This window comes from Pseudomonas sp. N40(2020) (genome assembly GCF_014472415.1).
Classification (GTDB): domain Bacteria; phylum Pseudomonadota; class Gammaproteobacteria; order Pseudomonadales; family Pseudomonadaceae; genus Aquipseudomonas.
Map to the genome: position 1 here is coordinate 1 of NZ_JACSZV010000047.1, position 47,304 is coordinate 47,304.

Genomic DNA, 47,304 nt, shown 5'->3' on the forward strand with positions numbered 1-47,304 from the left:
TATTGCTGCATCGCCCCAAAGATTTTGCAGAGGCCATCCGGATGGTGGACGAGTCGGTGCAGATCTATAACAACGAGCGGCCTCATCTGTCGCTGAAATACAAAACGCCCGATGCGGTGCATCGGGCATTTTGAGGCTGAAACAGGTGTAAACCTATTTCAGGACTAGACAGCGGGTGTCGGCTTGAGATCCGCTGTGAATCTTCCCCTCACCCCAGCCCTCTCCCGAGGGAGAGGGGGCCGACCGAGGTGTCTGGCGTTTTGCATCGACCTGCAAGACTGAGTCGATTATGGATTCAAGGAGATCTACCGAAGTGCATTGAGCGCTTCATCGACCTGAGCGTTCGAGTTGATTATGGATTCAGTGAAGCAATATCAGGTCGGCGTATTTCTTCAGCATCCCCCATTCAGTCCCCTCTCCCTCCGGGAGAGGGCTAGGGTGAGGGGCTCTTGGCTTTTAAACTGTTACTTGCGGTTAAGCATCACCGGCAACTGCGCCACCAGTTTGGCGTTATTCAACGGCGCCCGGATAAACCCACGCTGCGTCCCGTCCGGCCCGATCACCGCCAGATTCCCACTGTGGTCAACCGTGTAATTCGGCTTGCTGGTATCCGCCGGAATAAACGGAATACTCACCGCGTTGGCCACCTTCTGCAGCTCTTCAATCGAGCTCGGCGTCAGGCCAATGAACTGCGGATCAAAATAGCCCAGATATTGCTTCAACTGCTTCGGGTTATCCCGGTTCGGGTCGACGCTGACCAGCACGATCTGCAACTTATCCACAGCGTCTTTCGGCAGTTCGCTTTTGATCTGACGCAGTTGCGCGAGGGTGGTCGGGCAGATGTCCGGGCAGAAGGTGTAGCCGAAAAACAGCAGGCTCCACTTGCCTTTTAACTCGTCGATGGCGACCGGTTTGCCGTCCTGATCAGTCATCTTCACGCTTGGCAGCGTGCGGCTCTGCGGCAGCAGGATGATGCCGGCGTCGATCAGCGCGGTGGGGTCGCCCTGGCCCTTGCCGCTCAGCACTTTGTTGACGGTCAGGCCGAGGATCAGCGCGATCACGGCGACGAGGATGAAGACGGTTTTCTGGGTTCGAGTCATAGGTTCAACAGTAAGTAGTGGTCTACGAGCAGGGCAATGAACAACAGGAACAAGTACCAAATAGAGTACTTGAAGGTGTTGATCGCCGCGTGCGGCCGAGTGCCACGGTACAGCACCACGGCCCATTGCAGAAACCTTGCGCCCAGAGCCAGCGCGCAAACCAGATACAGCACGCCGCTCATGTGGATCACGTACGGCAGCAGGCTCACCGCCAGCAGCGCGAAGGTGTACAGCAGAATGTGCACTTTGGTGTAGTGCTCGCCGTGGGTGACCGGCAACATCGGGATGTCGGCCTTGGCATATTCCTCCTTGCGATGGATCGCCAGCGCCCAGAAGTGCGGCGGGGTCCAGGCGAAGATGATCAGCACCAGCAGCAACGGTTCGGCGCTGACATGGCCGGTGGCGGCGGTCCAGCCGAGCAGCGGCGGCGCTGCGCCGGCGAGTCCGCCGATGACGATGTTCTGCGGCGTCGCTCGCTTGAGGAAACCGGTGTAGATCACTGCGTAGCCGAGCAGGGAGGCTAGGGTCAGCCACGCGGTCAGCGGATTGGTGAAGGTCAGCAGCAAGGCCTGACCGAGCAACGCCAGCGCGAGCGCAAAGGTCAACGCCGCAGCAGGCGAAACCCGGCCCTCGGCCAGCGGCCGCTTATGGGTGCGCGCCATGACTGCATCGATGCGCCGATCCACCACATGGTTGACCGCCGCCGCGCCACCGGCACACAGCGCGATGCCCAGATTGCCGAACACCAGCACCGTCCACGGCACCCCGGCGCGGGTCGCGAGGAACATGCCGACCAGCGAGGTGATGAGCATCAGCACCACGACTTTCGGTTTGGTCAGCTCCAGATAGTCACGCCAGATCGCCTGAGTGGGGCGTTCGCCGATCAGAATCGCCATGGCGTTTCTCCTTTTATTGTTATGGGCGCGGCGGAGTGTTTACGCGGGCTGAAGCGCCAGCGCGCGAGTACTGGTTGTCTGACCCGGACCAGGCTGGTGCGCGCGTGATAATTGACCAGCACCAGGGTCAGCAGCAGTGCCGCGCCGCCGGCGTTGTGCGCCACGGCAACCGGCAGCGGCAGATGGAAAATCACGTTGCTGATGCCGAGAGTGATTTGTGCGCCGAGGGCAATCAGCACCAAACCGGCCAGCCGGGCCATGCCGACCACTTTCAGTTGCCAGGCCAGACCGAGCAGCACCAGCGTCACCAGCAACGCGCCGATGCGGTGGGTCAGGTGAATCGCTGTGCGGGCATCACTGTCGAGTTGTCCGCCGAGGTAATTGGGGCCGATGTGTTGGGTCAGGTGAAAGCCGTTGGCAAAGTCGGCGGGCGGCAGCCATTGGCCGTGGCAGGTGGGGAAATCGATGCAGGCCACCGCGGCGTAGTTGGAACTGACCCAGCCACCTAGAGCGATCTGGCCGATCACCAGCAGCAGTCCCGCCGTCGCCCAGTACTGCAAGCGTTTGGGCACGGTCAGCGCCGGCAGCACGCCGGACAATCTCAACGTCAGCAGAAACAACAGGCTCAAGGTCGCAAAGCCGCCAAGCAAATGCCCGGTGACCACTTGCGGCCAGAGCTTGAGCGTCACCGTCCACATGCCGAACGCCGCTTGGGCGAACACCACCGCCAGCAGAAACAGCGGCAGCTTCAATGGCTGCCCGGGATGGCGACGATTGACCCACGCGCGCCCGGCCAACACCGAAATGAGCAGGCCGAGGGCGCCGGCGAAGTAGCGGTGGATCATCTCGTTCCAGCCCTTGTGCGTCTCCACCGGCGCGTCGGGGAAATTCAGCTCGGCATGGGCCAGTTGGGCTTCGCTTTTCGGCACGCTGATAAAGCCGTAGCAGCCCGGCCAGTCCGGGCAACCGAGGCCGGCGTGGGTCAGGCGGGTGTAGGCGCCGAGCAGCACCACAATCAGTGCCAGCAAGGTGGCAAACAGCGCGAGGCGAAATCCAGGTTTGGCCATGACGATGCCCTTATCCGATGTTCGACAGTTTCAGCAGGTGGCGCAGGTCGTTGAGCAGATCCTTGCCCTTCACATTCGGGTCGTAACGCAGCACGAGGTTGCCGTGGGGGTCGATGATCCACAGTTGCGGCGTGGTCTGGTCGCCCGTTGTCTTGCTGAACGTGGCGGCGTCCAGCGGATAGCGTTGCAACTGCGGATATTCGCGGGTGAGTTTGGCTTGGTAGTCGGCGCTCAAAGGTTGCGCAGCGGCGAGGGCGTGGCTGGCGCGCCCGGCTTCACGGCCGAGGCCGATCTGGATCTGCCGCGCGAGGTAAACAAGCTGCTGGCAGTCCACTGCGCAATCCTTGGGCGCCGTCACCAGCATCTGCCAGCGCACTTCATCCGCCTGCACACCCAGCTCGGCGCGTGTCTGGCCGTTGCCGATCAGTTCGCCGTGATAACTGCGGCCTTCCGGCACCCAGAACTGCAATTTGTACATGCCGGTGGCGAGGATCATCGGGCCGACCACGCCGAGCACGATCAGCAGCAACTGCAGACGTCCGCGACGCCGACTGGCCGGGGCTTTGGCTTCAGACATGCTGGGTGGATTCATGGCCGTTCCCATGGTGTTTCTCCTTTGCGTTGTGCAAGCCTAAGTAGACGTAGAGACCGAGCAGGGCGGTGGCCATGGCGAACCACTGCACGGCGTAACCGAGGTGTTTTTCCGGACCCATCGCCACCACCGGCCAGTCGGCCTGATAGCTCGCCGGGCCGGGTTCGGCGCGTAATTCGTAGGCGAAGCCGTCGCGCTCGAGGGATTTCCACAACTTGGCCGGATCGACGGCGGTGATGGTTTGCGGCCAGGTGCTGCTGGCCGGGTCGGCGTGAAGCTGGAAGGTCGCGCCGGGGGCGACGTAGACCCAGGCATCGATATTCAGCGCCTCGGAAGGCGTGGTGAATTGCGGCGGCACGCGTCGATCTGGCCACGGCAGCCAGCCGCGATTGACCAGCAGCCAAAGGCCGGTGCGTTGATCCTGAAACGGTTGCAGCAACTCGACGCCGACCTTGCCGTTGCGCTGGCTGTTGTCGAGCAGCAGGCTGTGAGCGGCGTCGAACTGGCCGGAAAGACGCACGCGGCGATAGGCCGGCTCAGCACTATTGAGCAACTCGCTGCTGGCCATCGGTTCAGCGGCGCGGCGCTCGGCGTAACTGGCGAGCAGGGCGGTTTTCTCCGCCCCCCGGCTCAATTGCCAGAAGCCCAGCGACACCAACAGCGGCAGCAACAATGCCACGACAACCGTCGGTACGACGCCCGGGCGAAAGCGCTTCATGGCACCGCCATAAAGTCAGGCATCGCGATCGCTATACTCAAGTGCATCGCCTGTCCCCCGGAGTCTTCCCATGCTCAAAGCAGCCATCGTTCTGCTGCTGATTGCCACGGTGATCAGCCTGTTCAGCGGCCTGTTTTTCCTGGTCAAGGACGACAGCAGTTCCAATCGTCTGGTCATCGCCTTGAGTGTTCGGGTGGCATTGGCCGCTGCCACCGTCGGCTTGATCGCCTGGGGCTTTTACAGCGGCCAACTGGTCTCGCACGCGCCTTGGTGATCCAGGTTCAGAGCACGTAAACGAAGATGAACAAGCCGATCCACACCACGTCGACGAAGTGCCAATACCAGCTCGCCGCTTCGAAGCCGAACTGGTGCTCGTTGTCGAAGTGGCCCTTCATGATCCGCATCAGCATCACAAACAGAATGATCGTGCCGATGGTCACGTGGGCGCCGTGGAAACCGGTGAGCATGAAGAACGTCGCACCGTAGATGCCCGAACCCAGGGTCAGGCCCAGCTCCTTATAAGCGTGAATGTATTCTTCGGCCTGGAAGCCGAGGAATGCGCAGCCCAGCAGCACGGTGATCGCCAGCCAGATTTTCAGCGCGCCGCGATGGCCCTTCTTCAAGGCATGGTGGGCGATGGTGATGGTCACGCTGGAGCTGACCAGCAGAATCGTGTTGATCAGCGGCAGACCCCACGGGCTGATAACGTCTTTGGCCGGCGGGAACAGTTTCGGATCCGGCGTGTTCAGCAGCGGCCAGGTGAACTGAAAATTTGGCCAAAGCATGTGCGCGACCCCTTTTGGGCCTTCACCTCCGAGTGCCGGGCCGGAAATGTGCCGCACGTAGAACAGCGCACCGAAGAAAGCGACGAAGAACATCACTTCGGAAAAGATGAACCAGCTCATGCCCCAGCGGAACGAGCGATCAAGCTGCGCGCTGTAGAGTCCCGCGCGACTTTCCTTGATCACCGTGCCGAACCAGCCGAACAGCATGTACGCCACCAGCAGGCCGCCGATGAAAAAGATCAGCGGGCCGTGGGATTCCGGGCGCGCTGCCTTCAGATCGTTGAACCAGACGGCCAGGCCGTACACGGTGACCAACATCCCGATCGTGGCGATGATCGGCCACTTGCTCTGGGCCGGAACGTAATAGTGCTCATGAGTTGCCATTTATTGTTCTCCTTATCGGGCACGCTCAACCGCCAGTGTTTACAGCCACCGGTGGATGTCGGGCGGTGATATCGAACAGCGTGTAGGACAGCGTCAGGTGCTTCACATCCTTGGGCATGTCGCGGTCAACAATGAAACGCACCGGCATCTCGATCTGCTGACCGGGCTGCAGCACCTGCTGGGTAAAGCAAAAGCATTCGGTCTTGTGGAAATACGCCGCCGCATTGCTTGGCGCGATGCTCGGCACGGCTTGCGCACTCATCGGTTTGTCGGTGGGGTTGCGGGCGATGAAGATCATCTCGTTCACCGCGCCGGGGTTGGCCGTCAGCTCGTCGTGCTTTGGGTAGAAGTCCCACGGCATGTCGGCGGTGTTGGTCGACAAAAACTGCACGCGCACCTGGCGGGAGGTGTCGACCACCTGCTCGCCCTCGTACTGCCCACCGGTCTTGCCATTGATGCCGAAGGCTTTGCACATCACGTCGTAGATCGGCACCAGGGCAAACCCGAAGACAAACATCGCCACTACCACTGCGAGCAGGCGGGTGACGAGTTTTTTCAGCGAGATCGAGTCAGCCATGATTTTCAGCCTCTCCCACAGTCATTTGTGCAGGGCAGAAATTGTTCATTTCACTTCCGGCGGCGTAGTAAAGGTGTGATACGGCGCCGGTGACGGCACGCTCCATTCCAGACCTTCGGCGCCATCCCACGGTTTGGCCGGTGCCGGTTCGCCGCCTCGGATGGTCTTGATCACGATGAACAGGAAGAAGATCTGCGTGGCGCCGAACATGAACGCGCCGATCGAGGAGACCATATTGAAGTCGGCGAACTGCAGGTTGTAGTCCGGAATCCGCCGCGGCATCCCCGCAAGGCCCACGAAGTGCATCGGGAAGAAGGCCATGTTCATACCGATGAACGACAGCCAGAAATGCAGCTTGCCGAGGGTTTCGTCGTACATGTGGCCGGTCCACTTCGGCAGCCAGTAATAGGCCGAGGCGAAGATCCCGAAGATGGCCCCCGGCACCAGCACATAGTGGAAGTGCGCGACCACGAAATAGGTGTCCTGATACTGGAAGTCCGCCGGGGCGATGGCCAGCATCAGCCCGGAGAACCCGCCGATGGAGAACAGGATCACGAACGCCACGGCAAACAGCATCGGCGTCTCGAAGGTCAGCGAGCCTTGCCACATGGTGCTCGCCCAGTTGAACACCTTGACCCCGGTGGGCACGGCGATCAGTAGCGTGGCGTACATGAAGAACAGCTCGCCCACCAACGGAATGCCGACCACGAACATGTGGTGCGCCCAGACAATGAACGACAGGAACGCAATGCTCGCCGTGGCGTAGACCATCGAGGTGTAGCCGAACAGCGGTTTGCGCGAGAAGGTCGGGATGATCGAGCTGACGGCGCCGAAGGCCGGCAGGATCATGATGTACACCTCGGGGTGGCCGAAGAACCAGAACACATGCTGGAACAGCACCGGGTCACCGCCACCGGCGGCACTGAAGAAACTGGTGCCGAAGTGGATGTCCATCAGCATCATCGTCACGCACCCGGCCAGCACCGGCATCACCGCGATCAGCAGGAACGCGGTGATCAGCCAGGTCCAGACGAACAGCGGCATTTTCATCAACGTCATGCCGGGAGCGCGCAGGTTGAGGATGGTCGCGACCACGTTGATCGCGCCCATGATCGAACTGATCCCCATCAAGTGGATGGCGAAGATGAAGAACGTCACGCTTTCCGGCGCATAAGTCGTCGACAACGGCGCGTAGAACGTCCAGCCGAAATTCGGCCCGCCACCGGGGCTGAACAGGGTCGAGACCAACAGCAGGAACGCCGCCGGCAGCAGCCAGAAGCTGAAGTTGTTCATGCGCGGCAGGGCCATGTCCGGTGCGCCGATCATCAACGGGATCATCCAGTTGGCGAGGCCGACGAACGCCGGCATCACCGCGCCGAAGACCATCACCAGACCGTGCATGGTGGTCATCTGGTTGAAGAACGCCGGCTCGACGATCTGCAAACCGGGCTGGAACAGCTCGGCGCGGATCACCATGGCGAACGAGCCGCCGAGCAGGAACATGCAGAACGCAAACCACAGGTACAGCGTGCCGATGTCCTTGTGGTTGGTGGTCAGCACCCAGCGCATCAGACCTTTGGCGGGGCCGTGGGCGTGGTCGGCATGACCGTGGTCATCGATGACAGCGCTCATGGCCGGTCTCCTTCAAGTGAGTGGGCTGGGCAGGCCGGGGCACGGAGCCCCGACTGGTTCACGAAGTACGCAATAGACCGGCTCATTTGCTTTCCGCCTGTTTCAGCTCCAGCACTTCTTTTGGCGTGACCATGTCGCCCTTGTTGTTGCCCCAGGCGTTACGTTCATAGGTCACGACCGCTGCGATATCGACTTCCGACAACTGTTTGCCGAACGCCGCCATGGCGGTGCCGGGCTTGCCGTGGAGGACAATGTTCAGGTGATCCTTGATCGGTCCGGTGGCGATTTTCGAGCCCTTGAGCGCCGGGAACATCGGCGGCAGGCCCTGGCCTTCGGCTTGGTGACAGGCGACACAAGCGGTGTGATAGACCTTGTCGCCGCGCTCTTTGAGCTCGTCGAGGGTCCATTCCTTGCTGGTCAGTTCTTTGAGCTGCGCAGCTTCGGCCTTGCGTTCGGCCAGCCATGCTTCGTAGTCGGCCTTTTCCTTGACCTCGACCACAATCGGCATGAAACCATGATCCTTGCCGCACAGTTCGGCGCACTGGCCACGGTACAGGCCGGGCTTGTCGACACGGGTCCAGGCTTCGTTGACGAACCCGGGGATCGCATCGCGCTTGACCGCAAACGCCGGCACCCACCACGAGTGGATGACGTCGGCGGAGGTCACGAGGAAGCGCACTTTGGCTCCGATCGGCAGCACCAACGGCTTGTCGACCTCAAGCAGGTAGTGCTCGCCCTTGGCTTCCTTGTTGTGGATCTGCTCGGCGGGCGTGGCCAGGTTGCTGAAGAACTCGACGTCCTGGCCCAGGTATTTGTAGTGCCACTTCCATTGATAGCCGGTGACCTGGATATCGATATCCGGCTCACTGGCGTCGTACATCTTGATCAGGGTGGCGGTCGCCGGAACGGCCATCGCCACCAGAATCAGCAGCGGGACGACGGTCCAGAGAATTTCGACGGTGGTGCTTTCGTGGAATTTTGCGGCCACCTGCCCGGTTGAACGGCGGTGCACCATCATCGACCAGAACATGGCGCCGAAGACGATGATCCCGATCACCACACAGATCCAGAAAATGGTCATGTGCAGGTCGAATACTGCGTGACTGATTTCAGTCGCTCCAGGCGCCATATTCACAGTCCAGGCCGCATTGGCCTGGCTGAAAATCGACCACAACAGGAGGCCCATCCAGACGTGTGGATGTCGCATCATTGCGGGTTCCCCTTATCGTTCTTGTTATCCCGCCGGCTTTCGCCTGCGGCAAGGGAGCGGCTGCATCAGACTACGAACTTGAATCGCCGGGCCTTGCTGCGGGTGCAGTCGGGCGTCATCAGCTAACTCCATTCAATGGCGAGTATAGACAGCGACTGGAAATTGCAATGTGAGGACGTAAATGAACTGAAACAGCCGAGACTTGCGTTCAAGGGCACGAATGGAGAAGGATGCAGACGAGAGGTGGCAAATCGATATAACGCAGGCGCATCAAGGATGAAATAATTATGACAAATGCGTCTTAGCATTTTTCGTAAGCCAGCTAACTTATGTCTTCCCTATTTCATTGCCTTGTTCCCTGGAGTTTTCATGAACACCGCCGCATTGCGCGAGCAGATCCAAACCGCCCAACAGCACGAGAAAGACACCGGCCTGCTGACCCGTCAGCTGGAAAGCAAGCTGCCTCATTTACACCCGGCGATCCAATTGCCGGAAGCCGACGCCAAAGGCGTGCTGACGCGTTTTGTCGCCGCCTACATCGATGAAGTGCCAGACCTGCTGGATGCAGCCAATGAAGTCGCCAGGGAAGCGGGAATCGAATCGCAGATCAAACCGGTGCTGAAAATCGCCGAGCAGTATTTCCTCCAGCCGCCGGCAATCATGGCCGGGCACGTTGGCCTGGACAGCCTGCTGGACGAAGCCTACCTGGCGCACCGCTTTGTCGAAGAGGTCAACGACCTGTACATCAAGCATTTCGGCCAGCCACTGATCCCCTTGGACATGACGGTCGCCAATCTGATTGCTCACCAATTGATCGGTGAGGAGTTTGCCAACCAACTGGACGAAGCGGTGCATCACGCCATCGACGAGATGCTCAACGAAGAGAGTTTTGCGCTGGAGTCGGTAGAGGCCTACCGCGAAAAACTCAGCAGCCCCGACACCGGTGCGGCGTGGAAACGCTGGCCGTGCATGGGCCGTCGATTGGGTGTGGGTCTGGAGCTGGATCAACCGGCTGCTTAACCCTGAGTTGCACACAATCCAATGTAGGAGTGAGCCTGCTCGCGATTACGGTAGATCATTCAACATCTCTGTTGACTGACCCGACGCCATCGCGAGCAGGCTCACTCCTACAAGGTTACTTACCCGGCCGCACCTATGCCGGTATTGGTGCGAACCCGACCCTCAAGCCTGCGCTTCAACCCACGCGACTCAATCAACAGCTTCGAACCCTTCGCCGCATTCGCCCGGCCCCACTCTTCCAGCAACTCCAGACACGAATGGTCGATGTAGCTCAGGTTATTGAGCGGCACATGCACCGTGGTGCCCATTGGAATCGTGTTCAGCACCTGCGTCAGCGCCGGCACCTTGAGGAACGTCGCCGCCCCCACCAGACGCAACTCCATCTCGCCGTCCTGCGGCAGATCGATCAAGCTGATCTTCAAGCGCGAAGCCTTGAACGCCAGTTTCAGCAAGGTCAGGCCGAAGCCGATCAAAACGCCGGTCAAAAGGTCGGTGAAGATGATCGCCAGCGCCGTCGCGGCGTAAGTGAACATCGGCATCCGGCCATAACGACCCAGCCCGCGAAACGCCTTGAGATCCACCAGTTTGAAACCGGTATACACCAGCACACCCGCCAGACTCGCCACCGGAATGCTTTGCAGCACGCTCGACAGCAACAGCACGAACGCCAGCAGCCACAGGCCATGGAAGATTGTTGAATAGCGCGTGGTCGCACCGGCCTGGACGTTGGCCGAACTGCGCACGATTACCCCGGTCATCGGCAGCGCGCCGACCAGGCCGCAAAGCATATTGCCGACGCCTTGTGCCGACAGTTCACGGTCGAAGTCCGAACGCACGCCGCTGTGCATGCGATCCACCGCCGCCGCCGACAACAGGGTTTCGGCGCTGGCGATAAACGCCACGGCAAACGCAGCGATCAGCAGCGTCGGGTCCGCCAGACTGAGCAGATCCGCCGGTTTCAGCCAGTCGATGGCTTCTGCCAGATTCGCCGGTACTTCAACCCGTTTAACCTGCAATGCCAGCAGCAGACTGGCGCCAGTGGCCAGACCCACGCCGAGCAATGCGCCGGGAATGAAGCGCAGCGAATGCGGACGGAATTTCTCCCACAACCACATCACCGCAATAGTCGCCAGCCCTAGCAGACCGGCCTGCCAGCCAAACGACGGCAAGGCTTGCGCCACCGCAGCGGGGAACGCTGTGAGGTTATCCAGCCCGGAGGGTTTTGGTGAGGCGTCGAGCATCACATGGATTTGTGAGAGCACAATCAACACGCCGATCCCGGCCAGCATGCCGTAGACCACCGCTGGCGCTGTGACCCGAAACCAGCAACCGAGCTTCAGTCGCCCGGCCACCAGTTGCAGGAAACCGGCCAGCAGCAGAATCGGCCCGAGCATCTCGATGCCGTGCTGGCGCACTAGTTCAAACACCAACACTGCCAGACCCGCTGCCGGCCCACTGACCTGCAACGGCGAACCCGCCAGCCAACCGACTACCAGACCGCCGATGATCCCGGTGATCAGACCTTTGGCTGGCGGCAACCCTGACGCAATCGCAATGCCCATGCACAGCGGCAGGGCGACCAGAAATACAACCACCGAAGCGAGCAGCTCCCGTGGCAACACCGCTTTTAATTGAGCAGCACGCATGATGACTCTCCCGAAGCTTTCTTCAGGCGTGGCGAGGCCGGGCCGCTGAAACAGCGGCCGGCGTCAAACCACACAGATTGTTAGGAAGATTTAGAAGCGCGCTTTGGGCGTCGCCACCGGAATCGGATGGCTGCCGTCGAGCGGCAGGAAGCAGCCCTGATCCGCGTCGTAAGCTTTGATTTCGCTGGTTTCGATGTTGTAGACCCAGCCATGGATGAACAGATGACCGTTCGCCATGCGCGAGGCTACCGAAGGATGGGTACGCAAGTGCTGCAATTGGGCGATGACGTTTTCCTCAGTGAGGATCGGCATGCTTTCTTTTTCGTCGGCGCAGTTACAGTTTTCATGCACCATGGTTTTGGCCACTTCGGCGTGGCGCAACCAGGCTTTGACCGTCGGCATTTTTTCCAGGCTGTCGGGGTTGAGCACCGCGCGCATGGCGCCGCAATCCGAGTGGCCGCAGATGATGATGTGCTGCACGCCGAGTGCTAGCACCGCGTATTCGATCGCAGTGGAAACGCCGCCGTTCATCTGGCCGTAGGGCGGTACAACGTTGCCGACGTTACGGGTCACGAACAGATCGCCGGGCGAACTCTGGGTGATCAGTTCGGGCACGATGCGCGAGTCGGCGCAGGTGATGAACATCGCTTTTGGCGACTGGGCCGTGGCGAGTTTTTTGAAGAGTTCTTCCTGCTGCGGGAAGACCTCATGATGAAAATGCAAAAAGCCGTCTACGATCTGACGCAGCGCTGCATCGGCGGATTCCGCCACAGGGGCTTGCGCCGACGCAGCCAACGGCTGTTTATCCTTGTCACTCATGATTCATCCTCTTAGGCGGATTCAGGGAGTCATGCCCCGGTATTCCGGTATGAAGCCAGTGGCTGTTTAAAACATCCGAGTCATCCCGACCCGTCAGTCACTCGATGAACAAGGTAGCCGTCGAAACTTAACTCAAACTGAATCAAGCGCTCTAGAACGTGTGTTCCAGGTCACAAAAAACGTGACTGGCAGTTTCGACGGAAGGGTTCCGACCACTCAACCATAGGTCAATTGTCGCTAAATCAACGACATCTGGCGACCCGGCGGACAGAAGGCTGTGCAATCGAGGTTGTAGCTCTCGCGATGATTGAGGCCCAGACGCTTGATGGCTTTGGCAAACCTCTGCGCCAGCAGATCTGCAAACGGCCCTTCACCTCGCATCCTCGCGCCGAAACGGCTGTCGTAGAGCTCGCCGCCACGGCTCTGTCGAACCAGGCTCAACACATGCGCTGAGCGTTGCGGATAATGCGCTTGCAGCCATTCCTCGAACAGCGGTGCCACTTCCAGCGGCAGGCGCAGCATCATGTAGGCCCCACTTTGCGCGCCGGCGGCTTGGGCCTCGGTCAGCAGGCTTTCGATCTCGCTGTCGTTGATCATCGGAATCATCGGTGAACACAGCACTCCCACCGGAACTCCCGCTTCACGCATCACCCGGATTGCCCGCAAGCGCGCCTTGGGCGCAGCAGCGCGGGGTTCGAGAATACGTTTGAGTTCGTCGTCCAGTGTGGTCAGGCTGATCATCACCGCCACCAGCCGCTGTTGCGCCAGTTCGGTGAGCAAGTCGAGGTCGCGCAGGATCAACGAGCCCTTGGTGACAATGGTCACCGGGTGCCGATAACGCAGCAGCACTTCGAGGATCTGGCGGGTGATCTTGTGTTCGCGTTCGATCGGCTGATACGGATCGGTGTTGGAACCGAGATTGATCGGCGCGCATTGATAGCCTTTTTTCCCGAGCTGTTCTTCCAGCACTTGGGCAGCGTTGGTCTTGGCGATCAGCTTCGTTTCGAAATCGAGCCCCGGCGACATGTCCCAATAGGCGTGGCTGGGCCGCGCGTAGCAATAGATGCAGCCATGTTCGCAGCCACGATAGGGGTTGATAGAGCGGTCGAACGGCAGATCCGGCGAGGTGTTGCGGGTGATGATCGTCTTCGCCGTTTCGATCATCACCTCGGTGCCCTGGGTCTCGGGCACTTCCTGATACCAGCCGTCGTCTTCGGCAACCGAGCGGCTCGGTGCGAAGCGGTTGTGCGGGTTGCTGGCGGTGCCGCGACCACGGTCAGGGATGGCCATAACGAAATTCCACGATGCTGTATGTCCGTACAGTATCGTGGAAATGGGTAACCCGCCAGTGCCGTTGGGCGATAAGCAAGATAATAGAGTTGTCAGTCAGTTCAGGCTTTGAACCCTTTCATTGAGGCAAAAGAATTTGCGATCCTCTTGAATGCAAGTTGATCGTCAAGATCAATGCGGTTATCGCCGTTGGCATCTACAGTATTTGAAACCTTGTTATACAGGCCGTTTCTATAATCTGTCGCTGTGACAGTAAAGTCAGGCTGGCTCAAACCGGGATTTGAAACATTGAACAGTCCAATTTTGACATCGGGCGGTGCAGCCGGGCTGCCGTTATTATCGAAAGACACCAGCATGCTCTTATAGCGACGGCCCTCATCCTGCTTGCTTAAACCTGCAATAGCAGAGGCAATATCAGCGGCGAGGGTGTAATAAGACTGGTCATCTTCATCAAGGTCGCCATCTCCCTCGACATCGTCATACCCTTCGACGGTTTCATATTTTTTACTGACCGTGTTGTATTCAACTGTGACAACTACGTTGGGTTTGCGGCCCGGCGCATATCCATCGTTGTATCGGGAGATGATCGCTTCGGCGTGATGATCTCCCTTGATATCCTTGAACTCATATAACACTGCGTAATTCATAATGTCCGCTCCCTGCCATAGTCAATATTAAAAGTGTAGTAGTCCCGCCTTTGAAATTAGAACTGCAGTCAATAAATGTCTACTGTCATAGTTGACAGGGTGTATATATCGACAGCAAGACAGTCAGTACTGTCTGCTTATACACCCTGTGAGGTATGACAGTAGATGTGTTCATGCTTTGGATTTAGCCTGAGGAGCGTGCGGCAACTTTGCCGGTGATCCTGGCTTAATCAACGGACAGAGATTTTATTTATGACGATCAGGATATTGCTCGAAATCGCGGATATGGACCGAGATGGAAATCCGGAGGTCGCGTTCTATCACTACGATGAAGACGCGACGGAAATGATGGATTACGACTACTCGTTGTTCGCTTCTTCGTCGGAAGGTAACGGTCGTTATGACTTGATTTCCGAAGACGTCGTCGACGGCGATGGCGATGGTGACGTCGATAAACACGACAAGAAGCTCTACTTACAGTTAGCCGATGCTTTTTCGCAATTCAAGGGCTTTCAGTCCAAGCGTTGAATTGCCCGCTGACACAGCAAAAGCACTAATGCCATGTCAGCGGTATTCCGGTCTCGTTAATGCGAAGTGACTTGCCCCAGGTCATCGCCGGAAGTGGTCTGCATATCGTTCTTGCGCAGGCTGGCAACATCGGCTGCTTTCACTGGAGCGCCCTTGTTACCCCAACTGCCGCGAATAAAACTCACCACATCTGCGACTTCCTGATCCGACAGGCGCCATGCATACGCGGGCATGGTGAAGGTCGAAGGCGCCGTGTGCGTCGCTGGCAAAGTCCCGCCCTTGAGCACAATGTGAATCAACGAAGTCGGGTCATCTGATTGCAGCACCGGATTGCCTGCCAGCGCCGGGAATACCCGCGTATAGCCGTGGCCGTCCGTGCGGTGGCACGCCGCGCAGTTGTCGATGTACACCGCTGCGCCGCGCTGACTGTCGTCACCGTTCCACAGGGCCTTGGCGATTTTTTCGTCGTACTGGTGCGGCTGATCGTTCGGATCAGTCGCTGGCAACGACTTGAGATAGCGGGCAATCGCGGTCAGGTCGGCGTCGGTCATGTATTGCATGCTGTGGGTGACCACATCGCTCATGCCGCCGAACACTGCGCTACGGTCGCTGCGACCGGTCTTGAGGAATTGCACCAGTTGCTCTTCGCTCCAGCTACCCAGGCCGTCCTTGTGGTCACCGCGCAGACTCTTGGCGATCCAGCCTTCCAGCGGCGCGCTGCCGGCCAGGAAGTTTTTACCATCCGCTGCACTCAAGGATTTTTCCTGCATGGTCAGGGCACGTGGCGTATGACAGGCGCCGCAATGTCCGAGGCCTTCCACCAGATAAGCCCCACGATCAATGACCGGATCTTCTGACGTGGCCTTGTAGTCCTCGACCTTCGGCGCAAACATCCAGCGCCAGCCCATCAACGGCCAGCGCATGCTCAACGGCCACGGGATGTCGCTGGCCTTGTTCTCCTGCGTCACCGGTTCAACGCCTCGCATGAAGTACGCGTACAACGCTTTCATGTCGCCTTCGCTGACACGTGCGTAGGACGGATACGGCATCGCCGGGTACAACGTACTACCGTTTTTGGCGATGCCATGACGCACGGCCTGATCAAAGTCCTCGAAGCTGTAATCACCGACGCCGGTTTTATCCGGGGTGATGTTGGTCGAGTAGATCGTGCCGATTGGGGTTTCCATCGGTAGCCCACCGGCGAACGGCTTGCCGTCCTTCGCGGTGTGACAAGCCACACAGTCGCCGGCGCGGGCGAGGTATTCGCCCTGTTTGATCAAGGATTGATCAACTTCGGCCGCTTGCAAAGTAGCGCTGCCGAGCAGGGCCAGGGTCGCGATAACAAAACTCTTCATGGTCATCGCTCCTTAAGCCTGAACCAGCGGGCCGGGGTTTTTCAGGTATTGCTCGCGGATCGCTTTCGCCGACCAATAGGTCAGCGCAGCCACCAGCCCTGTCGGGTTGTAGCCCAGGCCCTGCGGGAACGCCGATGCCCCCGGCACGAACACGTTGTGCACGTCCCAGCTCTGCAAGTAGCGGTTCAGAGCGCTGGTTTTCGGGTCGGTGCCCATGATCGCGCCACCGTTGAGGTGGGTGGTCTGGTACGACGCGGTGTTGAAGTGGTCGCCGACTTTCTTGCCGATCACCGCAATGGCTTTCGGGCCCATCGCTTCGGCGACTTTGCCCATTTTCTCGACCATGAAGCGGTTCATCTTGATGTCGTTTTCCTGCCAGTCGAACGTCATCCGTAGCAGCGGCAAGCCGTAGGCATCGCGGTACACCGGGTCGAGATCGAGGTAGTTGCCTCTGTAGGACTGATGCGCGCCGTGAGCGTCCATCGATACCTGATGGGTGTAGTAATCGGCGGTCGCGCGTTTCCACGCACTGCCCCAGGCCGGAGTGCCCGGTGGGTTGGAGGTGCCGGCAATCGGCCGGCTGCCAGCCTGGTTGACCCACATCGGCGAGCCACCGACGAAGCCGTGCGGGCCGTGGTCGAAGTTGTCGGCGTTGAAGTCATCCAGCGCCACACCGTTGCCACCGGCACCGATGAAGTTGTTGGTGTGGGTGTCCTTGTCGAAGAACGCTTTTATGGTCGCCATGTTCTGGTAGGCGAAGTTGCGCCCGACCACACCTTCGCCGCTGATCGGGTCGTAGGGCTTGCCGATCCCGGAGAGCAGCATCAGCCGCACGTTGTGCAACTGGAAGGCGCCGAGAATCACCAGATCCGCCGGTTGCTCGATCTCGCGGCCCTGACCGTCGATGTAAGTCACGCCGGTGGCTTTGGTTTTGCTGCTGTCGAGGTTGACCCGCAATACATGCGAGTTGGGCCGCAGCTCGAAATTCGGCAAAGGCTTGAGCGCCGGCAGAATGTTCACGTTTGGCGAAGCCTTGGAATACATGTAGCAAACGTAACCGCTGCAAAATCCGCAGAAGTTGCACGGGCCCATCTGTGCGCCGTAGGGATTGGTGTAAGGCCCTGAAGTATTCGCCGAAGGCAGGTTGTAGGGTTTGTAACCAACCTCTGTGGCCGCTTTACCGAATAGCTGTGCGGAAACGGTGTTCTTCTGCGCTTCCAACGGGAAGTGGTTCGAACGATCAGGGGCATAGGGATTACCGCCCTTGCCTTCGCCCACCAACTGACCCTTCACAGTCCATGCCTGACCCGAGGTGCCGAAGACTTTTTCGGCGTAATCGAAGAACGGCTCCAGTTCCTCATAGCTGACACCGAAGTCCTGGATGGTCATGTCCTTGGGGATGAAGCTTTTGCCGTAGCGTTCTTCGTAGTGGCTGCGCATACGCAACTCGATCGGGTCGACGCGAAAGTGCACGCCCGACCAGTGCAGCCCTGCACCGCCGACGCCGTTGCCCGGCAGGAACGCGCCCAATTGGCGGTTCGGCAGGGCAATGTCGTTGACGCTATGGCGAATGGTGACGGTCTCTTTGGAAATGTCCTGGAAAAGTTTTTTGCGCACGCTGTAGGTGAGTTCGTCGATCACCTGCGGATAGTTGCCGTCGGGGTAGGTGTCCTGCATCGGCCCGCGCTCCAGCGCCAGCACGTTAAGACCCGCTTCGGTCAGCTCCTTGGCCATGATCGCGCCGGTCCAGCCGAACCCGACGATGACTGCATCGACCTTCTTCATTACCGTTGCCATGCCTTAAGCCCTCTCGCCGCGAATCGAAACTGCCGGGAAGGGGTATTGCTCGTTGCGTTCCACCCAATCCATGAAATCGGCGCGGGCGCCGGGGAAGCCGATCATGGTCCAGCCGACCATGCCTTTATTACCGCCGTGGATCGGATCGCAGAAGAACCCTTCCTTGGTGTTTTGCAGCAGCAGATTGAAGAAAATCTTCGCCGGGACGCTATCGAACGGCGGTTTTCCGGCTTCGAGTTGCTTGAGCAAATCGTCTCGGGTAGCGCTGTCTTGCTCGGCAAATGTTTTACCGTTGAGGGATTTGGTCCACTGATCCGTGGCGGCGATGCCAAGGCGATAGATCTCTTTTGGCACCAGTTTGCTCTGCCAGCCCATCTCCGGTGCTGCGTCGGCATTGAACGGACCCTGCATGTACCAAAGGGCACCAGCGGCATACGGCGTGTTCATTTGACGGTCGATGTATTCCGGCACGCCGGCTTCAAGCGCACCCGGGCCTTGGGCATCGTTGGGAATCAATTGCGCCACGGCAGCATTGATGAATGCCCATTCTTCTGCGGTGAAATAGCTCGGCTGATAAACGCCTGCGTCGCCGCGAGCCGGTTGCGCGGCAGGTTTGGCCGGTGCGGCTTCAGGCGCTGCTTGCAGCACGCTGCTGCCCAGACCGGTACCCGCCAGGGTCACCACTGGAATCAGGGTCAGGGATTTGCGCAAAAACTCACGCCGCGGGTTGTCTCGATCTGCATCAGACATGGGGTGCACCTCATCAGGCATTGATGGTTGTCAGCCGTTTCTGAGAACGGTTTCAGGATTTGTCGTCGCGACGTGGCCGGTTGACCCGGAAAAGGGGGGCGCATCTGCAACATGATGTGACAAATGGTAGCAGGCTAAGCATCCGGTTGAATCGATTCAGCGTAAAAAGACTGAAATTTCGCTTGCCGGTCCGCTGTAACAGCGCGGGTTCACGATTCTTTGACAGCCGGCTCACGGGGCTTTGACCGGCAGGCTGCGAAGCTGCGTGCTATCACTGAACCATCTCGATACGGTCAACCCAGCATGCCCCGAATGCGCCTTTTCCCTGCTTTGTGTTTATCGCTTGTTGCCCTGCTGCACTTGATCCCCGCCCAAGCGGCTGACAGTGAGACCTCCCGTCCGCCTGAGTGGGCGCAACCGGTTGAAGTGCAATACAACCTGTTCCAGATGTCGCCAACCCTATACCGCAGCGCATTGCCTGATGGCGGTGTGGTGCCGTTGCTGAAGAATCTCAAGGTGGCCACTGTGATCAACTTTCTGCCGGAGGCCGATACCAATTGGCTGTCCGAGCCGGGCATCAATCAGGTGCAGTTGCCGTATCGCACCAACCACGTCGACGACAGCGACGTGCTCAAGACCTTGCGCGCCATCGAGAGCGCCGAAGCCAATGGCCCGGTGTTGATGCATTGCAAACACGGCTCCGATCGCACCGGTCTGATGGCCGCGATGTACCGCGTGGTGGTGCAGGGCTGGAGCAAAGACGATGCCTTGAGCGAGATGACCCAAGGCGGGTTTGGTGAGAGCGGGCACTTTCGCGACAGCGTGCGTTACGTGATGCAGGCCGATATCGACAAGTTGCGCACCGCGCTGGCTAACGGCGATTGCAGTACCAGCGCGTTCGCAACTTGTTCGATGAAGAGCTGGTTCCAGACGGTCAATTTGAAATGATCGACCCACTCAATCTGTCGTGGCCGCAAATAGCGCCGCGTTGATCGGCCGGTCGAGAAAGGTTTCCAGCGCTTTCAGTAACGAGCGTGAGTCGCCTGGGGCGAAGAACGCATCGCGAAAATCCCGACCCGTTTGCGGGTCGAACACCCCATCACGCTGAAACCGTTCGAACACTTCGGTGGCCAATACGCCAGACCACTTGTAGGCATAGACCGATGCCTCATAACCGGTCACCAGGTAGTCAAAACCATTGGCGAAACGGTGATATCCCGACAGTTGCAGGTGAGGAACTTCACGCTGCACATCCTTGAACACTTGTTCGATGCTGCGGCTATCGCCGTGACTGCAATGTAATTGCAGATCGAACAGTGCCGTCATCAGTAACATTGCGGTGGTGCGGCTGGTGTGGGCACCAATGGCCGCCAGCGCGGTGTTGACCCGAGCCTCAGTCAGCTGTTCGCCACTCTGGTAATGAGCCGCCAGCCACAACAGAAACGAGGGCGACAGGCAAAAGTGTTCGAACAACTGCCCGGCGAATTCGGCGGTATCGCGCCCCAATTGGGAAATACCCGCCAGGTTGCGATGGGGCGATCGCGTCAGAACATGCTGCAGACAGTGGCCGAATTCGTGGAACAGCACCCGCAGGTTTTCGTGAGAGAGCAGGCAGGGATGCTCGTCGGTGGCAGCCGTGAAGTTGCTATAAAGACGGGCGATCGGCAGCGATGGCCGCCCCTCGGCATTGATTCGGCGAATGCGCAGGACAGTGGTGAACGCGTAGTCGGCGTCCTCTTCACGGTGATAGGGATCAAAGTAGATATACCCGATCACCTGCCCGTGCTCGCTGACCTCAAAGAGCCTTACATCGTCGTGCCAGTGGCTGAACGTCGTCTGTTCGACGATGCGGATCCCGAACAGGCGCTCGCTGAACTGACAGAGCCGACGCAAGATGCCATCAAGCGGGAAGTATTGCCGCAAGCCTTTCAGTGCACCATTCAATTGCTGAACGCGCAGTTGCTCGGCAAGGAAGTCTTCATCCCACGCCTGTACGTCCGCAATCCCCAGCGTGTGTGCGAACGCTTTCAGGGCCTGGGTATCGCGCAGCAATGCCGGTTTATTCAAAGCCACTTGCTGACGCAAAAAGGCAGCGACCTGCTCAGGAGACGATGCCATGCGATTTTCGAGGCGTAACTGGACGTAATTCTCGAAACCCAATACCCGGGCTTTCTCGTGACGCAAGGCGACCAGTACGGTCAGCACCGGATGGTTATCGAGTTTGTCCGCCCGGGGGCCCTGGTCGGACGCCCGGGAAAGCCAGGCAGTGAAATACGCCTCCCGTAGGGCCCGGTCCTGTGCATGGGTCAGGATTTGCCGGTAGGTGTTTTGATCCAGCGTGAGCAGCCAGCCGTCGTGTCCTGCCTGTTTGGCATTGAGGGCCAGACGCGCCTTTGCCGCGGCAGACAAGCCTTCAAGCTGCGCGACGTCGTCGATGCGCTTGCTCCATGCGGCGTTTGCCAGCTCCAGATTGCTTTTAAACAGTTGCTCCATACTTTTGATGTCGCGGTTCAGGCGGGTGAGTTTCTGCTGCTGTGCAGGCGGTAATTCGATACCGGACAAGCGGAATTTGCGCAGAATCTTCGCCAGCGAGGCTTTGCGCTGATCATCGAAACTCGCCGCCACCGAACTCTTCGCCAGACGTTGATAAACACGGTAGAGCGCCAGGTTAGCGGCCTTGTCGGCCGTGTACTGGGCCGCGACAAGGCTGCACAACGCGCTTTCCCTGAGCCAGTCGATATCATTGGGCTTGACGGTCGAGAGGGTTTCAATGACGCCTATGGCTTCATCCAGACGAGCATCGGCCTCATCAATGGCAACCACCAGATCGTCCCAGCCAGGATGTTCGGTCTGGCTGGCGATCACCTGCGCAATGATCTGGCGGTTTTTGGCAACGATCACGTTGATGGCCGGTAGCAGATGCTCGGCGCGAATCGCCGACCACGGGGGCAGGGTCCAGTTTTGTAACAGCGGATTGGTATCAGGCATGGCGTCTTCCTTGAGGCGTGGCTGAAAGGGCCAGCCTAAAGAGGAAGAGCGGGAGAAGGGCGGTAGATAGTTACCACCTTCCACCGCTTAGCGACGGAAGGTGGCAGTGACTTATTGTTGCGGGTCAGGCTTTTTCGCAAGCTTGGGGTTGGGGAAGAACTGCACTGCCTGAACCTTCTTGTCCGGCGGTGGCTTGAGCGCGCTGGTGTTGACCCGCGTGCCCAGCTCTTTTGGAACCGAAAGCCCTTGCTCGTTCAGTGTGTCGGAGTAACCGCAGGCCACGCATTCGCGGTGCGGCACGCTGTCCTCGTTCCACATCATCAACTTGTCCGGCTCGCTGCACGCCGGGCAGACCGCCCCGGCGATAAAGCGTCTTTTGGTAATCACAGGCCCCTCGCTCATGCTGCCGCGTCCTCACTGAGGCCGCTGTGGCGCAAGAGTGCGTCAATCGACGGCTCGCGACCACGGAAGTCGACGAACAACACCATCGGCGCCTGCGAACCGCCGCGAGCCAGAATCGCTTCGCGGAACGCGCGACCGGTTTCAGCGTTGAGCACGCCGTCCTCTTCGAACTTCGAAAACGCATCGGCCGACAGCACTTCCGCCCACTTGTAGCTGTAGTAACCCGCTGCGTAACCGCCGGCAAAGATGTGCGCGAAGCTGTTCGGGAAGCGGTTGTAGGCCGGTGGACGCATCACCGAAACCTCGTCTCGCACGCCTTCGAGCACCTGCAACACGCTGCGGCCATCGCCGTGGGTGGCGTGCAGTTCGAAGTCGAACAGCGAGAACTCCAGCTGACGCACCATCATCAGGCCGGACTGGAAGTTCTTCGCCGCGAGCATTTTTTCCAGCAGATCCTGTGGCAGCGGCTCGCCGGTTTCGTAATGACCGGAAATCAGTGCCAGACCTTCCGGCTCCCAGCACCAGTTTTCCATGAACTGGCTCGGCAGCTCGACCGCGTCCCACGCCACGCCGTTGATGCCCGAAACACCGACGTGATCAACGCGGGTCAGCAGGTGATGCAGGCCGTGACCGAATTCGTGGAACAGGGTGGTGACTTCGTCGTGGGTCAGCAGCGCAGGCTTGCCACTGTCGGCCGGGGTGAAGTTGCACACCAGATTGGCCACCGGACTTTGCAGCACGCCTTCGGCAGTGCGGCGGCGGTCGCGGGCGCCGTCCATCCACGCACCGCCACGCTTGTTGGCGCGGGCATACAGATCGAAGAAGAAGCGGCCAACGTGCTGGCCGTTTTCCTTGATTTCGAACAGGCGGACATCCGGGTGCCAGGTGTCGAAGCCTTTCTGCTCGGCGATTTCGATTCCGTACAGGCGTTGAACGATGGCGAACAAACCGCCCAGTACTTTGTCGATCGGGAAGTAGGCGCGCAGGGTTTCCTGGGCGACGCTGTAGCGTTGTTCGCGGAGTTTTTCACCGTAGAAACCGCTGTCCCAGCTTTGCAGATCGGCGCAGCCCTGTTCGGCGGCGTAAGCGCGCAGCTGTTGCAGGTCCTGCGCGGCGAACGGTTTACTGCGCTTGGCCAGATCACGCAGGAAGCTCAGCACCTGATCGCTGGACTCGGCCATTTTGGTCGCCAGGCTCAGCTCGGAGAAACTGGTGAAGCCCAACAGTTTGGCCAGTTCCTGACGCAGGTCGAGGATCTCTTCCATCACCGGGCTGTTGTCGTTCTGACCGGCATTCGGGCCTTGATCCGAGGCGCGGGTGCAGTAGGCGGCGTAGACTTCTTCACGCAGCGTACGGTCCTGGGCGTAGGTCATCACCGCGTAGTAGCTCGGGAATTCCAGGCTGATCAGCCAACCATCAAGGCCTTTGGCCTGTGCAGCGGCGGCCATTTGCGCCTTGGCCGAATCGGTCAGGCCGGCGAGGGCGGCTTCGTCGGTGACGTGCTTGGTCCAGGCCTGGGTAGCGTCGAGCAGCTGGTTGGAGAAACGGCTGCCCAGTTCGGACAGCTTGCTTTGCACTTCGGCGTAGCGCTTCTGATCGGCTTCAGGCAGGTCGATACCCGACAGGCGGAAATCGCGCAGGGCGTGTTCCAGGATAGTTTTTTGCGCCACGTCGAAACCGGCGGCTTCCGGGCTGTTGGCCAGTGCTTCATAAGCCTGGAACAGTTCGCGGTTCTGGCCCATCTCGGTGGAGTAGGCGCTCAGGGCCGGCAGGCACGACTCGTAGGCTTCACGCAGTTCGGCACTGTTGCACACGGCGTTGAGGTGGCTCACTGGGCTCCATGCGGCACCGAGACGGTCATTGAGTTCGTCCATCGCCAGCACCAGGCCGGCCCAGGTAGGGGTCTGGCCTTGGCTCTTGAGGATGTCGGCGATGGCGGCGCGGTTGTCGGCGAGGATGGTTTCGATCGCTGGCAGCACGTGCTCGGCACGGATCGTGGAGAACGGCGGCAGGTCGTAGGACTGCAGAAGAGGGTTGTTCACGCTCACGGTTGGCACCTTGGCTGGAAGAAACATGCGCCCATCTTAATTACAATCGACACTCACCGCAGCTATCGGCGACAGAGAGAGAACTAATCGTGCCCCTTCGCAAGTACCAGAATCACACCCCGCAGTTGCGCAAAGGCGCGTTTGTCGACGCCTCGGCGGTGGTGATCGGCGACGTCGAAATCGGCGAAGACAGCTCCGTCTGGCCGCTGACAGTCATTCGTGGCGACATGCACCGCATCCGCATCGGTGCGCGTACCAGCGTGCAGGACGGCTGCGTGTTGCACATCACCCACGCCGGCCCGTTCAACCCGGACGGCTTCCCGCTGTTGATCGGCGACGACGTGACCATCGCCCATAAAGTCATGCTCCATGGCTGCACGGTTGGCAGTCGCGTGCTGATCGGCATGGGCAGCATCGTCATGGACGGCGCGGTGGTCGAGGACGATGTGATCATCGGCGCCGGCAGCCTGGTGCCGCCGGGCAAACGCCTGGAAAGCGGTTTTCTGTACGTGGGCAGCCCGGTGAAACAGGTCCGTGCGCTGACCGAAAAGGAAAACGCCTTCTTCACATACAGCGCGGCGAACTACGTGAAGCTCAAGGACTTGCACCTGGCCGAAGGCTACGATCAGCTCTGAATCGACTTACACCTGCTCAGGATTTCTCATGCATTACCAGACCGTACTGTTCGACCTCGATGGCACCCTGACTGACCCGCGTGAGGGCATCACCCGTTCCATCCAGTTCGCCTTGGGCAAACTCGGCATCGACGAGCCGGATCTGACCAAACTGGAACACTTCATCGGCCCACCGCTGTTGCAGGCGTTCATGCAGTTTTATGGGTTTGACGAGGCCAAAGCGTGGGAGGCGGTGAATTTCTATCGTGAGCGCTTCAGGGTCACCGGTCTGTATGAGAACCAAGTGTTCGAGGGTGTTACGCCGTTGCTGGAAACCCTCAGCGGCCAGGGGCGACAGCTATATATCGCGACGTCCAAGCCGTGGGTCTTCGCCCGCGAGATCGCCCGGCATTTCGACTTTGCCCGGCACTTCAAGGTGATTTACGGCAGTGAACTGGATGGCACACGGACCAACAAGGTTGAACTGATTGCTCATCTGGTGGCCGAGGAAGGGCTGGATCCGGCGAATACGCTGATGATTGGCGATCGCAAGCATGACCTGATCGGCGCGCGCAGCAACGGGCTGGATGCAGCGGCGGTGGAGTATGGGTTTGGCAGTTTTGAAGAGTTGAATGCCGAAGCGCCTACCTTCCACTTTGAAACGCTGGCCGAGTTGCATCAGGCATTTATGCGGCGCTAATCAGTACGCCATCGCTGGCAAGCCAGCTCCCACAAGGATCTATGTGAACCTGAGCGCACCGTTTTCCTGTGGGAGCTGGCTTGCCAGCGATTAGGCCAGTTCGGTCACTGACGGACTTAGCGCTCTGCGAGCGCTTTCAATGCCGCTTTGCGCTCCGCGACAGGGAGCCCCCCTAACCGCTCGACCTCAGTATAAAACCTCAGCCAATCCCCCCCAACCTGCCTGAACAAAGCAGCAAACGCCGGCACCCATTGGTCATACAGCCCAAACGGCAACAGCCGCGCATTGTTCAGCGGCGCATTGACCCAAGCGTCATAACGTTTGTCCCCGGCCCACTGGCCGTCGCGCATCAGCCGATAATCCCGGCGAAACTGCTCGAACTCTGCCGCCTTGCGCTCACGCATCTGCTCGACGGGCAGCGGCTGGGCATAGAGTTTTTCCAGGCGTGAGCGCGTATTCAGCACCAACTCGATGAACTGATCACGCTGCTTGAGCTTGGAATCGGTATCCGGAGGCAACCCACGAAACGCGCGCCACTGCCGCGTGCCTTCCTGCTCGACAAACGTGGCGAAGGACTCGTTGAACTCAGTGTCGTCCTTCACATAGACGCGTTGATGGGCCAATTCATGAAAGATCAGCGTGGCCAGGCGTTCGTCGCCCCAGCCCATCATCGAGTTGAGGATCGGATCGTTGAACCAGCCCAGCGTCGAATAGGCCTCGACGCCACCCATCGACACGTCCATGCCTTGCAGGCGCTGAATCGCCGCTTCGCCCCTCGCCGCGCTTTGGCTGTAGTAGCCGCGATAAGCCACGCACCCGGCAATCGGGAAGCAATGGTTTTGCGGGGTCAGGGAAAATTCCTGGGTGGCGAATACGTTCCACACCACAAACGGCCGGCCAATGTCGGCGTACAAGCGATAGCTCTGGTTATCCGGTAGATGCAGGTGCTCGCTGGCGAAGGCCCGGGCTTTTTGCGACTGGGCCAGACGCGTGCGCAGTTTCGCATCGCGATTCGGGTCGGCAATCACCTCGGCCACCGGTTCCCGCGCCCCCAGTAATTGCAACTGACCACCGGCCAATTGGCTGTAATAGCTGACGCTGGAACAACCGTTGAGCAACAAAAGCATCACACCCGGAAACAAAATCCGAAAAACGCGATCAAGTAACCGATGGCTTGGAAGCGGCCTGATCAAAATAAGAAATCCCTGGAAAGTCTGCCCGCAAGACTATCCCGCCCATTGGAGCTTCGCTATGCGCATGTTGATGCTGACAGGAGGCCTGCTGACGCTGGCCGGTTGTGCCGGATTCGGAATGCCCGATCCTGATCCCTCGCAAGCCTGGATCGATCTGAATGCCAGGCAACAGGACACGGCGCTGCAAGCGCTGCAGGTCGACAGCAAAGCTGCCGTCGACAAACGTTACTTCGAGGTGCCGCCGGGCAGTCATGAACTGAAGGTGCGTTATCAGTTTCCGGTTGACGCGACCAATATCGGCCCCGATGCCGAGCCGCTATGGCGCGATTGCCAGTTGAGCGTCAAATTCAAGGATTTCAACGCTGGCCAGCGTTATCAGTTGCAGGCCGGCAGTACTGGTTTCCGCCCTTGGGCCAAGCTCTATGACGAGCAGCGCAAGGTCGTGGGTCAGGGCACGCCGGCAGGCTGTCAGAAGACCTGATCGGCGTTATGCTGGTTGTCCAATCCAAAGGACATTGATCATGCGCAGGTTGACGCTGTTGCTCGCTGCAAGTGTGGTTGCCGGTTGCCAGAGCCCGATGCCGGCGGCGGACCCCGGCAAAGCCTGGGTCGACTTCGCCATGCCCACGCCGGGTGGCAAGGTGCTGATGGCCGAACGGCTGGACAATGTGCGCTTGCCGGATGGCCGCTTCTTTCAAGTCGCGCCGGGTAGTCATGAGCTGACGGTTCGCTTTGACTTCGAGATATTCGGCGGTGGGCAGGGCATGGATACCGATCCGCAGGAGCGGTTGTGTTACATGACCCTGCGTTATGACCATTTCGAAGCCGGGCAACGTTATAGGCTTGAGGCGCGGTCGCTGGCGTTCACGCCAAGCGCCCGGTTGATCAATCGCCAGGGGCAGATCGTAGCCGAAGAGCGTCAGGTCAACTGCGTGCCCTGAGCAAGATCAGTCGTTGTTCTTTTGATAGACGATTGCTTTGGTGCCGTTCTCGCATGAACCGACCACCATGGCGACATCATGAGTTGCAGCCTCTTCCTTGCTGACGATTTCCAGCGTGTAGGAAGGTACGGCATTCGCCTGAATCTTTACCTCGATCTCTTTCCTGAGTTCTTCGCAGTCTTTGGGTGCGGCGAAAACCGATGTGGCCAGTGCACTGCAGAGGATCGCCAAGCCAATACGTTTCATCAATGTAGCTCCTTGAGGCAGCGCGCACGGGCGTGCGCTGAAGCTGCTTTGACTTATTCGACCACATTCTCACCGAGCAGGTTCTGACTTCACTCACACCTTCAGCTTTTGTGCTGATGTTCAGATCGCCTTCGCGAGCAAGCTCGCGAAGGCGTTGGTATTGCCAACACCGAATCCAGCTTCGGAAAATCAGCTGACCAGCGAAGCTTCGAGCGTAATCTTGGCGTTCAGAACCTTGGATACCGGGCAACCTTCCTTGGCCTTGTTGCTCAGCTCTTCAAACTGCGCCTGAGTCGCCCCCGGAATTTTCGCTTTGAGGATCAGCTTCACCGCAGTGATCGCGAAACCACCGTCAACCTGATCAAGCGTGACTTCGGCGTTGGTGTCGATGCTGTCGGCTGTCAGGCCTGCATCGCCGAGAATCATCGAAAACGCCATGGAGAAACAGCCGGCATGCGCAGCGCCGATCAGTTCTTCGGGGTTGGTGCCTTTGCCGCCCTCGAAGCGGGCCTTGAAGCCGTAGGGGGCTTCTCTGAGGACGCCGGTTTCAGTGGAGATCGAGCCGATGCCGGTTTTCAGATCACCTGCCCAATGTGCGGATGCTTTCTTAACAATAGCCATGTCTGCCTCCTCAAGATCTGGTGCGGAACGCCGCGCCGTCGTGGTTTTTGCTTACAAGGCTTCTGAGGATAGACGCCGGAACAAAGTTCAGCTCATCTGAATGGTTGACTTTTTTAGTAGGAAATTTCGCCTGTGCTATTGAAATTCGGGTATATGCCCACATTGCACAAAACACGCTTATGGATTCGGCAGGTTTTCGTTCGCAAGAAAAACCTGCCTCCTCACTCGGAGAAGCAGGTTTATGAAGCAACTCTCAGACGTAAAATTTTCCACCCTCGATCTGGTGCCAGTGCGCGAAAACGGCAGCCCGGCGCAGTCACTGCGCAACTCGCTGGACCTGGCGCAGCATGTCGAGAAATTCGGCTACACGCGGTTCTGGGTCGCTGAGCACCACAACATGGACGGCATCGCCAGTTCCGCGACTTCGGTGCTGCTGGGTTATCTGGCCGGTGGTACGTCGACGATTCGTGTCGGCTCCGGCGGAGTCATGCTGCCCAACCACGCGCCGCTGGTGATCGCCGAGCAGTTCGGCACCCTTGAAAGCCTGTATCCGGGGCGGATCGACCTCGGTCTGGGCCGCGCGCCGGGTTCCGATCAGATGACCGCCCGCGCCCTGCGCCGTGAGCGTTCCGGCAGTGCCGATGATTTCCCCGAGGACGTTGCCGAGCTGGCGCGCTTTCTCGGCCCGCGCACCCCGGATCAGCGGGTAATCGCGATGCCCGGCACCGGCACCAATGTGCCGATCTGGCTGCTCGGTTCCAGCCTGTTCAGTGCGCAATTGGCCGGTGAACGCGGTTTGCCCTACGCCTTTGCCTCACACTTCGCACCGCGCTTCATGCACGAGGCGATCCGTGTCTATCGCAATCACTTCAAGCCGTCGGCGGTGTTGGACAAGCCGTATGTGATGCTCGGTGTGCCGCTGGTGGCGGCCGATACCGATGAACAAGCGGATTACCTGGCGACCTCGGTGTACCAGCGAATCCTCGCGCTGATGCGTGGGCAAAGCCTGGTGCAACGTCCTCCGGTGAAAACCATGGACGGCCTGTGGCTGCCCCATGAGCGTGAGGCGGTAGGTGACTTCCTCGGTCTGGCGATGGTCGGCAGTCCGCAGAAGATCCGCGCCAAGCTGGAGGTGCTGGTTGAACAGACTCAGGCGGATGAGCTGATATTCACCAGCGATTTGTATGAACACGCTGATCGCGTGCATTCCTACGAGTTGCTGGCGCAGGTGATGAAGGGCTGACTCAACCCCTGAATTGGAAAAATCATCAGCCACAAAAAAGCCGACGCATTCACGTCGGCTTTTGCATTTCAGGCCCTATCAACCGCGCTTGTAGACGATTTCCTTGGTGCCGCCCTCGCAGGTGCCAACAACCTTGTCGCCAGCCGCTGCACCCTTATCAACAATCTCCAATGTGTAGTTGGAGGCACCTTTGGCATCAATCTTCGCCGCAATCTCGCCTTTCAGCTCTTCACAAGGCTTGCCGGCAGCAAACGCACCACCCGCAAGGCCCAACAAACCTACTGCCAATATGAACTTCTTCATCGGTTGCACTCCCTGGTCGGATTAAAGGAGGCGGGCATCGGGTCATCCACCCGATGCGCCCACCCTGTAGCGCTTTGCCATTCCTATGGCACTCGGCCAGCGCGCAAGTTCAGAAGCGTAGACCAAACTCAGCTACTGGCGATGCGGAACCCGACTTTCAAAGTCACTTGAAAGTGCGCTGCCTTGCCGTCCTTGATGTGGCCACGGGTCTCGGTCACTTCAAACCATTCAAGGTGCTTGATGCTCTTGTTGGCTTCAGCCAACGCGTTGTTGATGGCGTCTTCGATGCTGGTGGCGGACGAACCGACCAGTTCGACTTTCTTGTACGTGTGATGGTCACTCATGGCGATCTCCTTGGCGTGTGGAATTGAGACTAGCAGTGAATTGCTCTGTTGATTTCGGCGCTGCTGCGCAGGCGAAGTTCAGATTTTCTGCACTTTCTCAAACCGCTGAAGTCCCAATCAACACACGCCACTCATCACCAATGCAGGAGAGCCACCATGGCCAACACCTCTTTACGTAAAGCCTCATTGCAAAGCATGGAAGCGGAGATCGAGAGTCTGCTCAAGTCGTTGGAAGGCCTCAAAGACGATGCTTCCGACGAGTCGCGCAAAACCCTCAAGGCGCTGAAAAGCAATGCTGAAAGTGCGCTGAAACATTCGCGTCACCTGCTCAGCGATGCCTATGAAGAAGTCAAAGTGAAAACCCGTGAGACCGGGATCGCCACCCGCGATTACGCTCAGGAACATCCATGGACGACTGCCGGTGTGGCGGTCGGTGCACTGGGTCTGCTCGCGGCTTACTTGCTGTTCAAGCGCGGCGAGTGATCGCTCTGGCGCAGCTCATTCTTGAGCCATTGCGCCAGTTGCCGGGCGCGCCCATCTGCGGCGCGCTTGGGTAGCCACAACGCCAGTTGCGCCGGGGTTTCACAGAAGCCCCACGGCGCAACCAGGCGACCCGCCTTCAAATCCTCGGTAACCAGCGGCTCCGGCGCGATTGCCACGCCAAGTCCCGCAACTGCTGCCTCCAACAGATAATACAAATGCTCAAAACCTTGCCCGAGCTTCAACGCTTTTGCGTCGAGGTGGTTTTGCTGTGCCCAGCTTGGCCAGGCTTGCGGACGGGATGTCGTGTGCAGTAGCGGCTCATCGAGCAAGGCCTCCGCAGATGCCGTTTGCAGGCGTTGATAGCCGCTGAATAGCGGGCTCAGCACGGGGCCGATGCGTTCGGCAGCCAGTTCATACACCTGCATATCCGCCGGCCATGGCGGTTCAGCGAACAGCAGCAGCGCATCCAGCCCCGGACGCCTCGGATCAAGATCGCCTTCACCGGCCGAGAGATGCAGGCGCAAGTCCGGCAGATCGGCATTCAAACGCCCCAATCGCGGAATAAACCAGCGCGCCAGCAAGCTTCCAGAGCAGCCGAGCACGAACGGTGCATCGGCCGTGCTTTGCGTCAGCTCCGCACAAACACTGCGCAACCGGTCGAACGCTTCGCCGCTGGCATCGCGTAAGCGCACACCGGCATCTGTGAGTTTCAAGCCGCGCCCATCCTTGATGAACAGGCTGACGCCAAGGTGTTCTTCCAGCACTTTTAGCTGGCGACTCACTGCACCGTGGGTAACGTGCAGCTGCTCGGCAGCCTGACTGACGCTGTTCAGCCGCGCGGTGGCTTCAAAGGCGCGCAAAGCGTTCAACGGGGGAAGGTCGTGGCTCATGGTATCTGTGAGTTTTCCTGACAGGTTGCGGCGATCTTATCGGTTTTCAGTCTAGAAGGTCAGGGGTAGAGTAGGCGTCATTGTCTTTTGACCGAATTCACCTGGAGCAAATCATGACCCAGACTTCGCACAACTCCGATCTGCGTAATGGCCCTGACGCCAACGGCCTGTTCGGTTCGTTCGGTGGCCGCTACGTGGCTGAAACCCTGATGCCGTTGATCCTCGATCTGGCCCGCGAATACGAAACGGCCCAGGAAGATCCGGCATTCAAAGAAGAATTGGCCTACTTCCAGCGTGACTATGTCGGACGTCCGAGCCCGCTGTACTTCGCCGAGCGCCTGACCGAATTCTGCGGTGGCGCCAAGATCTACCTCAAGCGCGAAGAGCTGAACCATACCGGCGCGCACAAGATCAACAACTGCATCGGCCAGATTCTGCTGGCACGGCGCATGGGCAAAAAACGCATCATTGCCGAAACCGGCGCCGGCATGCACGGCGTGGCGACCGCCACCGTAGCCGCGCGCTTCGGTCTCGACTGCGTGATCTACATGGGCACCACCGACATCGAACGTCAGCAAGCCAACGTGTTCCGCATGAAGTTGCTGGGCGCCGAAGTGATCCCGGTGGTTGCCGGCACCGGCACCCTCAAAGATGCGATGAACGAAGCGCTGCGTGACTGGGTTACCAACGTCGACAGCACTTTCTACCTGATCGGCACCGTGGCTGGCCCACATCCTTATCCGGCAATGGTTCGCGACTTCCAGGCCGTGATCGGCAAGGAAACCCGTGACCAGTTGCAAGCTCAGGAAGGTCGTCTGCCGGACAGCCTGGTGGCGTGCATCGGCGGTGGTTCCAACGCCATGGGCCTGTTCCACCCGTTCCTCGACGACAAAAGCGTTGAAATCATCGGCGTTGAAGCCGCCGGTTACGGTATCGAAACCGGTAAGCACGCGGCCAGCCTCAACGGCGGCGTGCCGGGTGTGTTGCACGGCAACCGCACCTTCCTCTTGCAGGACGACGATGGCCAGATCATCGACGCCCACTCGATTTCCGCCGGTCTCGACTACCCGGGTATCGGCCCGGAACACGCCTGGTTGCATGACATCGGCCGCGTCCAGTACACCTCGGTGACCGACGACGAAGCCCTCGAAGCGTTCCACAAATGCTGCCGCCTGGAAGGGATCATTCCGGCACTGGAAAGCGCCCACGCCCTGGCTGAGGTTTTCAAACGCGCACCGAAACTGCCGAAGGATCACCTGATGGTGGTCAACCTGTCTGGCCGTGGCGATAAAGACATGCAGACCGTGATGCACCACATGGAACAGTCGAAGCAGGAGAAACACTGATGAGCCGCCTGCAAACCCGTTTTGCCGAACTCAAAGAGCAGAATCGTGCCGCGCTGGTGACCTTCGTCACTGCCGGTGATCCGGACTACGACACTTCGCTGGCGATCCTCAAGGGCTTGCCGAAAGCCGGTGCCGACGTGATCGAGTTGGGCATGCCGTTCACCGACCCGATGGCTGACGGCCCGGCAATTCAACTGGCTAACATCCGTGCGCTGGGTGCCAAGCAGAATCTGGCGAAAACCCTGCAAATGGTTCGCGAATTCCGTGAAGACAACAGCGATACCCCGCTGGTGCTGATGGGCTACTTCAACCCGATCCACATGTATGGCGTGCCGAGCTTTATTGCCGACGCGAAAGAGGCCGGCGTTGATGGCCTGATCGTGGTCGACATGCCGCCAGAGCACAACGAAGAACTGTGTGACCCGGCCCAGGCAGCCGGTCTGGATTTCATTCGCCTGACCACGCCGACCACCGACGACGCACGTCTGCCGAAGGTGCTCAACGGCAGTTCCGGTTTTGTTTACTACGTATCAGTGGCCGGTGTGACCGGTGCAGGTGCTGCGACCCTGGAGCACGTCGAAGAGGCGGTTACTCGCCTGCGCCGTCATACCGATCTGCCGATCAGCATCGGTTTTGGTATCCGCACACCCGAGCAAGCGGCGTCCATCGCACGCTTGGCCGACGGTGTGGTGGTGGGGTCGGCTCTGATCGATCACATCGCCAACGCGACCACGCCGGATCAGGCCATCGACGGTGTGTTGAGTCTTTGCTCGGCCTTGTCCGAAGGCGTGCGTAAGGCCCGCGTCAGCTGAAGGTAAAGTTCCTGATACAGAGGAATTAGCACCTCGCGGCACAGACTAAATGAGCAAGATCGAGGGCTTCAGGACTACGTTCTGAAGCCCTTTTTGCTGTCAGTGCAGTGAGGAAAGACCGAATGAAAATGCCGAAACGTCTGATTGCCGGATTGGGGGTGCTGATGATCAGCGCGACTCCGCTGCTGGCCAGTGCCGATCAGCGCGATGATCATGACCGCGGCGGCTCGCAACAGGGTCACTACGATAACCGCGGGGACAATCGCGGTGACGATCACCGTGGCCCGCAGAACGACCACCGTGGTGGTCCGCCACCGCGCGACTTCGGCCCGGTGCGCCAGACCATCCGCGACAACCACGGCTACTTCGTGCGCGGAGCACCGCCACCGCCGGGCATTCATCTGGAACGTGGCCGGCCGTTGCCGCACGGCTATTACGGCGAGCGTCTGGATGGTCGTGCGTTAGGTCGTTTGCCGGTCTATCCGGGCTATGAATGGCGCCGGGCTGGCGGTGATATCGTGCTGATCGCGGTGGGCACCGGGATCGTTTATGAAATCCTGGATGGGGTTTTGTACTGAATCGCAGGCAAATAAAAAAGATCGCAGCCCAGGCTGCGATCTTTCGTTTCAGGGCAACTCCAACCCGCCGGAGGCTTTGTGCAGTTTGCGCAGATGCTCGCCAATCTGTTTCACGTTGGTCTCACTGGCGGCAATCTCGGCAGCGCGCTTGGGCTCCAGCAGCTTGCGCACCTCCGTGTCCAGATCGCCGGATAGTGCCAACAGCTTTTTCTGCCGTTGGCTGCTTTCCGCTTCCAGTCGGCTGAATTCGCTCGGTTGCGGCAGACCGTAACCCTTGGAATCAAGCAGTTCAGCTGGACGACTGAGGAAGCCGCTGTTGGCGAGGATTTCCTGCAAGGTCGCGTTGGCCTTGTCCATCCCTCCGTTTTCCAGTTCGCGCGCACCGAGGTAACGCTGCTTGACCTCATCCTGTGCCAGCAGCAACTGTCGGCGATAACTCGCTTGCTCGAGCAGCAACAGTGCAGCGCTAGTGCGCAGGTCGGCACGGTCGAACCATTCACGGCGTTGTTCGGCGGTCAACGAAAGCCATTCTTCAACAGTGTTCTGTTTGATCGGCAATTGCTTCTTCAATACGTCGAACATCGCCTGATAGCGATCGCGGAACGAATCGAAGCGATAACCCAGACGCAGCGCCTCTTTCGGATCATCCAGCACGCTGGTATCGGCCAGCCCACGGCCTTTGAGCACTTCCAGCAATCCGTTGGGCATGATGCTGTCCAGACCGGTGAGCTGCGCGTTGTTGCTGCCGCTGCGCAACAGCTTCAGGCCTTCCACCGCGCAGTTGTTGGACAGGAAGAAGTAGTTGCCGTCGTAGCTCCAGTGCATCTCGGCGGCGTGTTCGACCACGCCTTCGATCTCGCTGCGTGACAGGTTCAGCGGCACCGAGGCGAGGCTGCGCAGTTCGGTCTTGGTGTATTCGTCGATGACCTGCGCCAGTGGCAGGACGAACAGTCGCGACGGGTATTTGCCGACCAGTCCGTCCCAACTCGACAGCTGCACATCGCCAACAAAGGCGCGATACGACAGCACCAGATGCTGATCCAGATCGAGCCGGCAATCCGGGCCACGCGGTCGACCGGGCGCGCAGATCACCAGACGTAACATGCTGTGGCCCCAACGGCTGACCCAATTTTGATTGGCCTCGGCGAGCAGGTAATCCACGGCATAGACACGTTCCGGGTCGACTTGCCCCAAGGGTTGCTTGGCGAAGTCGTTGCCGGCGTTCAGAAACGCAAAGGTCTTGGCGCAGGAATTCGGGGCTGGTGGTGCCCAGCCGAAGTGTTCCTGGTAATAGCGATACAACGCCGGGCGTCGGCAGGCGTAGCTCGGGTCGAGGAGGAAATATTCCATGTTGACCGCGACAAACTCTTTCGGGCTGGAGATCTCGTAAAGATCCGGGCTGCGAGCGATCTGCCGATTATGTTGCTCGCGTTCGCCGCGACGGCCGACGTATTGCTGCCAACCGGCAAGGTCGAGCAGGCGCGGGTCGTCGCTAAGAGTGAAGCGACGGCCGTTCTGGCCACGGCACTCATCGGGAATGCCGATCAGCCCGGCGCTGTTGAAACGCCGTGTGCAACGCTGGATCAGCGTGCGTTCGGCACTCGGCCACAAACGCGCGCGATCATAAATGTGGGTGATTTCGTGCAGCACCGTGGCGAGCAGTTCCTGACGCACAGTGACGTGGGGGCGATTGGTTTTTTCTTTGGCCGCGCTGCCATCGGTGAGACTGGCGAGCAGTTTGCGGTTCAGATCAAGTTCGGCGACCAGCGTGGCTTGGCCATAGGCATTGCCGGGCATGTCGTCGGTCCAGCCGACATCGATGCGCCGATCCAACCGCTTGATGAAGCTCGGCGGCAATGCCTGCATGGCTTCATCGATCAGCGCCTGACTGGCCTGTTGTTGGGCGGGCGTCAGACCGTCGGTCTTGAGCCGTAATTGCAGGCCGGCGTGGGCGTTGTTGCCAAGCAGCAACAACGCCCCGGCCAGTAGCCAGGCGCAGAGTGACTTCACAGTGCGAGGATGGCTTCGGCGAGTACCTGATCACTGGCGTCACGCGCTTCTGGCACGCGTGTACGCAAGGTGTTGAGCGCGGCTTCCAGGTGCGCACCACGGATATCACCGTTGCTGGCAACGAAACTGGCGGCGTCGTCGTGGGCTTCGCGGATGATTTTCGAGTCGCGAATCGATGTGGTGGTATCGGATGTGAAATCGATAGTGCGCTGGGAGGCACGAACGATGATGTTACTGGTGGCTACCAGGGTGTGCGCCTGGGCCACGTCGGCCAACAAAAACAGGCCAAGGGCGGCAGCAATCAGCGGGCTACGCATGGAACGACTCCGGAAGGACAAAGATAGCTATTGGACGAGAATTGCTTGCGCCAGTTCAAGGTCGCTTACATGAAGTTTCGGCCGGGTTTTGCGCAGGTAGTGCAGTGCGGATTCCAGTCGAGCGCCTCGCAGTTCTCCGTCACTGGCAACAAACACTGCCGCATCATCGTGAGCGGCGAGCAGCAGTTTACGGTCGAAAGGCGCGGAAGACACCATGCCGGTCGCCCAAACGCTGACGACGGTGTTCTGTGTCGACATATCGAAGGCATCGACCGACGTCGTCCAGCAGGCTGTTAACAATACAGATGGGAAAAGCAGATTTTGAAGAAAACGCATGGGACTCGGTAACGGTTGTCGAGCCGCAAGGCTAGCGCAATGCCTGTTCTAGAGCCAGCGCCGAAACATCGGGACACGACCGGCGTGTCCCGCGATACCGCAATCGCTTAGATCGTCAGAATGGCTTGAGCCAACTGTGCGTCGGTTGCTTGCAGTTGTGGCGCCTGATGACGGATGTGATCCAGCGCGCTTTCCAGCTTTACGCCACGGATTTCGCCTTCGCTGGCCACGAAGCTGGCAGCGTCGTCACGGGCAGCGAGCACGATTTTGTCGTCACGGAAGGACGAAGTGACGTCGGAAGTGGCATCGGACGAGGACTTCAGGGCACCGACGACAGCATCGGTAGTCACGATGAAGCTGGTGGCGCTGGCGTTGGCAGCCACGGCCAGCAGGGCGGCAGCGCTGAGCAGACGAAGACGGGACATGGTGTAACTCCTGTGGATAAACCGTATAGAGAGGTGGCTCGGTATCTGGGAGTCAGACGCCAGTTGCACAGCATTCGCCACGTTCTACGTTGATATTAGGCTTGGTGATGCGAGCGAGGAAAGCGTTGTGACGAATGACGTGTTCACGGACAGCCCTGAGTGGCGCCTTTAAATTGTGCTGGTGTATTTTGGTTTTTATCTAACTGTACTTGTTCGGGTTTTCACGGCCCTGAAACGACAAAACCCGTCGCGGTTTCCCGCGACGGGTTCTGTTTGTTCAATTCGGGTTGCTGGCGATGGGTCTAACGACCAGAGCCAGCGACGCTACTTAGCGCCAGAACGGCTTGCTCAGCTCTTCGTAGCGTTGTGCTTCGCTGATACCGGCGTCAGCCAGCAGACGCGAATCCAGACGAGCCAGTTGGTGGCGGCTGGAGATGCGGCGCTGCCACAACATCAGGTTGGCGATAACGCGCAGAGGCAGGGAAGCCTGGGTGTTTACAGCTTTGTCTTCGAAGAACAGTTCGGAACTGAGTGTACGTTCCATGGTTGACATCCTTCCGCTTGTGGCGGGATCAGGTAGTGGTTTGACTGGTGCCCATGATCCTCTCGTTTGGCCAGTCTCTCTAGATACAGTTCAACTGTATTGTGAGTGACCAGTTAACTGTTTATAGGGGGTGTATGGGTCAAAATCGAGCAAACTGTACCTGTCCGCACTTAAGTGGTGCGTTTTAACCTGATTTCGAAGAATTTGTAGGGATTAGCTGTAGGAATAGACCGGTACAGCAGTACAGTTTTTGGCAGGCCTGGGGTTTTTAGAATCCCACTGACGCAAGCTGTGTTTGCGCCAGTGGAATATCTGTGCGAATTACACCTTCAGCATGCGCCCGGTTTCTTCCAGGTTGATATGCCAGCTCAACGCTTCGCGCAGGATGTGCGGGGTGTGACCGCCGATTGCACAGGCTGCAGTGAAGTAATCATTCAACGCCTGGCGATAATCAGGGTGCACACAATTGTCGATGATCACCCGCGCACGCTCCCGAGGTGCCAGGCCGCGCAGATCTGCCAGACCCACTTCGGTCACCAAAATGTCGACGTCATGCTCGGTGTGGTCAACGTGGCTGACCATCGGCACCACGCTGGAAATCGCGCCACCCTTGGCAATCGACTTGGTCACGAACACCGCCAGATGCGCGTTGCGCGCGAAGTCGCCGGAGCCGCCGATGCCGTTCATCATCCGTGTGCCGCAGACGTGGGTGGAGTTGACGTTGCCGTAGATGTCGAACTCCAGCGCCGTGTTGATCCCGATGATGCCCAAGCGCCGCACCACTTCCGGATGGTTGGAAATCTCCTGCGGACGCAGCACCAGCTTGTCCTTGTACTTCTCCAGATTGCCGAACACGTCGCTGTTGCGACGTTCCGACAAGGTGATCGAACTGCCCGAGGCGAAGCTCAGCTTGCCGGCGTCGATCAGGTCGAACGTCGAATCCTGCAGTACTTCGGAGTACATGGTCAGGTCTTCGAACGGCGAGTCGATCAGGCCGCACATCACCGCGTTGGCGATGTTGCCGATCCCGGCCTGCAACGGGCCGAGTTTGTTGGTCATGCGCCCGGCGTCGACTTCCTGCTTGAAGAAGGTGATCAGGTGATCGGCGATGGCGTTGGTGTCGACATCCGGCGACGACACGGTCGAAGGCGAATCCGCTTGCTGGGTGATGACAATGGCGACGATCTTCTCCGGCGGAATCGGGATCGCGGTGCTGCCGATGCGGTCGTCGACTTTTACCAGCGGGATCGGCGTGCGCGTCGGACGATAGGTCGGGATATAGATGTCATGCAGGCCTTCGAGGTTGGCGTTGTGCGCCAGGTTGATCTCGACGATCACCTGCTTGGCGAAAATCGCGAAGCTCGCCGAGTTGCCCACGGAGGTGGTCGGCACGATGTGGCCCTGTTCGGTGATGGCCACGGCTTCAATCACGGCGATGTCCGGCAGCTTCAGTTGCTGGTTGCGCAGTTGCTCGACGGTTTCCGAAAGGTGCTGGTCAATGAACATGACTTGGCCGGCGTTGATCGCCTTGCGCAAGGTGCTATCGACCTGGAACGGCATACGGCGCGACAGGACGCCTGCCTCGGTCAGTTGCTTGTCGAGGTCGTTGCCCAGACTCGCGCCAGTCATCAGGCTGATTTTCAGCGGCGTGACCTTGGCTCGCTCAGCCAGTGCATGAGGGACGGCTTTGGCTTCGCCGGCGCGGGTGAAGCCGCTCATGCCGACGGTCATGCCATCTTCGATCAGTGCGGCGGCGTCGGCGGCGCTCATCACTTTATCCAACAACGAAGGCAGGCGAATACGGTCACGGTACATGGATTATTTTCTCGGGTAGCGAGTAGCAGGATGCGCAGTCTAGTGAATTTGACGGGCGCCTGTCCCGCTACCAAGGTCGCAAAAGAGGCGTCTATTTAGCGGCTTTCAAGTAAAACATCGTTACCGGATCTGCAACAACGCGGCATATTGTCCGACGCTTTGCGCAAACAAAAACGCCCCGACAAGTCGGGGCGTTCGATGTTGCAGTGCAGAGTTACTCGACCGCTTTGACCATGTCTTCGATGACTTTTTTCGCGTCGCCGAAAACCATCATGGTCTTGTCAAGATAGAACAGTTCGTTGTCCAGACCGGCATAGCCGCTGGCCATCGAGCGCTTGTTGACGATGATGGTCTTGGCCTTGAATGCTTCGAGAATCGGCATGCCGGCAATCGGCGACTTCGGATCGTTCTTCGCGGCCGGGTTGACCACGTCGTTCGCGCCGAGCACCAGCACCACGTCTGCCTGACCGAACTCGGAGTTGATGTCTTCCATCTCGAACACTTGGTCGTAAGGCACTTCGGCCTCGGCGAGCAGGACGTTCATGTGCCCAGGCATCCGCCCGGCCACTGGGTGGATCGCGTACTTCACGGTCACGCCACGGTGAGTCAGCTTCTCGGTCAACTCTTTCAGTGCGTGCTGCGCGCGCGCCACCGCCAGACCGTAGCCTGGCACGATGATCACGGTGTCGGCGTTGGTCAGCAGGAAGGTTGCGTCATCAGCCGAACCGGACTTCACCGGACGCGCTTCTTTCGCGCCGGCCGGGCCAGCGTCCACCGTATTGCCGAAACCGCCGAGCAGTACATTAAAGAAGGAGCGGTTCATCGCCTTGCACATGATGTACGAGAGGATCGCACCGCTCGAGCCCACCAGCGAACCGGCGATGATCAGCATCGAGTTGTTCAGCGAGAAGCCGATACCCGCCGCCGCCCAGCCGGAATAGCTGTTGAGCATCGATACCACCACCGGCATGTCGGCGCCGCCGATAGGGATGATGATCAGCACGCCCATCACGAACGCCAGCGCCAGCATCAGCGCGAACGCGGTGAGGTTGCCGGTGAACATGAAGGTCAAGCCGAGAGCCAGCGTGGCTAGGCCCAGTACCGCGTTCAGCTTGTGCTGACCGGCGAACTGTACCGGTGCACCTTGAAACAGCCGGAACTTGTACTTGCCCGACAGCTTGCCGAAAGCGATCACCGAACCGGAGAAGGTTATTGCACCAATCGCCGCGCCCAAGAACAGCTCCAGACGGTTGCCCGCTGGAATAGCGTCGCCCAGCTGTTTGACGATGCCCAGCGATTGCGGCTCGACCACCGCCGCAATGGCGATGAACACAGCCGCAAGGCCGATCATGCTGTGCATGAAGGCGACCAGTTCCGGCATCTTGGTCATTTCAACGCGCTTGGCCATGATCGAGCCGGCAGTGCCGCCGATCAGCAGGCCGACGATCACATAACCGATACCTGCAGTCGCCAGCTCAGCGCCGAGCTTATAAATGAGGCCGACGGTGGTGAGGATGGCCAGCGCCATGCCGAGCATGCCGAACAGGTTGCCGCGCCGCGAAGTGGTCGGGTGCGACAGGCCTTTGAGGGCCTGGATAAAGCAGATCGACGCGATCAGGTAGAGCGTCGTGACGAGATTCATGCTCATTACTTCGGCGCCTCTTCTTTTACTTTCGGGGCTTTCTTCTTGAACATCTCAAGCATGCGGCGAGTGACCAGGAAGCCACCGAACACATTGACCGCGGCCAGTGCCACGGCCAGGGTGCCCATGGTTTTGCCCAGCGGCGTGACGGTCAGTGCGGCGGCCAGCATGGCGCCGACAATCACGATCGCGGAAATGGCGTTGGTCACCGCCATCAAAGGCGTGTGCAGCGCAGGCGTAACGTTCCAGACCACGTGATAACCGACATAAATCGCCAGCACGAAGATGATCAGGTTGTAGATACCGGGGGAGATAAGCTCTTCCATCGTCTGAATCCCTGCTTAGGCGTTTTTGCGGATGACTTGGCCGTCGCGGCACATCAGGCACGCGGCGACGATGTCGTCTTCGAGGTTGACGTCGAACTGGCCTTCTTTAGTGAAGACCAACTTCAGGAAGTCCAGCAGGTTGCGCGCGTACAGCGCCGAAGCGTCTGCGGCGACTTCACCGGCGAGATTGGTCGGGCCGCAAATGGTTACGCCATTCTCGATCACCACCTGATCGGCCACGGTCAGCGGGCAGTTGCCGCCCTGCGCGGCGGCGAGATCGATGACCACCGACCCCGGTTTCATCTGCGCCACTGTCTCCGCGCTCAACAGCGTCGGCGCCTTGCGGCCCGGAATCAGTGCAGTGGTGATGACAATGTCGGCCTGCTTGGCGCGTTCATGTACGGCCTGGGCCTGACGCTGCATCCAGCTCGCTGGCATCGGCCGCGCATAGCCGCCGACACCGACCGCGCATTCGCGCTCTTCATCGGTCTCGTAAGGCACGTCGACGAACTTGGCGCCGAGGGATTCGATCTGCTCCTTCACCGCCGGACGCACGTCAGACGCTTCGATCACCGCACCCAGACGTTTCGCCGTGGCAATCGCCTGCAACCCGGCCACACCGGCACCGAGAATCAGCACGCGCGCCGCTTTCACGGTGCCCGCAGCAGTCATCAGCATCGGCATGAAGCGTGGATAGTAGTGAGCGGCCAGCAACACAGCTTTGTAACCGGCAATGTTCGCCTGGGACGACAACACATCGAGACTCTGCGCCCGAGAGGTACGCGGCGCCGCTTCCAGGGCGAACGCGGTAATCCCGCACTCGGCCATTTTGGCGATGGTTTTGTTGTTGAACGGGTTGAGCATGCCAACCAGCACCGTGCCGCGCTTGATCAGCGTCAGTTCGGCGTCGCTTGGGGCGACCACTTTGAGAATCAGCTCGGCGCCAAACGCATCGTTGGCACTGCCAATGGTTGCGCCTGCCGCTTCATAGGCACTGTCGACAACACTGGCTTTAACGCCGGCGCCGGTTTGCACAGTGACCTTATGACCTTGGCTGATCAGCTTTTTAATGGTTTCCGGGGTTGCAGCAACCCTTGTTTCACCGGTCTGGGTTTCGAGAGGAACACCAATGTGCACGTCAAATCTCCTGCGTGATCTTATTGAGTAAACCCAGGCACTGCGGATGGTGCGACTGGGGCGGCCGATCAGCACGATCCCGCCAAATCAGGGCGGGGCGCGGCATTTTGCAGGCGAACTTTATGCCCTTCAAGGGATTATGACGGGTGACGGAAAATTAACTACAAGTCATCCCGTGACCGAATGTCGCAGATAACCGGTTGAATCCCTTGCAGGCCGTGCCTTGTAAGGATTCTGGCTGAATTTGAAAAAATTTCTCATCGGCGACGTGAATAAGCCGTGATGAGTCGCGCGTGAAGGCTCAAAGCCACGTCGGCAGGCGCTTGTGGGACGTCTGTACGACTTTCGGATACAGTCGCTGAATATGCGACAAATACTTATATCTGTAGGGCTTTTGATTTCCTGACTACGGGGTTAGGTATGGCTGTGAGCCTTTATCCCTCTAGGCTGTAGCTCTGCGCTTGATTTACCAACCAGTCGCGAAATGCCTTCAGAGACGCCGATTCGACCTTTCGCTCCGGAATCATCAGGTAATACGCCTTGATGCTGGAGAGTGCCTGCGGGTTGGCAATCACCAGGCGTTTCTCGGCCAATTCGCGCTGGATCAGGAACGGTGGGATCAGCGCGATACCCATGTCGTGCATGGCCGCCTGAGCCAGCATGGAGAATAGCTCGTAGCGCGGGCCTGTCATGTCGCGAGGGATATTCAGGTGTTGCGAGTAGAACCACTGGCGCCAAGCGTAAGGGCGAGTGGTCTGCTGTAGAAGTGGTAGTTCGGCAATCTCATCGGCTGTCAGATGTGTCTTGTTGCCGAGTAGGGCGGGGCTGCACACCGGCATCGGATTTTCGCCCATTAGCCTGTGGGATTCGGTACCGGACCAGTCAGCATCGCCAAAGTAGATCGCCGCGTCGAAGTCGGTATCGGCAAACAGGAACGGGCGAGTGCGGTTGGTAAGGTTGACGGTGACTTCCGGGTGCTTGAGCTGGAAATCCTTGAGCCTTGGCAGCAGCCATTGCGTGCCGAAGGTCGGCACCACCGCCAATTCGATCACATTGGTGCCCTGCTGGCCCATCACTGACAACGTATCGCGCTCTACCGCATCGAGTTGCGTGGCCACCCGGCGGCTGTAGGAAAGTCCTGCTTCGGTCAGCTTCACACCGCGTCGTGAGCGTCGGAACAGTTCCACGCTGAGGAAATCCTCAAGGCTGGCGATCTGTCGGCAAATGGCGCCCTGCGTGAGTGAAAGTTCTTCGGCGGCCTTGGTGAAGCTCTCGTGGCGAGCGGCGGCTTCGAAGCTGATCAGGGCGGTAGTGCTGGGGATCTTCCTGCGCATATACGTCAATCTCACTAATGCGCCGCGTAAAAGGCATTCAGCGACGTTTCGGAGTGAGAAATTAGCACAACAGAATGCGAAATCCTCGTTTGCTGCGACGGCTAACCGCGCCTAGGATCAATGCCACGTTAATTCACCCGATTTGCGAGGACACACTCATGGGCGGTAAAGCTAGCTTCAACTGGATCGATCCCCTGCTGCTGGATCAACAGCTCACCGAGGAAGAGCGCATGATCCGCGACACCGCCGAGCAGTTCGCTCAACAGAGCCTCGCACCGCGTGTCCTCGAAGCCTTCCGCCATGAGAAGACTGATCCGGCGATCTTCCGCGAAATGGGCGAAGTCGGCCTGTTGGGTGCAACCATCCCAGAGCAATACGGTGGCAGCGGTCTCAACTATGTCAGCTACGGCTTGATTGCCCGTGAAGTGGAGCGTGTCGATTCCGGCTATCGTTCGATGATGAGCGTGCAGTCCTCGCTGGTGATGGTGCCAATCAACGAATTCGGCACCGAAGCCCAGAAACAGAAATACCTGCCTAAACTGGCGTCCGGCGAATGGATCGGTTGCTTCGGACTGACCGAGCCTAACCACGGTTCTGACCCGGGAGCGATGATTACTCGCGCACGAAAGGTCGACGGTGGCTACAGCCTGACCGGCGCGAAAATGTGGATCACCAACAGCCCGATCGCTGATGTGTTCGTGGTGTGGGCCAAGGACGATGCCGGCGACATTCGAGGCTTCGTGCTGGAGAAGGGCTGGAAGGGGCTGAGCGCGCCGGCGATTCACGGCAAGGTCGGCCTGCGTGCTTCGATCACCGGTGAGATCGTGATGGACAACGTATTCGTACCGGAAGAAAACATCTTCCCGGACGTGCGCGGTCTGAAAGGTCCATTCACCTGCCTCAACTCCGCGCGTTACGGCATTTCCTGGGGCGCACTGGGTGCTGCTGAGTTCTGCTGGCACACCGCCCGCCAATACACCCTGGATCGCCACCAGTTCGGTCGCCCATTGGCCGCCACTCAGTTGATCCAGAAGAAGCTGGCAGACATGCAGACCGAGATCACTCTGGCGCTGCAAGGCTGCCTGCGTCTGGGTCGCATGAAGGATGAAGGCACGGCTGCCGTGGAAATCACTTCGATCATGAAGCGCAACTCGTGCGGCAAGTCGCTCGATATCGCCCGTATGGCGCGCGACATGTTGGGCGGCAACGGTATCTCCGATGAGTTCGGCGTGGCCCGTCATCTGGTTAACCTGGAGGTGGTGAATACCTATGAAGGGACCCACGACGTTCACGCGTTGATCCTGGGGCGTGCGCAAACCGGTCTGCAGGCGTTCTATTAATAGGAGAGCGACCATGGGCGCGCTGTCGCATCTGCGGGTACTGGATTTATCGCGAGTATTGGCCGGGCCGTGGGCCGGGCAGATCCTCGCCGACCTTGGCGCCGAAGTGATCAAGGTCGAGCGCCCGGGCAATGGTGACGACACGCGCGCCTGGGGGCCGCCGTTCCTTAAAGATGCTTATGGCGAGAACACGTCTGAAGCGGCTTACTACCTGTCGGCCAACCGCAACAAGCAATCGGTGACCATCGACTTCACCCGCCCGGAAGGGCAGAAGCTTGTGCGGGAGCTGGCGGCTAAGTCCGACATCCTGATCGAGAACTTCAAGGTGGGTGGCCTGGCGGCTTATGGATTGGATTATGAATCGCTGAAGGCGATCAATCCGGATCTGATCTATTGCTCGATCACGGGGTTTGGTCAGACCGGGCCTTACGCCAAGCGCGCGGGCTATGACTTCATGATCCAGGGGTTGGGCGGGCTGATGAGTCTGACCGGCCGGCCTGAGGGTGATGAGGGCGCCGGGCCGGTGAAGGTCGGTGTGGCGCTGACGGATATTCTGACCGGTCTCTATTCGGCGGTGGCGATCCTCGCGGCACTGGCTCATCGCGATCACGATGGCGGTGGCCAGCACATTGATATGGCGTTGCTGGATGTGCAGGTCGCGTGTCTGGCTAACCAGGCGATGAACTATCTGACTACGGGCAATGCGCCCAAGCGTCTTGGTAACGCACATCCCAACATCGTGCCTTATCAGGATTTTCCGACGGCTGATGGTGATTTCATTCTGACCGTGGGTAATGACGGGCAATTCCGCAAGTTCGCTGAAGTGGCGGGGCAGCCACAGTGGGCTGATGATCCGCGTTTCACTACTAATAAGCTGAGGGTGGCGAACCGGGCGGTGTTGATTCCCCTCATCCGCCAGGCGACGGTGTTCAAGACCACAGCTGAATGGGTGGCCCAGTTGGAGCAGGCTGGTGTGCCGTGTGGACCGATCAATGATCTGTCCCAGGTGTTCGAGGATCCGCAAGTGAAGGCGCGTGGGTTGGCGATTGAGTTGCCGCATGCGTTGGCGGGGATGGTGCCTCAGGTGGCCAGCCCTATTCGGCTGTCTGAGACGCCGGTCGAGTATCACCGGGCGCCTCCTTTATTGGGCGAGCACACGCTGGAGGTTTTGCAGCGGGTACTGGGCTTGGGCGCGGGTGCGGTTGCCGCGTTGAAGGAGGGAGGAGTGGTCTGACGATTCCTTCTATATAGAAGGAATGGCGTTTGCTTCCTATATAGAGAAGAATTTGGGTGTTTTTTAACCGATCTGCAAGTGATTGAAAGAAAAGCGAAATTAGTGGTTGACGGCAGATTCTGGAAGTCTATAATTCGCCCCACTTCCGGCGTAGTCGAAACGGAAAACTCCTTGAGATTCAATGAGTTATACGGTTTTCGATAGCGGGTTGCTTCAGTTCATCGAAGCCTGGAAGGAGTTGAAAGAGCGGTGCTGTTTGGCTCTTTTAACGGTTCGATC

General features: G+C 59.1%; 51 protein-coding genes. 16 read left to right on the forward strand and 35 right to left on the reverse strand.

What is annotated here, in order from left to right; translation table 11 throughout:
* Positions 1–134: integrase core domain-containing protein (locus IAI51_RS23940; protein ID WP_187677109.1), on the forward strand; the 134-nt coding region annotated here is incomplete at its 5' end.
* Positions 135–464: 330 nt separating this feature from the next.
* On the opposite strand, the gene IAI51_RS23945 is transcribed toward IAI51_RS23940, so the two are convergent.
* The 5 genes from IAI51_RS23945 to IAI51_RS23965 are packed head-to-tail and all read right to left on the reverse strand — an operon-like array spanning position 465 to position 4,373.
* On the reverse strand, positions 465–1,100 hold the full coding sequence (locus IAI51_RS23945) for an SCO family protein (protein WP_187680721.1): 636 nt from the start codon (positions 1,098–1,100) through the stop codon (positions 465–467).
* Entirely contained in the window at positions 1,097–1,996 is a 900-nt protein-coding gene (gene cyoE, locus IAI51_RS23950) for a heme o synthase (protein ID WP_187680722.1), read from the reverse strand. Before cyoE ends, IAI51_RS23945 begins: the two co-directional genes overlap by 4 nt.
* A complete protein-coding gene (locus tag IAI51_RS23955; protein ID WP_187680723.1) occupies positions 1,984–3,063 on the reverse strand; it encodes a COX15/CtaA family protein in 1,080 nt (359 codons plus the stop codon). Before IAI51_RS23955 ends, cyoE begins: the two co-directional genes overlap by 13 nt.
* A 10-nt stretch (positions 3,064–3,073) precedes the next feature.
* Positions 3,074–3,667, reverse strand: a complete 594-nt coding sequence (locus IAI51_RS23960) for a hypothetical protein (RefSeq protein ID WP_187680724.1) — start codon at positions 3,665–3,667, stop codon at positions 3,074–3,076.
* On the reverse strand, positions 3,633–4,373 hold the full coding sequence (locus tag IAI51_RS23965) for an SURF1 family protein (protein ID WP_187680725.1): 741 nt from the start codon (positions 4,371–4,373) through the stop codon (positions 3,633–3,635). The genes IAI51_RS23960 and IAI51_RS23965 overlap by 35 nt, the downstream gene beginning before the upstream one ends.
* 70 nt (positions 4,374–4,443) lie before the next feature.
* Between IAI51_RS23965 and IAI51_RS23970 the strand changes: the two genes are divergently transcribed.
* Positions 4,444–4,647 carry a twin transmembrane helix small protein gene (locus IAI51_RS23970; RefSeq protein WP_003220344.1) on the forward strand — a complete coding sequence of 68 codons (204 nt, stop codon included), beginning with the start codon at positions 4,444–4,446 and terminating at the stop codon, positions 4,645–4,647.
* A 7-nt stretch (positions 4,648–4,654) separates the two neighbouring features.
* On the opposite strand, the gene IAI51_RS23975 is transcribed toward IAI51_RS23970, so the two are convergent.
* From IAI51_RS23975 to coxB, 4 genes are all read right to left on the reverse strand, one after another.
* On the reverse strand, positions 4,655–5,542 hold the full coding sequence (locus IAI51_RS23975) for a cytochrome c oxidase subunit 3 (protein WP_187680726.1): 888 nt from the start codon (positions 5,540–5,542) through the stop codon (positions 4,655–4,657).
* A gap of 25 nt (positions 5,543–5,567) precedes the next feature.
* Entirely contained in the window at positions 5,568–6,119 is a 552-nt protein-coding gene (locus tag IAI51_RS23980; RefSeq protein ID WP_095190261.1) for a cytochrome c oxidase assembly protein, read from the reverse strand.
* Between the two features lie 45 nt (positions 6,120–6,164).
* Positions 6,165–7,751 (reverse strand): cytochrome c oxidase subunit I, encoded by a 1,587-nt coding sequence (ctaD, locus tag IAI51_RS23985; RefSeq protein ID WP_042556974.1) that lies wholly within the window; start codon positions 7,749–7,751, stop codon positions 6,165–6,167.
* A gap of 82 nt (positions 7,752–7,833) precedes the next feature.
* Complete coding sequence (gene coxB, locus IAI51_RS23990; protein WP_187680727.1) at positions 7,834–8,961, reverse strand: cytochrome c oxidase subunit II; 1,128 nt, start codon at positions 8,959–8,961, stop codon at positions 7,834–7,836.
* 369 nt (positions 8,962–9,330) lie between these two features.
* Between coxB and IAI51_RS23995 the strand changes: the two genes are divergently transcribed.
* The gene (locus tag IAI51_RS23995) at positions 9,331–9,981 is read left to right on the forward strand and encodes a hypothetical protein (protein ID WP_187680728.1); all 651 of its coding nucleotides are present in this window, start codon (positions 9,331–9,333) and stop codon (positions 9,979–9,981) included.
* 119 nt (positions 9,982–10,100) lie between these two features.
* On the opposite strand, the gene IAI51_RS24000 is transcribed toward IAI51_RS23995, so the two are convergent.
* The 4 genes from IAI51_RS24000 to IAI51_RS24015 all read right to left on the reverse strand — a co-directional run bounded on the left by IAI51_RS24000 (position 10,101) and on the right by IAI51_RS24015 (position 14,383).
* Entirely contained in the window at positions 10,101–11,627 is a 1,527-nt protein-coding gene (locus IAI51_RS24000) for a SulP family inorganic anion transporter (protein ID WP_187680729.1), read from the reverse strand.
* Between the two features lie 90 nt (positions 11,628–11,717).
* Positions 11,718–12,446, reverse strand: coding sequence for a carbonic anhydrase (locus tag IAI51_RS24005; RefSeq protein WP_187680730.1), 729 nt, complete (start codon positions 12,444–12,446; stop codon positions 11,718–11,720).
* 237 nt (positions 12,447–12,683) lie between these two features.
* On the reverse strand, positions 12,684–13,736 hold the full coding sequence (locus tag IAI51_RS24010) for a PA0069 family radical SAM protein (protein ID WP_187680731.1): 1,053 nt from the start codon (positions 13,734–13,736) through the stop codon (positions 12,684–12,686).
* Positions 13,737–13,837: 101 nt separating this feature from the next.
* Positions 13,838–14,383, reverse strand: a complete 546-nt coding sequence (locus IAI51_RS24015) for a hypothetical protein (protein ID WP_187680732.1) — start codon at positions 14,381–14,383, stop codon at positions 13,838–13,840.
* 252 nt (positions 14,384–14,635) lie between these two features.
* Here IAI51_RS24015 and IAI51_RS24020 point away from each other — a divergent pair, with 252 nt between their 5' ends.
* On the forward strand, positions 14,636–14,911 hold the full coding sequence (locus IAI51_RS24020; RefSeq protein WP_187680733.1) for a hypothetical protein: 276 nt from the start codon (positions 14,636–14,638) through the stop codon (positions 14,909–14,911).
* Positions 14,912–14,967: 56 nt separating this feature from the next.
* Here the strand turns inward: IAI51_RS24020 and IAI51_RS24025 are convergent, their stop codons facing one another.
* The 3 genes from IAI51_RS24025 to IAI51_RS24035 are packed head-to-tail and all read right to left on the reverse strand — an operon-like array spanning position 14,968 to position 18,813.
* A complete protein-coding gene (locus IAI51_RS24025) occupies positions 14,968–16,266 on the reverse strand; it encodes a c-type cytochrome (protein WP_187680734.1) in 1,299 nt (432 codons plus the stop codon).
* 12 nt (positions 16,267–16,278) lie between these two features.
* On the reverse strand, positions 16,279–18,063 hold the full coding sequence (locus IAI51_RS24030; protein WP_187680735.1) for a GMC family oxidoreductase: 1,785 nt from the start codon (positions 18,061–18,063) through the stop codon (positions 16,279–16,281).
* A 3-nt stretch (positions 18,064–18,066) separates the two neighbouring features.
* Positions 18,067–18,813 carry a gluconate 2-dehydrogenase subunit 3 family protein gene (locus IAI51_RS24035; RefSeq protein WP_187680736.1) on the reverse strand — a complete coding sequence of 249 codons (747 nt, stop codon included), beginning with the start codon at positions 18,811–18,813 and terminating at the stop codon, positions 18,067–18,069.
* 303 nt (positions 18,814–19,116) lie between these two features.
* Between IAI51_RS24035 and IAI51_RS24040 the strand changes: the two genes are divergently transcribed.
* Positions 19,117–19,761, forward strand: a complete 645-nt coding sequence (locus IAI51_RS24040; protein WP_187680737.1) for a dual specificity protein phosphatase family protein — start codon at positions 19,117–19,119, stop codon at positions 19,759–19,761.
* A 9-nt stretch (positions 19,762–19,770) separates the two neighbouring features.
* Here the strand turns inward: IAI51_RS24040 and IAI51_RS24045 are convergent, their stop codons facing one another.
* From IAI51_RS24045 to prlC, 3 genes are all read right to left on the reverse strand, one after another.
* Positions 19,771–21,801: a M3 family metallopeptidase gene (locus tag IAI51_RS24045; protein WP_187680738.1), complete on the reverse strand. Its 2,031-nt coding sequence runs from the start codon at positions 21,799–21,801 to the stop codon at positions 19,771–19,773.
* A gap of 111 nt (positions 21,802–21,912) precedes the next feature.
* Positions 21,913–22,203, reverse strand: a complete 291-nt coding sequence (locus IAI51_RS24050) for a YheV family putative zinc ribbon protein (protein ID WP_187680739.1) — start codon at positions 22,201–22,203, stop codon at positions 21,913–21,915.
* Positions 22,200–24,278: an oligopeptidase A gene (gene prlC, locus IAI51_RS24055; RefSeq protein ID WP_187680740.1), complete on the reverse strand. Its 2,079-nt coding sequence runs from the start codon at positions 24,276–24,278 to the stop codon at positions 22,200–22,202. Before prlC ends, IAI51_RS24050 begins: the two co-directional genes overlap by 4 nt.
* Positions 24,279–24,340: 62 nt before the next feature.
* Here prlC and IAI51_RS24060 point away from each other — a divergent pair, with 62 nt between their 5' ends.
* Positions 24,341–24,886, forward strand: coding sequence for a gamma carbonic anhydrase family protein (locus IAI51_RS24060; RefSeq protein ID WP_187680741.1), 546 nt, complete (start codon positions 24,341–24,343; stop codon positions 24,884–24,886).
* Positions 24,887–24,914: 28 nt separating this feature from the next.
* Positions 24,915–25,565 carry an HAD family hydrolase gene (locus tag IAI51_RS24065; protein ID WP_187680742.1) on the forward strand — a complete coding sequence of 217 codons (651 nt, stop codon included), beginning with the start codon at positions 24,915–24,917 and terminating at the stop codon, positions 25,563–25,565.
* A 116-nt stretch (positions 25,566–25,681) separates the two neighbouring features.
* Here the strand turns inward: IAI51_RS24065 and IAI51_RS24070 are convergent, their stop codons facing one another.
* A complete protein-coding gene (locus IAI51_RS24070; RefSeq protein ID WP_187680743.1) occupies positions 25,682–26,758 on the reverse strand; it encodes an aminopeptidase in 1,077 nt (358 codons plus the stop codon).
* A gap of 58 nt (positions 26,759–26,816) precedes the next feature.
* On the opposite strand from IAI51_RS24070, the gene IAI51_RS24075 reads away from it, so the two are divergent.
* The gene (locus tag IAI51_RS24075) at positions 26,817–27,239 is read left to right on the forward strand and encodes a hypothetical protein (RefSeq protein WP_187680744.1); all 423 of its coding nucleotides are present in this window, start codon (positions 26,817–26,819) and stop codon (positions 27,237–27,239) included.
* Positions 27,240–27,279: 40 nt separating this feature from the next.
* Entirely contained in the window at positions 27,280–27,699 is a 420-nt protein-coding gene (locus IAI51_RS24080) for a hypothetical protein (protein WP_187680745.1), read from the forward strand.
* Positions 27,700–27,705: 6 nt separating this feature from the next.
* Here the strand turns inward: IAI51_RS24080 and IAI51_RS24085 are convergent, their stop codons facing one another.
* Both IAI51_RS24085 and IAI51_RS24090 read right to left on the reverse strand, forming a co-directional pair.
* Positions 27,706–27,945 carry a DUF1161 domain-containing protein gene (locus tag IAI51_RS24085; RefSeq protein ID WP_187680746.1) on the reverse strand — a complete coding sequence of 80 codons (240 nt, stop codon included), beginning with the start codon at positions 27,943–27,945 and terminating at the stop codon, positions 27,706–27,708.
* 189 nt (positions 27,946–28,134) lie between these two features.
* Positions 28,135–28,566, reverse strand: coding sequence for an OsmC family protein (locus IAI51_RS24090; protein WP_187680747.1), 432 nt, complete (start codon positions 28,564–28,566; stop codon positions 28,135–28,137).
* A 241-nt stretch (positions 28,567–28,807) separates the two neighbouring features.
* Between IAI51_RS24090 and IAI51_RS24095 the strand changes: the two genes are divergently transcribed.
* Positions 28,808–29,809, forward strand: coding sequence for an LLM class flavin-dependent oxidoreductase (locus tag IAI51_RS24095; protein WP_187680748.1), 1,002 nt, complete (start codon positions 28,808–28,810; stop codon positions 29,807–29,809).
* A gap of 78 nt (positions 29,810–29,887) precedes the next feature.
* Here IAI51_RS24095 and IAI51_RS24100 read toward each other — a convergent pair whose 3' ends face one another.
* Complete coding sequence (locus IAI51_RS24100; RefSeq protein WP_187680749.1) at positions 29,888–30,112, reverse strand: DUF1161 domain-containing protein; 225 nt, start codon at positions 30,110–30,112, stop codon at positions 29,888–29,890.
* A gap of 128 nt (positions 30,113–30,240) precedes the next feature.
* Positions 30,241–30,456, reverse strand: a complete 216-nt coding sequence (locus tag IAI51_RS24105) for a dodecin (protein ID WP_003187305.1) — start codon at positions 30,454–30,456, stop codon at positions 30,241–30,243.
* 156 nt (positions 30,457–30,612) lie between these two features.
* Between IAI51_RS24105 and IAI51_RS24110 the strand changes: the two genes are divergently transcribed.
* Positions 30,613–30,939 (forward strand): YqjD family protein, encoded by a 327-nt coding sequence (locus tag IAI51_RS24110; RefSeq protein ID WP_042556998.1) that lies wholly within the window; start codon positions 30,613–30,615, stop codon positions 30,937–30,939.
* Here the strand turns inward: IAI51_RS24110 and IAI51_RS24115 are convergent.
* Positions 30,912–31,829 carry a LysR family transcriptional regulator gene (locus IAI51_RS24115; RefSeq protein ID WP_187680750.1) on the reverse strand — a complete coding sequence of 306 codons (918 nt, stop codon included), beginning with the start codon at positions 31,827–31,829 and terminating at the stop codon, positions 30,912–30,914. The genes IAI51_RS24110 and IAI51_RS24115 overlap by 28 nt on opposite strands.
* Before the next feature lie 113 nt (positions 31,830–31,942).
* On the opposite strand from IAI51_RS24115, the gene trpB reads away from it, so the two are divergent.
* The 3 genes from trpB (at position 31,943) to IAI51_RS24130 (ending at position 34,565) form a co-directional block, all read left to right on the forward strand.
* On the forward strand, positions 31,943–33,175 hold the full coding sequence (gene trpB / locus IAI51_RS24120) for a tryptophan synthase subunit beta (RefSeq protein WP_187680751.1): 1,233 nt from the start codon (positions 31,943–31,945) through the stop codon (positions 33,173–33,175).
* Positions 33,175–33,987 (forward strand): tryptophan synthase subunit alpha, encoded by an 813-nt coding sequence (gene trpA / locus IAI51_RS24125; RefSeq protein ID WP_187680752.1) that lies wholly within the window; start codon positions 33,175–33,177, stop codon positions 33,985–33,987. Before trpB ends, trpA begins: the two co-directional genes overlap by 1 nt.
* A gap of 122 nt (positions 33,988–34,109) precedes the next feature.
* On the forward strand, positions 34,110–34,565 hold the full coding sequence (locus IAI51_RS24130) for an anti-virulence regulator CigR family protein (RefSeq protein ID WP_187680753.1): 456 nt from the start codon (positions 34,110–34,112) through the stop codon (positions 34,563–34,565).
* A gap of 48 nt (positions 34,566–34,613) precedes the next feature.
* Here the strand turns inward: IAI51_RS24130 and IAI51_RS24135 are convergent, their stop codons facing one another.
* The 10 genes from IAI51_RS24135 to IAI51_RS24180 form a co-directional block, all read right to left on the reverse strand.
* The gene (locus IAI51_RS24135) at positions 34,614–36,575 is read right to left on the reverse strand and encodes a DUF4105 domain-containing protein (RefSeq protein WP_187680754.1); all 1,962 of its coding nucleotides are present in this window, start codon (positions 36,573–36,575) and stop codon (positions 34,614–34,616) included.
* Positions 36,572–36,892: a DUF2388 domain-containing protein gene (locus IAI51_RS24140; RefSeq protein WP_034152281.1), complete on the reverse strand. Its 321-nt coding sequence runs from the start codon at positions 36,890–36,892 to the stop codon at positions 36,572–36,574. Before IAI51_RS24140 ends, IAI51_RS24135 begins: the two co-directional genes overlap by 4 nt.
* A gap of 27 nt (positions 36,893–36,919) precedes the next feature.
* Positions 36,920–37,228: a DUF2388 domain-containing protein gene (locus IAI51_RS24145; protein ID WP_187680755.1), complete on the reverse strand. Its 309-nt coding sequence runs from the start codon at positions 37,226–37,228 to the stop codon at positions 36,920–36,922.
* 107 nt (positions 37,229–37,335) lie between these two features.
* Positions 37,336–37,653: a DUF2388 domain-containing protein gene (locus IAI51_RS24150; protein WP_007911658.1), complete on the reverse strand. Its 318-nt coding sequence runs from the start codon at positions 37,651–37,653 to the stop codon at positions 37,336–37,338.
* Between the two features lie 328 nt (positions 37,654–37,981).
* Positions 37,982–38,197: a DUF1127 domain-containing protein gene (locus IAI51_RS24155; protein ID WP_007911656.1), complete on the reverse strand. Its 216-nt coding sequence runs from the start codon at positions 38,195–38,197 to the stop codon at positions 37,982–37,984.
* Positions 38,198–38,518: 321 nt separating this feature from the next.
* Positions 38,519–40,012, reverse strand: coding sequence for an acetyl-CoA hydrolase/transferase family protein (locus IAI51_RS24160; RefSeq protein WP_187680756.1), 1,494 nt, complete (start codon positions 40,010–40,012; stop codon positions 38,519–38,521).
* A gap of 214 nt (positions 40,013–40,226) precedes the next feature.
* Complete coding sequence (locus IAI51_RS24165; protein ID WP_187680757.1) at positions 40,227–41,660, reverse strand: NAD(P)(+) transhydrogenase (Re/Si-specific) subunit beta; 1,434 nt, start codon at positions 41,658–41,660, stop codon at positions 40,227–40,229.
* The gene (locus IAI51_RS24170) at positions 41,660–41,980 is read right to left on the reverse strand and encodes an NAD(P) transhydrogenase subunit alpha (protein WP_003187417.1); all 321 of its coding nucleotides are present in this window, start codon (positions 41,978–41,980) and stop codon (positions 41,660–41,662) included. The genes IAI51_RS24165 and IAI51_RS24170 overlap by 1 nt, the downstream gene beginning before the upstream one ends.
* A gap of 15 nt (positions 41,981–41,995) precedes the next feature.
* A complete protein-coding gene (locus IAI51_RS24175) occupies positions 41,996–43,117 on the reverse strand; it encodes a Re/Si-specific NAD(P)(+) transhydrogenase subunit alpha (RefSeq protein ID WP_187680758.1) in 1,122 nt (373 codons plus the stop codon).
* Between the two features lie 434 nt (positions 43,118–43,551).
* Complete coding sequence (locus tag IAI51_RS24180) at positions 43,552–44,451, reverse strand: LysR family transcriptional regulator (protein ID WP_187680759.1); 900 nt, start codon at positions 44,449–44,451, stop codon at positions 43,552–43,554.
* A gap of 158 nt (positions 44,452–44,609) precedes the next feature.
* Between IAI51_RS24180 and IAI51_RS24185 the strand changes: the two genes are divergently transcribed.
* Both IAI51_RS24185 and IAI51_RS24190 read left to right on the forward strand, forming a co-directional pair.
* A complete protein-coding gene (locus IAI51_RS24185) occupies positions 44,610–45,791 on the forward strand; it encodes an acyl-CoA dehydrogenase (RefSeq protein WP_095190295.1) in 1,182 nt (393 codons plus the stop codon).
* Positions 45,792–45,804: 13 nt separating this feature from the next.
* Positions 45,805–47,025: a CaiB/BaiF CoA transferase family protein gene (locus IAI51_RS24190; RefSeq protein ID WP_187680760.1), complete on the forward strand. Its 1,221-nt coding sequence runs from the start codon at positions 45,805–45,807 to the stop codon at positions 47,023–47,025.
* Positions 47,026–47,304: the final 279 nt, after the last annotated feature.

Bases quoted from the DNA above. Each gene is read 5' to 3' on its own strand.
- IAI51_RS23945 (WP_187680721.1), bottom strand. From the start codon at position 1,100: ATGACTCGAACCCAGAAAACCGTCTTCATCCTCGTCGCCGTGATCGCG.
- cyoE (WP_187680722.1), bottom strand. From the start codon at position 1,996: ATGGCGATTCTGATCGGCGAACGCCCCACTCAGGCGATCTGGCGTGAC.
- IAI51_RS23955 (WP_187680723.1), bottom strand. From the start codon at position 3,063: ATGGCCAAACCTGGATTTCGCCTCGCGCTGTTTGCCACCTTGCTGGCA.
- IAI51_RS23960 (WP_187680724.1), bottom strand. From the start codon at position 3,667: ATGGGAACGGCCATGAATCCACCCAGCATGTCTGAAGCCAAAGCCCCG.
- IAI51_RS23965 (WP_187680725.1), bottom strand. From the start codon at position 4,373: ATGAAGCGCTTTCGCCCGGGCGTCGTACCGACGGTTGTCGTGGCATTG.
- IAI51_RS23970 (WP_003220344.1), top strand. From the start codon at position 4,444: ATGCTCAAAGCAGCCATCGTTCTGCTGCTGATTGCCACGGTGATCAGC.
- IAI51_RS23975 (WP_187680726.1), bottom strand. From the start codon at position 5,542: ATGGCAACTCATGAGCACTATTACGTTCCGGCCCAGAGCAAGTGGCCG.
- IAI51_RS23980 (WP_095190261.1), bottom strand. From the start codon at position 6,119: ATGGCTGACTCGATCTCGCTGAAAAAACTCGTCACCCGCCTGCTCGCA.
- ctaD (WP_042556974.1), bottom strand. From the start codon at position 7,751: ATGAGCGCTGTCATCGATGACCACGGTCATGCCGACCACGCCCACGGC.
- coxB (WP_187680727.1), bottom strand. From the start codon at position 8,961: ATGATGCGACATCCACACGTCTGGATGGGCCTCCTGTTGTGGTCGATT.
- IAI51_RS23995 (WP_187680728.1), top strand. From the start codon at position 9,331: ATGAACACCGCCGCATTGCGCGAGCAGATCCAAACCGCCCAACAGCAC.
- IAI51_RS24000 (WP_187680729.1), bottom strand. From the start codon at position 11,627: ATGCGTGCTGCTCAATTAAAAGCGGTGTTGCCACGGGAGCTGCTCGCT.
- IAI51_RS24005 (WP_187680730.1), bottom strand. From the start codon at position 12,446: ATGAGTGACAAGGATAAACAGCCGTTGGCTGCGTCGGCGCAAGCCCCT.
- IAI51_RS24010 (WP_187680731.1), bottom strand. From the start codon at position 13,736: ATGGCCATCCCTGACCGTGGTCGCGGCACCGCCAGCAACCCGCACAAC.
- IAI51_RS24015 (WP_187680732.1), bottom strand. From the start codon at position 14,383: ATGAATTACGCAGTGTTATATGAGTTCAAGGATATCAAGGGAGATCAT.
- IAI51_RS24020 (WP_187680733.1), top strand. From the start codon at position 14,636: ATGACGATCAGGATATTGCTCGAAATCGCGGATATGGACCGAGATGGA.
- IAI51_RS24025 (WP_187680734.1), bottom strand. From the start codon at position 16,266: ATGAAGAGTTTTGTTATCGCGACCCTGGCCCTGCTCGGCAGCGCTACT.
- IAI51_RS24030 (WP_187680735.1), bottom strand. From the start codon at position 18,063: ATGGCAACGGTAATGAAGAAGGTCGATGCAGTCATCGTCGGGTTCGGC.
- IAI51_RS24035 (WP_187680736.1), bottom strand. From the start codon at position 18,813: ATGTCTGATGCAGATCGAGACAACCCGCGGCGTGAGTTTTTGCGCAAA.
- IAI51_RS24040 (WP_187680737.1), top strand. From the start codon at position 19,117: ATGCCCCGAATGCGCCTTTTCCCTGCTTTGTGTTTATCGCTTGTTGCC.
- IAI51_RS24045 (WP_187680738.1), bottom strand. From the start codon at position 21,801: ATGCCTGATACCAATCCGCTGTTACAAAACTGGACCCTGCCCCCGTGG.
- IAI51_RS24050 (WP_187680739.1), bottom strand. From the start codon at position 22,203: ATGAGCGAGGGGCCTGTGATTACCAAAAGACGCTTTATCGCCGGGGCG.
- prlC (WP_187680740.1), bottom strand. From the start codon at position 24,278: ATGTTTCTTCCAGCCAAGGTGCCAACCGTGAGCGTGAACAACCCTCTT.
- IAI51_RS24065 (WP_187680742.1), top strand. From the start codon at position 24,915: ATGCATTACCAGACCGTACTGTTCGACCTCGATGGCACCCTGACTGAC.
- IAI51_RS24075 (WP_187680744.1), top strand. From the start codon at position 26,817: ATGCGCATGTTGATGCTGACAGGAGGCCTGCTGACGCTGGCCGGTTGT.
- IAI51_RS24080 (WP_187680745.1), top strand. From the start codon at position 27,280: ATGCGCAGGTTGACGCTGTTGCTCGCTGCAAGTGTGGTTGCCGGTTGC.
- IAI51_RS24085 (WP_187680746.1), bottom strand. From the start codon at position 27,945: ATGAAACGTATTGGCTTGGCGATCCTCTGCAGTGCACTGGCCACATCG.
- IAI51_RS24090 (WP_187680747.1), bottom strand. From the start codon at position 28,566: ATGGCTATTGTTAAGAAAGCATCCGCACATTGGGCAGGTGATCTGAAA.
- IAI51_RS24095 (WP_187680748.1), top strand. From the start codon at position 28,808: ATGAAGCAACTCTCAGACGTAAAATTTTCCACCCTCGATCTGGTGCCA.
- IAI51_RS24100 (WP_187680749.1), bottom strand. From the start codon at position 30,112: ATGAAGAAGTTCATATTGGCAGTAGGTTTGTTGGGCCTTGCGGGTGGT.
- IAI51_RS24105 (WP_003187305.1), bottom strand. From the start codon at position 30,456: ATGAGTGACCATCACACGTACAAGAAAGTCGAACTGGTCGGTTCGTCC.
- IAI51_RS24110 (WP_042556998.1), top strand. From the start codon at position 30,613: ATGGCCAACACCTCTTTACGTAAAGCCTCATTGCAAAGCATGGAAGCG.
- IAI51_RS24115 (WP_187680750.1), bottom strand. From the start codon at position 31,829: ATGAGCCACGACCTTCCCCCGTTGAACGCTTTGCGCGCCTTTGAAGCC.
- trpB (WP_187680751.1), top strand. From the start codon at position 31,943: ATGACCCAGACTTCGCACAACTCCGATCTGCGTAATGGCCCTGACGCC.
- trpA (WP_187680752.1), top strand. From the start codon at position 33,175: ATGAGCCGCCTGCAAACCCGTTTTGCCGAACTCAAAGAGCAGAATCGT.
- IAI51_RS24130 (WP_187680753.1), top strand. From the start codon at position 34,110: ATGAAAATGCCGAAACGTCTGATTGCCGGATTGGGGGTGCTGATGATC.
- IAI51_RS24140 (WP_034152281.1), bottom strand. From the start codon at position 36,892: ATGCGTAGCCCGCTGATTGCTGCCGCCCTTGGCCTGTTTTTGTTGGCC.
- IAI51_RS24145 (WP_187680755.1), bottom strand. From the start codon at position 37,228: ATGCGTTTTCTTCAAAATCTGCTTTTCCCATCTGTATTGTTAACAGCC.
- IAI51_RS24150 (WP_007911658.1), bottom strand. From the start codon at position 37,653: ATGTCCCGTCTTCGTCTGCTCAGCGCTGCCGCCCTGCTGGCCGTGGCT.
- IAI51_RS24155 (WP_007911656.1), bottom strand. From the start codon at position 38,197: ATGGAACGTACACTCAGTTCCGAACTGTTCTTCGAAGACAAAGCTGTA.
- IAI51_RS24160 (WP_187680756.1), bottom strand. From the start codon at position 40,012: ATGTACCGTGACCGTATTCGCCTGCCTTCGTTGTTGGATAAAGTGATG.
- IAI51_RS24165 (WP_187680757.1), bottom strand. From the start codon at position 41,660: ATGAGCATGAATCTCGTCACGACGCTCTACCTGATCGCGTCGATCTGC.
- IAI51_RS24170 (WP_003187417.1), bottom strand. From the start codon at position 41,980: ATGGAAGAGCTTATCTCCCCCGGTATCTACAACCTGATCATCTTCGTG.
- IAI51_RS24180 (WP_187680759.1), bottom strand. From the start codon at position 44,451: ATGCGCAGGAAGATCCCCAGCACTACCGCCCTGATCAGCTTCGAAGCC.
- IAI51_RS24185 (WP_095190295.1), top strand. From the start codon at position 44,610: ATGGGCGGTAAAGCTAGCTTCAACTGGATCGATCCCCTGCTGCTGGAT.
- IAI51_RS24190 (WP_187680760.1), top strand. From the start codon at position 45,805: ATGGGCGCGCTGTCGCATCTGCGGGTACTGGATTTATCGCGAGTATTG.